Annotated in this window: 52 protein-coding genes (1 of these 52 only partly in view); 13 read left to right on the top strand and 39 right to left on the bottom strand. The window is 75.3% G+C overall.

All coding sequences use genetic code 11. The features are described 5' to 3' along the window. The 3 genes in view from FB00_RS13650 to FB00_RS13640 are tightly spaced (each overlapping or abutting the next) and all read right to left on the bottom strand, a layout consistent with a single transcriptional unit that may run on beyond the window. Positions 1-221, bottom strand: partial view of an STAS domain-containing protein gene (locus FB00_RS13650; protein WP_047233463.1) — the 5' portion only. Its footprint begins 115 nt before the window's first position; only the first 221 of its 336 coding nucleotides appear in the window; its start codon is at positions 219-221; the stop codon falls past the left edge of the window. After that, positions 218-2233 (bottom strand): glycosyltransferase family 2 protein, encoded by a 2016-nt coding sequence (locus FB00_RS13645; protein WP_047233462.1) that lies wholly within the window; start codon positions 2231-2233, stop codon positions 218-220. The genes FB00_RS13650 and FB00_RS13645 overlap by 4 nt, the downstream gene beginning before the upstream one ends. Next, entirely contained in the window at positions 2230-3468 is a 1239-nt protein-coding gene (locus FB00_RS13640; RefSeq protein ID WP_047233461.1) for a PP2C family protein-serine/threonine phosphatase, read from the bottom strand. Before FB00_RS13640 ends, FB00_RS13645 begins: the two co-directional genes overlap by 4 nt. 243 nt (positions 3469-3711) lie before the next feature. Between FB00_RS13640 and FB00_RS13635 the strand changes: the two genes are divergently transcribed. Continuing rightward, on the top strand, positions 3712-4227 hold the full coding sequence (locus FB00_RS13635) for a mycothiol transferase (RefSeq protein WP_047233460.1): 516 nt from the start codon (positions 3712-3714) through the stop codon (positions 4225-4227). A 318-nt stretch (positions 4228-4545) separates the two neighbouring features. After that, a complete protein-coding gene (locus FB00_RS13630) occupies positions 4546-5220 on the top strand; it encodes a hypothetical protein (RefSeq protein WP_047233459.1) in 675 nt (224 codons plus the stop codon). Between the two features lie 70 nt (positions 5221-5290). Here FB00_RS13630 and FB00_RS13625 read toward each other — a convergent pair whose 3' ends face one another. From FB00_RS13625 to FB00_RS13580, 10 genes are all read right to left on the bottom strand, one after another. Next, the gene (locus FB00_RS13625; RefSeq protein ID WP_047233458.1) at positions 5291-5944 is read right to left on the bottom strand and encodes a YrhK family protein; all 654 of its coding nucleotides are present in this window, start codon (positions 5942-5944) and stop codon (positions 5291-5293) included. Positions 5945-5949: 5 nt separating this feature from the next. Then, positions 5950-7320 (bottom strand): glutamate decarboxylase, encoded by a 1371-nt coding sequence (locus FB00_RS13620; protein ID WP_047233457.1) that lies wholly within the window; start codon positions 7318-7320, stop codon positions 5950-5952. Positions 7321-7407: 87 nt separating this feature from the next. Further along, on the bottom strand, positions 7408-7725 hold the full coding sequence (locus FB00_RS13615) for an SHOCT domain-containing protein (RefSeq protein WP_047233456.1): 318 nt from the start codon (positions 7723-7725) through the stop codon (positions 7408-7410). A gap of 26 nt (positions 7726-7751) precedes the next feature. Beyond that, positions 7752-8228: a DUF6325 family protein gene (locus tag FB00_RS13610; protein ID WP_047233455.1), complete on the bottom strand. Its 477-nt coding sequence runs from the start codon at positions 8226-8228 to the stop codon at positions 7752-7754. Positions 8229-8351: 123 nt separating this feature from the next. After that, entirely contained in the window at positions 8352-10718 is a 2367-nt protein-coding gene (locus FB00_RS13605; RefSeq protein WP_047233454.1) for an arylsulfatase, read from the bottom strand. Positions 10719-10915: 197 nt separating this feature from the next. Then, positions 10916-13150 carry a LuxR family transcriptional regulator gene (locus FB00_RS13600; RefSeq protein WP_052877673.1) on the bottom strand — a complete coding sequence of 745 codons (2235 nt, stop codon included), beginning with the start codon at positions 13148-13150 and terminating at the stop codon, positions 10916-10918. Between the two features lie 50 nt (positions 13151-13200). Next, positions 13201-13575 carry a carboxymuconolactone decarboxylase family protein gene (locus FB00_RS13595; RefSeq protein ID WP_082141308.1) on the bottom strand — a complete coding sequence of 125 codons (375 nt, stop codon included), beginning with the start codon at positions 13573-13575 and terminating at the stop codon, positions 13201-13203. A 208-nt stretch (positions 13576-13783) separates the two neighbouring features. Beyond that, complete coding sequence (locus FB00_RS13590; RefSeq protein WP_082141307.1) at positions 13784-16354, bottom strand: glycoside hydrolase family 31 protein; 2571 nt, start codon at positions 16352-16354, stop codon at positions 13784-13786. 162 nt (positions 16355-16516) lie between these two features. Next, positions 16517-19561, bottom strand: coding sequence for a CBM35 domain-containing protein (locus FB00_RS13585; protein ID WP_156186413.1), 3045 nt, complete (start codon positions 19559-19561; stop codon positions 16517-16519). A gap of 276 nt (positions 19562-19837) precedes the next feature. Further along, entirely contained in the window at positions 19838-21217 is a 1380-nt protein-coding gene (locus FB00_RS13580; protein WP_047233453.1) for an ABC transporter substrate-binding protein, read from the bottom strand. Positions 21218-21523: 306 nt separating this feature from the next. Here FB00_RS13580 and FB00_RS13575 point away from each other — a divergent pair, with 306 nt between their 5' ends. The 4 genes from FB00_RS13575 (at position 21524) to FB00_RS13560 (ending at position 26388) form a co-directional block, all read left to right on the top strand. Continuing rightward, positions 21524-22642 carry a LacI family DNA-binding transcriptional regulator gene (locus FB00_RS13575; RefSeq protein WP_047233452.1) on the top strand — a complete coding sequence of 373 codons (1119 nt, stop codon included), beginning with the start codon at positions 21524-21526 and terminating at the stop codon, positions 22640-22642. 195 nt (positions 22643-22837) lie between these two features. Next, positions 22838-24211: a PP2C family protein-serine/threonine phosphatase gene (locus FB00_RS13570; protein ID WP_047233451.1), complete on the top strand. Its 1374-nt coding sequence runs from the start codon at positions 22838-22840 to the stop codon at positions 24209-24211. 419 nt (positions 24212-24630) lie between these two features. Then, positions 24631-25089: an SRPBCC domain-containing protein gene (locus FB00_RS13565; RefSeq protein ID WP_047233450.1), complete on the top strand. Its 459-nt coding sequence runs from the start codon at positions 24631-24633 to the stop codon at positions 25087-25089. A gap of 123 nt (positions 25090-25212) precedes the next feature. Then, the gene (locus tag FB00_RS13560; protein WP_082141305.1) at positions 25213-26388 is read left to right on the top strand and encodes a YihY/virulence factor BrkB family protein; all 1176 of its coding nucleotides are present in this window, start codon (positions 25213-25215) and stop codon (positions 26386-26388) included. A gap of 6 nt (positions 26389-26394) precedes the next feature. Here FB00_RS13560 and FB00_RS13555 read toward each other — a convergent pair whose 3' ends face one another. From FB00_RS13555 to FB00_RS13540, 5 genes are all read right to left on the bottom strand, one after another. Further along, complete coding sequence (locus FB00_RS13555; protein WP_231581853.1) at positions 26395-28035, bottom strand: MFS transporter; 1641 nt, start codon at positions 28033-28035, stop codon at positions 26395-26397. After that, positions 28032-29069, bottom strand: a complete 1038-nt coding sequence (glsA, locus tag FB00_RS13550) for a glutaminase A (protein WP_197088813.1) — start codon at positions 29067-29069, stop codon at positions 28032-28034. Before glsA ends, FB00_RS13555 begins: the two co-directional genes overlap by 4 nt. 182 nt (positions 29070-29251) lie before the next feature. Beyond that, entirely contained in the window at positions 29252-30226 is a 975-nt protein-coding gene (locus FB00_RS13545) for a LacI family DNA-binding transcriptional regulator (RefSeq protein ID WP_047233449.1), read from the bottom strand. Positions 30227-30363: 137 nt separating this feature from the next. Beyond that, positions 30364-30537 (bottom strand): VanZ family protein, encoded by a 174-nt coding sequence (locus FB00_RS22110; RefSeq protein WP_156186412.1) that lies wholly within the window; start codon positions 30535-30537, stop codon positions 30364-30366. Further along, positions 30538-30882, bottom strand: coding sequence for a hypothetical protein (locus FB00_RS13540; RefSeq protein ID WP_156186411.1), 345 nt, complete (start codon positions 30880-30882; stop codon positions 30538-30540). 79 nt (positions 30883-30961) lie between these two features. On the opposite strand from FB00_RS13540, the gene FB00_RS13535 reads away from it, so the two are divergent. Next, positions 30962-31831 carry an MBL fold metallo-hydrolase gene (locus FB00_RS13535; protein ID WP_082141304.1) on the top strand — a complete coding sequence of 290 codons (870 nt, stop codon included), beginning with the start codon at positions 30962-30964 and terminating at the stop codon, positions 31829-31831. A gap of 84 nt (positions 31832-31915) precedes the next feature. After that, positions 31916-32215: a hypothetical protein gene (locus FB00_RS13530; protein WP_047233474.1), complete on the top strand. Its 300-nt coding sequence runs from the start codon at positions 31916-31918 to the stop codon at positions 32213-32215. 92 nt (positions 32216-32307) lie between these two features. Here the strand turns inward: FB00_RS13530 and FB00_RS13525 are convergent, their stop codons facing one another. Then, positions 32308-32724, bottom strand: a complete 417-nt coding sequence (locus tag FB00_RS13525; protein WP_047233448.1) for an RNHCP domain-containing protein — start codon at positions 32722-32724, stop codon at positions 32308-32310. Between the two features lie 26 nt (positions 32725-32750). Next, entirely contained in the window at positions 32751-33158 is a 408-nt protein-coding gene (locus tag FB00_RS13520) for an RNHCP domain-containing protein (protein ID WP_047233447.1), read from the bottom strand. Between the two features lie 491 nt (positions 33159-33649). Between FB00_RS13520 and FB00_RS13515 the strand changes: the two genes are divergently transcribed. Further along, the gene (locus tag FB00_RS13515) at positions 33650-34030 is read left to right on the top strand and encodes a VOC family protein (protein WP_047233446.1); all 381 of its coding nucleotides are present in this window, start codon (positions 33650-33652) and stop codon (positions 34028-34030) included. Positions 34031-34043: 13 nt separating this feature from the next. Here the strand turns inward: FB00_RS13515 and FB00_RS13510 are convergent, their stop codons facing one another. Beyond that, complete coding sequence (locus tag FB00_RS13510; protein WP_047233445.1) at positions 34044-34721, bottom strand: LysE/ArgO family amino acid transporter; 678 nt, start codon at positions 34719-34721, stop codon at positions 34044-34046. Between the two features lie 52 nt (positions 34722-34773). On the opposite strand from FB00_RS13510, the gene FB00_RS13505 reads away from it, so the two are divergent. Next, positions 34774-35745: an ArgP/LysG family DNA-binding transcriptional regulator gene (locus tag FB00_RS13505; RefSeq protein WP_047233444.1), complete on the top strand. Its 972-nt coding sequence runs from the start codon at positions 34774-34776 to the stop codon at positions 35743-35745. Positions 35746-35767: 22 nt separating this feature from the next. Here the strand turns inward: FB00_RS13505 and FB00_RS13500 are convergent, their stop codons facing one another. Further along, a complete protein-coding gene (locus FB00_RS13500) occupies positions 35768-36787 on the bottom strand; it encodes an NAD(P)H-dependent flavin oxidoreductase (protein ID WP_047233443.1) in 1020 nt (339 codons plus the stop codon). Between the two features lie 150 nt (positions 36788-36937). Between FB00_RS13500 and FB00_RS13495 the strand changes: the two genes are divergently transcribed. Continuing rightward, entirely contained in the window at positions 36938-37741 is an 804-nt protein-coding gene (locus FB00_RS13495; RefSeq protein WP_047233442.1) for a thioesterase family protein, read from the top strand. Here the strand turns inward: FB00_RS13495 and FB00_RS21215 are convergent. The 14 genes from FB00_RS21215 to FB00_RS13420 form a co-directional block, all read right to left on the bottom strand. Then, positions 37728-39056, bottom strand: a complete 1329-nt coding sequence (locus FB00_RS21215) for a condensation domain-containing protein (RefSeq protein ID WP_197088812.1) — start codon at positions 39054-39056, stop codon at positions 37728-37730. The two genes, FB00_RS13495 and FB00_RS21215, sit on opposite strands and share 14 nt — an antisense overlap. Before the next feature lie 5 nt (positions 39057-39061). After that, the gene (locus tag FB00_RS22380; protein WP_052877670.1) at positions 39062-39694 is read right to left on the bottom strand and encodes a 4'-phosphopantetheinyl transferase family protein; all 633 of its coding nucleotides are present in this window, start codon (positions 39692-39694) and stop codon (positions 39062-39064) included. Between the two features lie 131 nt (positions 39695-39825). After that, positions 39826-40644, bottom strand: coding sequence for an HAD-IA family hydrolase (locus FB00_RS13480; RefSeq protein ID WP_156186409.1), 819 nt, complete (start codon positions 40642-40644; stop codon positions 39826-39828). After that, a complete protein-coding gene (locus FB00_RS21210; protein ID WP_052877669.1) occupies positions 40641-42650 on the bottom strand; it encodes a hypothetical protein in 2010 nt (669 codons plus the stop codon). The genes FB00_RS13480 and FB00_RS21210 overlap by 4 nt, the downstream gene beginning before the upstream one ends. A gap of 32 nt (positions 42651-42682) precedes the next feature. Beyond that, a complete protein-coding gene (locus FB00_RS21205) occupies positions 42683-44317 on the bottom strand; it encodes an MATE family efflux transporter (RefSeq protein ID WP_052877668.1) in 1635 nt (544 codons plus the stop codon). Between the two features lie 58 nt (positions 44318-44375). Beyond that, positions 44376-45533, bottom strand: a complete 1158-nt coding sequence (locus FB00_RS13460; protein WP_047233441.1) for an acyl-CoA dehydrogenase family protein — start codon at positions 45531-45533, stop codon at positions 44376-44378. Further along, entirely contained in the window at positions 45530-46348 is an 819-nt protein-coding gene (locus FB00_RS13455) for an acyl-CoA dehydrogenase family protein (RefSeq protein ID WP_047233440.1), read from the bottom strand. The genes FB00_RS13460 and FB00_RS13455 overlap by 4 nt, the downstream gene beginning before the upstream one ends. Then, a complete protein-coding gene (locus FB00_RS13450; protein WP_156186408.1) occupies positions 46345-47292 on the bottom strand; it encodes a hypothetical protein in 948 nt (315 codons plus the stop codon). Before FB00_RS13450 ends, FB00_RS13455 begins: the two co-directional genes overlap by 4 nt. Before the next feature lies 1 nt (position 47293). Continuing rightward, positions 47294-47584 carry an acyl carrier protein gene (locus tag FB00_RS13445; protein ID WP_047233438.1) on the bottom strand — a complete coding sequence of 97 codons (291 nt, stop codon included), beginning with the start codon at positions 47582-47584 and terminating at the stop codon, positions 47294-47296. An 88-nt stretch (positions 47585-47672) separates the two neighbouring features. After that, positions 47673-48989, bottom strand: coding sequence for a type III PLP-dependent enzyme (locus FB00_RS13440; protein WP_047233437.1), 1317 nt, complete (start codon positions 48987-48989; stop codon positions 47673-47675). Beyond that, positions 48986-50461 (bottom strand): ATP-grasp domain-containing protein, encoded by a 1476-nt coding sequence (locus FB00_RS13435; protein ID WP_156186407.1) that lies wholly within the window; start codon positions 50459-50461, stop codon positions 48986-48988. The genes FB00_RS13440 and FB00_RS13435 overlap by 4 nt, the downstream gene beginning before the upstream one ends. Continuing rightward, entirely contained in the window at positions 50458-51435 is a 978-nt protein-coding gene (locus FB00_RS13430; protein ID WP_047233436.1) for a 3-oxoacyl-[acyl-carrier-protein] synthase III C-terminal domain-containing protein, read from the bottom strand. Before FB00_RS13430 ends, FB00_RS13435 begins: the two co-directional genes overlap by 4 nt. After that, complete coding sequence (locus FB00_RS13425) at positions 51432-51698, bottom strand: acyl carrier protein (RefSeq protein ID WP_047233435.1); 267 nt, start codon at positions 51696-51698, stop codon at positions 51432-51434. Before FB00_RS13425 ends, FB00_RS13430 begins: the two co-directional genes overlap by 4 nt. Further along, positions 51695-53521 (bottom strand): fatty acyl-AMP ligase, encoded by a 1827-nt coding sequence (locus tag FB00_RS13420; RefSeq protein ID WP_047233434.1) that lies wholly within the window; start codon positions 53519-53521, stop codon positions 51695-51697. Before FB00_RS13420 ends, FB00_RS13425 begins: the two co-directional genes overlap by 4 nt. Before the next feature lie 231 nt (positions 53522-53752). On the opposite strand from FB00_RS13420, the gene FB00_RS22375 reads away from it, so the two are divergent. Next, positions 53753-54475: a helix-turn-helix transcriptional regulator gene (locus tag FB00_RS22375; protein ID WP_052877667.1), complete on the top strand. Its 723-nt coding sequence runs from the start codon at positions 53753-53755 to the stop codon at positions 54473-54475. On the opposite strand, the gene FB00_RS13410 is transcribed toward FB00_RS22375, so the two are convergent. Next, positions 54472-54891: a VOC family protein gene (locus tag FB00_RS13410; RefSeq protein ID WP_047233433.1), complete on the bottom strand. Its 420-nt coding sequence runs from the start codon at positions 54889-54891 to the stop codon at positions 54472-54474. The two genes, FB00_RS22375 and FB00_RS13410, sit on opposite strands and share 4 nt — an antisense overlap. Before the next feature lie 62 nt (positions 54892-54953). On the opposite strand from FB00_RS13410, the gene FB00_RS13405 reads away from it, so the two are divergent. Then, positions 54954-55583 (top strand): putative glycolipid-binding domain-containing protein, encoded by a 630-nt coding sequence (locus FB00_RS13405; RefSeq protein ID WP_047233432.1) that lies wholly within the window; start codon positions 54954-54956, stop codon positions 55581-55583. 115 nt (positions 55584-55698) lie between these two features. Here FB00_RS13405 and arfB read toward each other — a convergent pair whose 3' ends face one another. Together arfB and FB00_RS13395 are read right to left on the bottom strand one after the other, a co-directional pair. Next, positions 55699-56136 (bottom strand): alternative ribosome rescue aminoacyl-tRNA hydrolase ArfB, encoded by a 438-nt coding sequence (gene arfB / locus FB00_RS13400; protein ID WP_047233431.1) that lies wholly within the window; start codon positions 56134-56136, stop codon positions 55699-55701. A gap of 97 nt (positions 56137-56233) precedes the next feature. Continuing rightward, on the bottom strand, positions 56234-56590 hold the full coding sequence (locus tag FB00_RS13395) for an iron chaperone (RefSeq protein ID WP_047233430.1): 357 nt from the start codon (positions 56588-56590) through the stop codon (positions 56234-56236). Positions 56591-56754 lie beyond the last annotated feature (164 nt).

Raw genomic sequence — 56754 nt, 5'->3', positions numbered from 1 at the left:
CCGCCGGCCGCCCGGGTGGTCCGCAGCCCGCCCACCAGCGCTCCGAGGCCCGAGGAGTCCACGAACTCCAGGCTGCCGAGGTCGACGACGAGCCGTGTCCGGCCCGCGTCGACCAGGTCGGTGACCGCGTCGCGCAGCTGCGGGGCGGTGGTGAGCGTGAGCCGTCCGCGGGGCACGATCACCGCCCCTGCCTCGTCGAGCGGTGTCACGTCGAGCTTCACGGGTCCTCCGTCCGTCGGCCGGTCATCATCGTCTCCGGCTCCGGCTCGCGCGGCGAGCGGGGACCGGAGTACCGCGCGGCCGGGACGAGCACCCCGAGCACCGCGAGGTCGTACGCCACCCAGGCGAGGGTGACGAGCGTCGCGCCGAGGTCCGCGTCGAAGGCGACGAGGCGCACCGTGCCGACGACGGCGGAGACGACGAGCAGGACCATGGCCGTCAGCTGCGGCCAGATGGTGCGCCACGCGGGACGGTGCGCACCGGTCCGGGTCTTGGGCGTCACCACGAAGCCGAGCGGGCGCCCGAGGACGACGTTCGCGAACGCGGTCCAGCACGCCCGGATCCACACCGGGAACAGCGCGAGCGAGTACTGCTGCCCGCGCCACGTCCGCACACCGCGCGCGACGACCACGAACAGGAGCTGGTTGAGCACGAAGTACGGCACGAACCGGACGAAGAAGTCGGTCCCGAACGCCTGGACGGGCAGGATGCCGAAGCAGAGGTACACCATGGGTGCGGCGAGGTAGGCCAGCGCGGCGAACCCGGCGAGGTAGCTCCACATCGTCGCGAGGTACATGAGGCGCTGGCCGGTCCGCAGACCTCGCAGGGTGAGGGGGTTCTCCCGGAGCATCACCTGCACCGTGCCCTGGGCCCACCGGAGGCGCTGCTGCAGCATCGTCGGCATGTCCTCGGGCGCGAGGCCGTGCGCGAGCACCTCGTGGTGGTACACCGAACGCCACCCGAGAGCGTGGAGCCGCATCGCGGTCGCCATGTCCTCGGTGACCGAGATCGTCGCCATGGGCATCACCGGCTGGGCCTCGTCGCTCCGACCGACGTCGACGGCGTCCGCGAGCCGGCGCACGGCCTCGACGGCCACGAGCGGCGAGAGGTCGCGACGCGCGAGCCGGTCGAGCGCCTCCTCGTCCACGACGAGCCGGCCGATCTCGTCGTCGACCTGGAGCGGCCCCGCGGACACGAGCTCGGGCTCCACCGCCGCCAGCTCCGCGCGCAACGTGTCGACCTGACCGGTGACGACGTCGCGCGAGGCCTCGTCCACGCGGCGCTGGAACCGGTAGGTGACGTCCGCGACGGGCTCGCCGGCCGCGATCGCCCGGCGCGCCTCGTCCGCCTCGGCGCGCAGCCGGGCGATGGCGCTGCGGACCGCCGGGTCGGACGCCTCCGGCGAGCGCGCGGCGCGCGCGAGCACGGAACCGGCCGTGCGCAGCGCGCGGCGCACACCGCTCGTCACGCCGCGCACGTACCCGACGACGCCCAGCTGCATGAGGGCCTCGCGCCGCAGCACGGCGTTGGAGCCGCAGAAGAACGCGGCGTTCCACCCGTCCTTGCCCTGCTGGATCGGACCGTAGAACAGCGGTGCCTGGCTCCCGAGCGGGTCGGCGTCGTCGACGTTGACGAAGTACTGGGGCGTCTGGACGATCGCGACGCTCTCGTCCTCGGCGAAGTACCCCACGGTCCGGTCGAGGATCGCCGGGTCGGGGACCTGGTCGGCATCCAGGACGAGGAGCAGCTCGCCGTCGGTCTGGAAGAGCGCGTTGTTGAGGTTGCCCGCCTTGGCGTGCCGCGGTTTGCCCGCCCAGCTCTCGGTCCGCGTGAGGTAGCCGACGCCCGCCTCGCGGGCGGTCGCCCGCATGCTCTCCCGGGCCCCGTCGTCGAGGATCCACGTGCGGTGCGGGTACCGGATCTCGCGCGCCGCGCGCGCCGTCGCGAGCACGAGCTCCTCCGGCTCGTCGTAGGTCGTGACGAACACGTCGACCGTGACGCCCCCGGGGGCGGGAGGCGGTTCGCCGCGCTCGCGCAGACGCCACATCGTCACGCCGAAGAGGGCGGTGTCCACGAGGCTGTAGGTCTCGGCGAGCACGAGCGGGACCGCGATCCACCAGGCCGACCACGCGACCGAGTCGAGCCACCGCCACGCGACGTAGTTGACGCCGGTGAGCAGCGCGAGGACGACGAGCACGCGGATCACGACGAGCCGCCGCGCGGAGCCCCTCACGAGGCGACCCGCTCGAGCACCAGGATGGTGAGGTCGTCGCCGACGAACGTGCCGTCGGCGAGCCCGAGCAGCGCCGCGAGCGTCGCCCCGGCGTCCGGTGCACGGCGCACGTCGCGCGCGACCCGCGAGAGGCGCGGCCCGTCCGGCACCGGCAGCGCGACCTCGGGGTCGACGAGCCGTGGGTCGCCGCCGGGGACACCGAGGTCCGCGAGCAGGTCGACCAGGCCGTCGCTCACCACCACGAGCCGGTCCCCAGGACGCAGCTGGACGCGGTGGCGTGCACGAGACGCCCCGGGCGACACACCGAGCGGCATGCCGTCCGCCTCGAGCCGCTCGATGCCGCCGTCGGTCCGCAGGACGCTCGCCAGCCCGTGGCCCGCGTCGACGTAGGTGACCAGGCCGCTGTCCCGGTCGACCGTCGCGCACCATGCGGTCACGAACGACCCGACCTCCTCGAGATCGGTCGTCAGGAGGTCGTCCGCAGCCTCCACCCCGGCCGCGAGGGACGGCGATCGCAGCGCCGTCCGCAGCGCCGCCCGGGCCGAGGCCGCGACGATCGCGGCAGACATGCCCTTGCCCATGACGTCCGCGACCACGAACCCCGCGCCGTCCGCCGTGGCGCACCAGTCGTAGAAGTCGCCCCCGACCCCGCGGGCCGGCACGCACCGGGCTGCGACGCGAAACCCGTCGAGCTCCGGCGGCCGACGCGGGAGGAGACCCCGCTGCACCGCCCCCGCCCGGTCGAGCTCGACGTCGTGCTGCAGCTCTCCCTGGACCCACAGCGCCAGGTCGCGCAGCAGCGACCGGTCCCCGTCGTCGAACCGACGCGGTCGGGTGTCGATGACGCAGAGCGTCCCGACCAGCTCGCCGCCCGGCGCCGCGATGGGGTGGCCCGCGTAGAAGCGCAGGTGCGGGTCGCCCACGACGAACGGGTTGTCGGCGAAGCGGTCGTCCGCGGCCGCGTCCTCGACGACGAGCGTCCGGTTCGCGCGGATCGTCACGTCGCAGAACGCGCCCTCGCGCTGCGCGACCGGCCCGTCGAGGCCGACGAACGCCTTCCGCCACTGCCGGTCCGCGTCCACGAGGGTGATGCTCACCGTGGGGACGCCGAAGAGGCGCTGCGCGAGCCTCGTGACCCGGTCGAAGCGCTCCTCGGGGGTGCTGTCCAGCACCCCGAGCCGCTGGAGCGCGAGGAGCCTGGCGTGCTCGGCATCGAGCGCGTCGGTCGTCGTCATTAATCCCCCTGCTTGGTCATCCTCGTCGTGACGCGACCTCTCGACATCTATCACGTGGGGATGGCGTCCGCAGGGCGAGGGCTCGACCACGAGGCCGGGACCTGCGCTTTCACCCGCGCCATCCCGCTCCGTGACCCGGTGATCGCCCGTTCGGGTCGCGAGCGACGACCACTCCGGGAGACGCTGCCAGGGGCAACCACATCGGCCGCGGACGACCCGGGGCCCCGGCGAGAGGGAGACACGGTGGAGGCGCGCACGCTGCTGGAGGACCTGTTCGGCCGGATCGGACCGACGGCGACGCGCGCCGTCGACGGTCTCGGGGAGGACGCGCTGACCGCGCGCCTGGACCCGCGCGCCAACACGATCGCCTGGCTCGCGTGGCACCTCGCCCGGGGCCAGGACGCGCAGGTCGCCGCCGCCGTCGGCCGGGAGCAGGTGTGGACGCGCGACGGCTGGGCACGCCGGTTCGACCTGCCGTTCGACGACGGGGCGACGGGCTACGGGCAGTCCGCCGCCGACGTCGGTCGGGTGCGTGCGAGCGACGACCTCCTGCTCGGCTATGTGCACGCCGTCCAGGTCGAGTCCCAGGACGTGCTCGCCGCGCTGACCGACGAGGACCTCGACCGCGTCGTCGACGAGGCGTGGGACCCGCCGGTCACGCTCGGCGTCCGGCTCGTGAGCGTCGCGGTGGACAGCCTCCAGCACGCGGGCCAGGCCGCCTTCGTGCGGGGCGTCCTCGAGCGCACGGGTCGCGCCTGAGCCGCACGCGGGTCGTCGACCACGACCTGGCTGTCACTTTCGGCCGGATAACGACACGGATGTGGTTCTCGACGGCCGGGATTCACCCGCGATCGAACTGGACGCCCGTCCAGTTGGCTGTCTAGCGTGGGGGCCAGCCGGTGCCCGTACGCTCAGCCCCCTGCCAGTACGGGCACCGGCGATCACGGCGGTGCCGCCTCACGCGTCCGACACGCCCGCGCCCTTGCTGCCCCGAACCGCCCGTCCGGCGGTGGCACGGTCGCGCCCTCAGGACGGTACCCGTCGCGCTCGACCGACCACGACCCGACGGGAACGACCATGAGCACCACGACCGGCCGCCGCACCCTCGTGCGGGCCACCACAGCCGCCGCCCTCGCCGCCTCCGCCGCGCTGCTCGCCGGCCCGGCCGCCCACGCCGCCGAGGACGACACCTACGTGCCGTCCCAGCCGTCGATGCGCCTCACGACGCTCGTCTCGGCGTGCGAGCAGGACGCCGCGTACCTCGACTACGCGATCGAGGTCGAGGGCACCGACCACGACACCGTGACGGTCACCTGGATCAACCCCGACGGCGAGAGCGTCGTCCGGTCCGGGCTGCCGCTCCAGGGCCGCCTGCTGTGGCCGGGCGCCGTCGTGGACGACGAGGGCAAGGGCGTCGACTGGCCGGGGTGGCGCCTCGAGGACGGCGAGTGGGTCGAGGGCGACGAGTACGGCTGGGTGCGCCCCGCCGTCGACGTGAGCTTCGAGGTCAACCCGCACGTCTTGGTGACGACGGTCTACCCGCCCTCCTCGCCCGACTGCGCGACGAACCCGCCTGGGCGCGACGACCCGGCCGGCGTCGCCCCCGTGTCGAACGAGGTGAGCGCGTCCGCGCAGAACCCGAGCCTCGCGGAGACCGGTGCGACGGTCGGGCTGTACGCGGCCCTCGCCGCGGGGCTCGCCGTGGTGGGCGCCGCCATCGTGCTCCTGTCGCGACGCTCGCGCCGGAGCTGATCCCGCGCCGACCCCCGTGCGCCCCGGCGAGCGCTGCGCTCCCGGCCGAGCGATGCACCCCTGACGTGCGTCACCCGGCCGGGAGCGCGTCGCTCGGCGCGGGTGCGTCGACCGACCGCCGCGACAGCAGCGCCGCGACGAGGAAGCACACCGCTCCGACGAGCGTGCCGGCGTCGTCCCACCACTCGCTCACGTAGGTGCCCGTGGCGGGCGAGACGTACGCCCCGACCGCCGACACGCCGAACGCGACGGAACCGAGCAGGTTGAGCCACGTGCCGTGCCACGTGCGCGCGTCGACGTCCCACAGGTGCCCGCGGTCACGCGTCGCGACGACGGCGAACGCGGAGGACACGAGGAACGCGACGGAGCCGTAGGCGTCGGGCTTCCAGCCCGCGCCGAGCGCGGTCGGGTCGTCGACCGCCGCCACCAGCGCCGCGATCGTGCTCACGTTGAAGCACAGCGTCCCGACGAGCTGGACGGCCGCGGCCCACCAGTCCCAGCGGTCGGCCGGGTGCGTCCCGGCGCGCGGCGGGCGCCGCCCGCTCAGGCCGAGCTGCACGAACGCGGCGGCGGTGAAGAACACCGCGCCGACGACGAACGTGACGTTCGTGGCCACCGCGCCGACGGCGTCGGCGTAGGGCGGGAGCGCCCCGACGAGGAAGCACAGCGACCCGACCGCGAACCCCCACGCCTCGCGCCGCAGACGACGCTCCCGCCGGTCCACGACCGTCAGTGGTGGAAGCCCGAGCGCCGGCCCTCGGCGGGCATGGGCGACGTGAGCCCGTCGAGCCACTCCGTCTCGACCCGGATGTCCTCCAGGAGGTCGTCGGCGAGGTCGCGGCTCACGCCGTTGCGCACGACGATCCGTTGCACGGTGAGGTCCGCGAGGTTGTCGGGCATCGGGTAGGCGGGGACCAGCCAGCCCTTCATGCGCAGCCGGTCCGAGAGGTGATAGAGGTCCCAGTTCTCGGTGTGGCCCGGCTTGAGGCGCCACGCGAACACGGGGATGTCCGACCCGTCGTTCCACAGCTCGAACGCGCCGAGCGCCTCGATCCCGTGCGCGAGGTACTTCGCGACGTCCTGGCACTCCTGCTGGATCGCGGTGTAGCCCTCCCGGCCGAGCCGCAGGAACTGGAAGTACTGGAGCAGCACCTGGGCGCCCGGGCGCGAGAAGTTGAGGGCGAGCGTCGGCATGTTCCCGCCGAGGTAGCTCACGCGGAAGATCAGCTCCTCGGGCAGGGCGTCGAGCGTGCGCCACACGACCCAGCCGACCCCGGGGTACACGAGCCCGTACTTGTGCCCCGACGTGCTGATCGAGTGCACGCGCTCCAGGCGGAAGTCCCACTCGATCTCCGGCTGGAGGAACGGCGCGATCATGGCGCCGGACGCGCCGTCGACGTGGATCGGGACGTCGAGGCCGGTGCGCTCCTGGAGGGCGTCCAGCGCCGCGGCGATCTCCTGCACGGGCTCGTACATGCCCGTGTACGTCACGCCCATGATCGCGACGACGCCGATCGTGTTCTCGTCGACGTACTTCTCGAGGTCGCTGCCGTCGAGGCACGGGTGCTCCTCGGTGATGGGCACGTACCGCGCCTCGACCTCGAAGTAGTTGCAGAACTTCTCCCAGCACACCTGCACGGCCGAGCTCATGATGAGGTTCGGCCGGTCCGCCGGCTTGCCCGCCGCCCGGCGCGCGAGCTGCCACCGCCGCTTCAGCGCCAGGCCCCCGAGCATGCACGCCTCGGACGACCCGATGGTCGACGTGCCGATGCACGCCTTCACGTCGGGCACGTTCCACAGCGACGCGAGGATGCGCCAGCAGTTCTCCTCGACCGCCGCCGTGCGCGGGTACTCGTCCTTGTCCACCATGTTCTTGTCGTAGACCTCGGCGTAGAGCCGGTCCGCCTCGTCGCCCATCCACGTCGCGACGAACGTCGCGAGGTTGAGGCGCGAGTTGCCGTCGAGCATCACCTCGTCGTGAACCACCTGGTAGGCGGACGTCGGCTCCATCTCCGCGTCCGGCAGGGTGAAACGTGGCGCGACCGCCCGCACACCGGCTCGCGTGTAGGTCGGTCGCAGGACGTGCTGCTCGTCGGTCATGCTGGTTCCTTCCGGAACGCCGGGGTCCGGCTCGGTCGAGGGGTGGTCGCCGTCCCGGTCGAGCGGCCGGGACGGCGAGAGTGCCGGTCAGCCGGCGAGGATGCGCGCCTTCTGCGCCTCGAACTCCTCGGGGCTGAGCACCCCCTGGTCACGCAGCGCACCGAGCTGCGTGAGCTGCGCGATGCGCGCGTCCATGTCCGGCGCCGCCGCGGGCGCGGGTGCAGGGGGCGCGTAGGTCGGCTGCGGGGCCGCGTACTGCTGCGGGGGCGGCGCGTACTGCGGCTCCTGCGCCGCCTCCTGCGCGGCCCAGCGCCCCGCCTGGCGGCGGGAGACGCGGTTGGAGACGGCGGTCGCGGTTCCGGCGACGACGGCGGTGCGCGCGACACCGCGGATCAGTCCAGGCACGGGATCCTCCTTCGGGACGGTCCGGATCAGGCGTCCGGCTCGGTGGCGTCCAGCGCCGCGATGAGCGCCTGGACCGGGATGCGCCCGCTCGCGACGAGCTGGGCGCCGTTGCGGCGCAGGGCGGTCGCGAAGGGCGCCGCCCAGACGTTCTCGTAGACCAGCACGACGGCCGTCATGCCGGGCTCGACGGCGCTCGCGGCCTCGTCGAGGTCGTCGTCGCCGAGCAGGCCCGACCGCGACCCCTCGAACACCGCGAGCTCGGTCGACCCGTCGTCGAGCTCCTCGAGACCGAGGCCGACGACGCTGCCGTCGTCCTCCCGACGCACGACCACGAGGTCGAGCACCCGGATGATGCCGCGTTCCACGAGGTCGACGAGGTGCGGGAAGGCCTTGTCGCCCGTCGCCCGGTCCGTCGGGAGCTCGATCACCAGGAAGTCGATCGGCCCGCTCTCCTCGAGGTCGCCGAGCTCGCTCCCGACCCCGTCGCTGAGTTCCTGCGTCATCGTCGCGTCCTCTCCGCGTCCGTCCCGCGCGGCGCGCGCGGGCCTGTCCTCAGGCTCGTCGTCGCCGCCGGTCGCGTCCTCACCCAGAACGAGTGAACTCGCGGCCGACGACGACCCCGGCGGCTACCGGTCCGCCCCGTCGGTCGCGGGCAGCAGGTACTCCACGTGTACGGCGTCGATGCGCCCGTCGAGCGCGAACGGCATGCGGTCCGCGTACGCGCGCGACACCGCGCCGCCGTACGCGCGCCCGACGTCGAGGCAGTCGTTCGCGGAGAACAGCAGCGGCGCGCTCACGGGCACCGTGCCCGAGCCGACGTCGGTGCCGTCGACGCGCAGGACGACCTCGAGCGGCCCGCCCGGCCGCGGCTCGACGTACGTCGTCTCGACCTCCACCGTGTGGTCGCCGGCCGTGAGCGGCGCGCTCGACCGGACCACCGTCCGCTGGATGAGGAACAGGTTGTACTCGTAGGTGAGGACGCCGTCGAGCAGGAAGCACGTGAGCCCGCCGCCCGCTCCCCCGAGCTTGTAGAGCACGCCGTTCGCGGCGTCGGGCACGGAGAGCCGGATCTCCACCCGGTTGGGGCGGTTGCCGAGCGCGGGCGCGCAGAACTCGGGGACGCGCACCGTGTCCCCGGACAGGTCCCACTCCGTGTACGGCGGGCTGATCCGGTCCTCGGGGTGGATCGCTGGGACCCACAGGCCGCCGCCCACGGGCAGGACGTCGTTACGGGCCGCCTCGATCGCGAACAGCTCCTTGAGCTGGGCGAGCTTCTCGGGGTGCTCCGCGGCGAGGTCGTGCGCCTGGCTCCAGTCCTCGTCGAGGTGGTACAGCTCCCACGGGTCCTCGTCCGGGGTCCAGGTCCGGATCCCGGCCGGCATCCCCTGCACCCAGGGCAGCCGCGGGCCCGTCGCCGACGCCATCCACCCGTCGGCGTAGATGGACCGGCTGCCCATGATCTCGAAGTACTGCGTCCGACGGCGTCCCTCGGCTCCGGCGTCGTCGATCGAGTAGGCGAAGCTCGTCCCGTCGATCGGGTCCTGCGGGATGCCGTTCACGGTCTCGGGGTGGGAGATGCCGAGGATCTCGTAGATCGTCGGCGCGAGGTCGACGACGTGGTGGAACTGCGTGCGCGGCACGGGGTCCGGCTCGATGCGCCCGGGCCAGCTCACGAACATCGGGTTCCGCGTGCCACCGAGGTGGGACGCGAGGAGCTTCATGCCCTGGTACGGCGACGACCCGGCCCACGCCCACGCGGCGTGGTACTGGTTGTCGGTCGCGGGGGTGCCGAGCGCGTCGAGGCCGCCGAGCTCGTCGAGCGCGGCGATGTGCTGCTCGACGGTCGAGGGGATGCCGTTCTGGGCGAGCAGCTCGCTGATCGTCCCGTTCTGCCCCTCGCCCGACGAGCCGTTGTCGCCCCAGATGTAGACGACGATCGTGTCGTCCGCGTACCCGAGCCGCTCGACCTCGTCGAGCAGCCGTCCGGCCTGCACGTCCGCGTGCTCGCCGAACCCTGCGGCGACCTCCATGAGCCGCGCCTGGAACGCCTTCTGGTCGTCCGGGATGTCGTCCCATCCGGCGAGGCTCTCGGGCCGGGGGGTCAGCTCGGCGTCCTCGGGCACCCAGCCCGCGGCCTTCGCGCCCGCGAGCGCCCGCTCCCGGTAGGCGTCCCAGCCGTCGTCGAACGCCCCGGCGTACCTGTCCGCCCACTCCTTCATGATGTGGTGCGGCCCGTGCAGCGCGCCGGTGGCCCAGTAGACGAAGAACGGCTTGTCCGGCGCGTTCGCCTTGTGGTCGCGGAGCCAGCGCATCGCGTCGTCGGCGATGTCCTCGCTGAGGTGGTATCCCTCCTCCGGTGTCTTCGGCGGCAGCGTCGGGGTCGTGTTGCGCACCAGGTGCGGCTCGTACTGCGACGCCTCGCCCGCGAGGAAGCCGTAGAAGTACTCGAACCCGTACCCGGTGGGCCAGCGGTCGAACGGGCCGGACGACGTCGTCTCCTCCGCGGGCGTGTTGTGCCACTTGCCCCACGCTCCCGTCGCGTAGCCGTACTGGCGCAGCACCTCGGCGATCGTCGCGCTGCTCTTCGGGATGTGCCCCGAGTACCCGTCCCAGTCGTTCGCGAGCTCCGCGATCTGCCCGTTGCCGACCCGGTGGTGGTTGCGCCCGGTGAGCAGCGACGCGCGCGTCGGGGAGCACATCGCGGTCGTGTGGAACCGGTTGTACCCGATGCCGTTCGCGCGGACCCGGTCGAGCGTCGGCGTCCGCACGGCGCCGCCGAGCGTCGTCGGGAGCGCCGGACCGGCGTCGTCGATGAGGATCACGACGACGTTCGGCGCGTCCGCGGGCAGGTGCCGCTCCGGGGGGCGCGGGGAGTACGTGGACTCCTGGATCGTCCGTCCGGCGACGCTCCCGGACCGGCGCGGCGGGAACGGCAGAGACCGCTCGGCGGGCAGCGGCGGTCCGACGACCGTCCGGCGGGGCTCGTCACTCATCGTTGCCTCTCCTGTCTGTCCACGACGTCACGGACCGGCGGCGGCGCTGGCGGACCGGCTCAGGTCGCCGGACCGTCGTGCAGGTGGGGAACGCCCGGCGGCCCGACGACGCGTCGACCGTAGGTCCGCCCCGGCGGCGAGGGCATCACGCAGATCGCGCGAACGACGCCACGCCGGCCCCGCGGCGGGGGCGCCGCTCAGCTCCCGAGGAGGCCGAGGGTCACGGCGCGCTCGACGGCGGCGCCACGGGTCGTGGCGCCGAGCTTGCGGTAGATCGCGCCGACCTGCGTGCTCACGGTGTTGCGGGAGACGAAGAGCCGGCGGCCGATCTCCGCCATCGTGAGGTGGGTCTGCAGGTACGGCAGGAGGCGGAGCTCGGCCGGGGTGAGCGGTGGGGCGCCGTGCGTCGCGGCGACGGTCTCGAGCCGGGCCCGGAACGCGGCGACCTCGCCCACCAGGAGCCCCACGCGCGGGCGGCGGCGCAGGACCTCGGCGGCCTCGGCGGCGAGGTGGCTCGCGGTCGTGCGGTCCCCGAGGGCGAGGCACGCGTACCCGAGCTGGAGCCGGACGCGCAGCGCGAGGTACGGCATGACGTACGTGCAGGGCACCCGGGCGCGCATCCCGCGGGCGACGAACCGCTCCGCCGCGGTGCGCTCGCCCCGGTGCGCGGCGACGCGGGCCCGGACGGCGAAGGCGATCGCCGTCGTCGAGTAGCCCTCCATGTGGTGGGCGTCGACCGTGTCGACCGCGGCGCGCGCGTGCCGCTCGGCGTCGTCCCACCGGCCGTCGTCGAGCGCGAGGATCCCCAGCTCCGCCTCGCTGAGCAGCACGGAGTCCGGGTTCCCCGCCTCGGTCCCGCACGCCACGGCCTCGACGAACGCGTCGCGCGCCGCGTCCCGGTCGCCCACCAGCAGGTGGGCCGAGCCCAGCAGGTGGAGCGCCTGGTCCCGCCACGGGCTCCACGCGGGCTCGTGCTCGACGGCGTAGGCCGCGCACGCGAGGGACGCCTCCGGCCCGTCGACGCACATCGCGGCTCGCACCTGGCACCGGGCGGACTCGAGCGCGACGCGGTCGTCGTCCGGGAGGAGGGACGCGTCGAAGCCCTCCAGCACGGCGGCCCACCGCTCGGCCGCCGGGGACTCGCCGAGCAGCAGCGCGCGCCACGCGGCGACGACCGTGAGCTCGGGGAACGCCTCGACGACGGCGTCGCCGAGGGTGTCGAGCCAGCGCGTCACGACGGCCACCCCGCCGTCCTGGTACGTCGACAGCGCGAGGCGCGCGACGAGGACGGCCGCCTCCTCGACGTCACCTGCCGCGAGGAGGTGCTCGACCGCCCGGGCCTCGAGCCCTTCCTCGACGTGCCAGGCGGCGGCGCGGCGGTGGAGCGGCGCGACGGCGTCGGGCTCGACCCGGTCGAGCTCCGCCAGCAGGAACTCACGGAACAGCGCGCGGTAGCGGAACCAGCCGCGGTGATGGTCGAGCGGGACGAGGAACAGGCTCGCGTCCTCCAGCTCGCGCAGCCGCTCCGCGGCGTCAAAGGTGCCGAGCAGGGCGTCGCACGTCGGCGCCGAGAGCTGGTCGAGCACGGCCGTGGCGCGCAGGAAGTGCTGGGTCCGCGCGGGCAGGAGGGTCATGCACTCGCGGTACAGGTAGTCGGCGACGAACCGGTCCGTGCCCGTGAGGGACGACGGGTCCTCGCCGTCGCGCACGAGCAGCGCGCAGAGGAAGACGCCCGTCGGCCATCCCTCGCACCGCTCGACCACGCGGTCCAGCGCCTCGCCCGGCTCGACGCCCGCCGCACGGAAGATCTCGCGTGCACCGGCCACGTCGACCCGCAGGTCGTCGGGGCCGATCTCGACGAGGTCGCCCTCCACGCGCCGTCGCGCGCCGTGCCCGGGCGTGCGGCGGGTCGCGACGACGACCTGCGACCCCGGGGGCACACCGCCGAGCACGACCTCGAGCGCGTCCTGGCAGGCCACCGATCCGGCCTCGTGGAGGTCGTCGACGAAAAGCACGAACGGCGTCGCGGTCCGCGCGAGCGCCGCCGCGAGCAGCGGCGCGGACCGGCCCAGCATCGCCGACCCGGTGCCGCGCATCTCCGCCGACACCGCGGCGACCTCCGGCGAGACGGACGCGCACGCGAGCGCGAGCAGCGTCAGGAGCGCCCCGGGGTCGTCGTCGAGCCGGTCGAGGCTGGCCCACGCGACCGCGCGGTCCTCGACGCCCGCCCACTCGGCGAGCATCGTCGTCTTGCCGTAACCCGGCGGGGCCGTCACCACGACGACGCGAGCGTCGTCACGCCGGGCCCTGTCGACGAGCGCGCGCCGGGAGACCGCACCGCGGCGCGGCGCCGGCGGCTCGACCTTGCCCGCGAGCAGCGCCGTGCTGAGATCCGGTCGCGCGGTGACCGCCTGACGGCTCCCGTCGGACACGCGAGCAGCCTAGGAGCGGCCCCCGAGGCCCTCAACCGGAGCGGGGGAAATCACCCGGGACGCCGGAGCGCGCCGCCCGAGGACGCGCCGTCGTCCACAGGCCCGTCCGCGTCGTCCCACCCCTCGACGGGCTCGAGACCCAGGGCGAGCGCGACCCGTGGCGCGGCGGCCACGACCGTCGGCAGCCCGACGACCGGCACGACCGCCGCGAGGACGCCCACCACCTCCGCCGGGTCGACCCCGGCCTCGACCGCCCCGTCGATCTCCGCCCCGTACGTGGGGACCGACGCGCCGACGGCGACGGCGGCCGCGATCCGCACCAGGGCACGGTCACGCCCGCAGAGCGCGTCGTCCTCCAGCCCGGCGCCGTCGGCGACGCGCTCGTCGTTGATCGTGAGCCGCCGGAGCACCTCCGCATGGTCCACGCCGACCACCCACCCTTCCGACGCGGGCGCGGCCGGGACCGGCCGGCCCGGGCCTGTCCCCCTGCCCGATCGCCCCTCCCCGCCAGCATGACGACGGCACGGCGCGCGGTCGTCACGCAGAACGCATGACGGCGACCGCACGCAGGCCCGGCGCTCGTCCGGGTGCCGCGCCGCCCCAGCACGAACGGCGCGGCACCCCGATGGACCCTCAGGCCGGTCGGACGGCTTCCGACAGGCCGGTGAGGACGTCCCCGCCGGCGACGTGGTGCCCTGGCGCGCGGGCCAGGAGGATCTCGGTGAGCGCGGACTCGAGCGCGCGCGGCAGCCCGAGCGCGTGCAGGTGCGACACGCGCACCGACAGGGGCCGGTCCGCCGTAAGCACGCGGTGGGCGCGCTCCTTGTCGTCGTAGGGGACGCGAGCGCGGTCGAGCGCGGCGAACACGCGGGCCGCGACGTCGTTGTCCGCGAGGCGGGGATCGTGACCGAGGTCGACGACGAGGCGGGACGTCGGTGCGACCGCCTCGACCGTGACGTGCAGCCCGTGGTCGTCACGCTCGACGAGAGCGTCGGCGGGCGTGCCGTCGACCGTGACGACGGGCGCGACGTCGGCGGGGGCACGCAGGTCCCCGAGCGCCGGGAAGGTCAGCGTCCAGCGCCGCGCCGCGGGGACCACGCGGACGTCGCCCTGGACGGGCCCGACGGCGGCACGCCCCGTCACCTGGTCGAACGTCACCGGCGTGCGCGCCTCACGAGCGGGGTCGCCGGGGGTCTCGCCGGGCAGCCCGGCGCCCGGCGGGAGACCCTCCGCGTCCTCGACGAGGTCGAGCGCGCCGTCGGACCCGACGACGACCAGCACCTCGACGTGCTCCGGGTGCGCGACGCCGTTGCCGGGCACCGTCGCGCCGTCGAGCGGCACGATCGCGCCGGTGCGCGCGAGGACCGGGATGCTCGACAGGTCGCGGTGCAGCCACGTCTCGCGACCGCCGTCGTAGACGAGCCCGCCGAGCAGGTCGACCCAGGTGCCCTCCGGGAGCCACGCGCGCACCGCGGCGACCCCGCTCTCGGGGTCCGTCGGCGCCGTGAGGGGCGCGACGACCAGCTCGGACCCGAAGAGGTACTGGTTGCGCGCCGCGTAGGCCTCGGGAGCCTCGGGCCACTCGTGGTAGAGCGGCTGGACGAGCGGCACACCCTCGCGCGCCGCCCGGACGTTCATCGTGTGGAGGTAGGGCAGCAGGCGGTGGCGCAGGCGCAGCGCCGCGACCTGCGCGTCCCGGGCCTCGGGGCCGAACGTCCACGGCTCCTTGCGCGTGAACGGGTTCCCCGCCGAGTGCAGGCGCAGGACCGGGGAGAAGACGCCGAGCTGCACCCATCGCGTCGCGAGCTCGTCGTCCTTGGTGCCGTGCATGTGGCCGCCGACGTCGTGGCTCCACCACCCGTACCCGATGTTGCTCGCGGTCGCCGTGAAGTACGGCTGGAAGTCGAGCGACTCCCACGAGATGACCGAGTCGCCCGAGAATCCGACCGGGTAGCGGTGGCTCCCCGGACCGGCGTACCGGGAGAAGGTCAGGGCCCGCGTCGCCCGGCCCGCGGCGGCGCGCGACGCCTCACCCGCGTTGTCGAGGTAGTGCACGTGGTTGAGCATCCACAGCGGGTCGATCCCGGGCACGCGCGAGACGCCGCCCTGCTGCCAGTCGACCCACCAGAAGTCGACGCCGTCGCGCTCGAGCCCGCGGTGCAGCACCTCGACGTAGGCGCGCAGGAAGTCGCGGTCGGTCGCGTCGAACGCGACCGGCTCGCCGCTCTCCGGGTCGAGCCCGAGCGCCTCCGCCATCGCCGGGTAGGCGTCCTCGAACGCCCGGACCCCGTCGGCGGGGTGCACGTTGAGCGTGACGCGCAGGCCGTCGTCGTGCAGGGACCGCAGGAACGCCGCCGGGTCGGGGAAGAGGTCGCGGTTCCACGAGTACCCGGTCCAGCCGCTCCCGTGCCGGGGGTCGACGTCGGTCACGTGCCAGTCCATGTCGAGCACCGCGACCGACAGCGGGACGCCCTCGCGACGGAAGCGCCGCACGAGCTCGGCGTACGAGTCGGCCGAGTACCGGTGGAACCGGCTCCACCACGTGCCGAGCGCGTACCGGGGCAGCACCGGCTGCGGCCCGGACAGCGCGTACAGCGCCCGGAGCGCGGCGCGGTAGTCGTGCCCGTACGCGAAGACGTACAGGTCCTGGCGCGACCCGTCGCGCGGGGCGACCCAGCCGTCGTCGTCCAGGACGAGGCCGGCCGAGTCGTCGATCACGGCCCAGCCGTCGCGCGAGACCACCCCGGGGCCCAGCGGGACCGGGCCGTCCGCCTCGTCGAGCGTGCGCGCCGTCCCGCCGAGGTTGCCCGGCCCGTTCCCGACGGCGTCGGGCTCCAGGGGGACGGCCGTCGCCGGGACGCCCGGCCCGCGCTGCCCGTACCGCCACACCCCGTGGTACGCCGAGTGCGCGCCGAGCACCTCGACGCTCAGCCCGCTCGCGCTGAACGGCCCACCGTCGTACCGCAGGCGCAGCCGGTCGGTGACGACCTCGATGCCGTCGTCGGACCCGGTGACGCGGAAGCCCGGCACCGGCAGGTCGCGGTGGAGCGCGAACGCCGACGCGCGGTCCTCGAACGCGCCGTCCTCGGCGCGCTCGAGGCGCACCAACCCGTCGGCGAGCACCGTGATCCGGTACCGGTCGCCGAGGACCGTCGCCCCGGGACGAGCGACGGGGCTGGTGGCGAGGCGGGGCGGGAAGGTCATGTGCGGTGGTTCCTGTCGGTGCTGGTTCGGGATGCTGGGTCGGCCGCCGAACCCGGGGTCACGGGCGGGCACGGTGCCGAGCCCGGGGATGCCGGCGGGTTCGGCAACCCGGGGTGCTGCGACCCCGGGTTCGGCACCGGCGGACGGGCAGGGCGGTGACGGTCACGGGCGGGTCACCGCGCACGCGAGGCCGTCGAGCGTGGCGGCGTCGAACGCCGGGGCGACGCCGAGGCCGGGGTCGTGCGTGGTGCCGAGCACGACGAACGTCGTGCTGCGTCCCGGACGCAGCGCGGTCCGGCCCGACGCCGTGACCCGCGTACCGTCCTGCGCGACGGTGGCGCCGACGCCCGCGGTCGCGACGTCGCCCGGCCGCGCGTACCACGCGAGCTCCCAGCCGCTCAGCGGCTCGGTGCCGGTGCTGGTGACGCGCACGGTCGTGAGCGTCGCGCCCCCGACGGCGAGCGTCCTCGCCTCGACCGAGCACGTCGCGGGCGCGTCCTCGAGGAGGCCGTAGTTGCCGCCCTCGTCGTGGACGGTGCCCCACAGGTGGTGGTCGCCGTCGGGCTGCGAGGTGACGCCCGAGACGCGGACGTCGGAGAACCGGTGGTCGCCGCCGAGGCGCACGGCGACGCCGTGCGACCCGGTGCGCTCGATCGTCGTGTCGCTGACCCGCAGGTCGTTCACCCAGTGGCTGCCGCTCACGAGCAGTCCCTCGTACGTCGAGTCGAGGATCTCGGTGCCGCGGATCACGACCGGCGTCGTGATGTGGCTCGTGTCCGCGAACACCCAGATGCCTCCGAACGACGTGCTCCAGTTGGGCTCCCACCCGCCGGTGCGGATCAGCGTGCTGTCCTCGACGACCGTGGTGCCCGAGAACGGCACCGGGTTGAAGCGCGTGCTGACCGCGACGCCCGCGGCGGCGGTGAGCGTGTCGCGCACCACGAGCCCCGAGACGCTGTTCGAGTCGCCGCCGTAGATCGCGGCGCCGTTGCCCAGCAGCGGGCTCGTGACCGTGCTGCGCACGAACGACGAGCGCGTCACCGCGCCGCCCGAGGACCACATCGCCATCGCGTCGTCGCCGGTGTTGCGCACGGTCGCGTGCTCGACGCGCGTGTCCGTGACCCGACCGTGCAGGTGGACGCCGTCGGCGAACGTGTCCCGCACGCGGAGCCCGAGCGCGTAGAGCCCGTCCGTGCCCGTGTCGGCCCAGAGGCCGACCTTCGTGTGGGAGATCCAGACGTTCTGGACGAGCGAGCCCTGCCCGAAGCTGCCCTCGAGCGCCGCGTCGAACCGGGCGTCGTCGCGGTACCGGACGTCGCCGTCGACCATGAGGTCCGCGATGGTCACGCCGGACCCCTGCGCGTACAGCCCGCCCTTGCCGTCGCGGCCCGCGACCACGGAGTACCAGGGCCCCGCGCCGCGGACCGTGACGTCGTGCACGCGCACGCGATCGGTCAGCGTGAAGCGGCCCGGCGGGACCCACACCCCCGTCCCGGCCTCGCGCGCCGCGGCGACCGCAGCGACGAACGCGGCGGTGTCGTCGGTCGGGGTGGCTGTGGACGAGTCGTCCGTGGCGCCGTGGTCGCGCACGTCCACGAGGCCGGGAGGTGCCGTGAGCGGCGCGGGCGCGACCTCGGTCTCCACGAGGTCCACGGTGTACGGGAGGTCGGCGGAGGCGCTGTCGCGCTGGAGGCGCAGCGTCGTGCCGGCCTTCAGCTCGCGCGGGAGCAGCACGCGCGTCTCGTCGAAGAACCGCTGGGCCCCGCCCTGCGCCGGGTCGTTGCCGTACGGATAGCCGCCGTAGACGTGGGAGTAGCGCGAGGTGACGTCGACGTCGGCGACCTTGCGCCCGCCCGCGTAGACGCCGAGCGAGCCGCCCTGGCCCGTCCCGTCGGTCGAGTCCGGGACCGACGCGCGCAGCACGAGCGCGTTCGCCGGCTCCGTGAGGGTCCACTCGACGTGCTCGCCGGTGCGGTCGAGCGTGACGGCCTGACGGCCCGACGCCTCGGCCGCGACCGTGCGGAGCTCGCGGCTCGGCGCGAGCACCTCGCCGGTCGTGCGGCCGTGCTCGGCCTCGTACGTCGTCGCGGGCGTGAAGGCGCCGCGGTCCGCGAACGCCTGGCCGCGCTGCAGCGTCACGCGGTCGATCTCCAGGCCCGACGGCGCGGGCGCACCCTGGCCCTGTGCGTCGCCCTGGTCTGCTCCGCCTGCCGGACCGGTCGTGCCGTCGGGGTCGGCCGGGTCGGCGACCGTGCGGCGCAGCTCGACGCTGCCCAACCCGGCACGCAGCGGGAGCGTCACGGCGACGTCGTCCCAGCGCTCGCGCGGGGCCAGGACGAGACGCCCGACGGGCTGCCCGTCCACCGCGAGGACCGCGTCCTGGTCGGCGCCGGTCGTGTTGCGGTACCGGAACGTCACGGTCTGGTCGCCTGCCCTCGCGGCGTCCACCGCGACGACGACGCGCGCACGGGGCGCGGCCAGGTCGACGCCCTCCGTCCCGACGGTCGCGCCGTTCGCGGTGAACGCGTCCTCGGCCTGGTACTGCTGCCCCGCACGTGGGGCCGTGGTGCGCAGGACGTCCGCGACGTCGTCGTACCGCGTGTCGGGGCCGGAGCCCGGCTCCGTGCCAGGCTCGGTCGCACCGCCGCCGGGCGTCGAGAGGTCGCCGACCGTCGTCAGGGCGACCGCGTCGAGGTTGACGTTGCCCGTGTCGTCGGCGTCGAAGCGGTAGACGACGGTCTGCTCGCCCGCGTCGAGCGACACGACCTCCTGGTGCACGAACCACGTGCTCCACGACGCCCCCACCGCGGAGGGCAGCGTGACCTGCCGGTCCTCGGTCGCGCCGTCGTGCACGACGACCTGCGAGAGCGTCATGTCGGAGCCGAGCCCGTTCGCGTACCGGAGGTTGAGGCCGTACTCGCCGGCCTCCGGGACGTCGAGCGTGAAGGTCACGCTCGCGGTCCCGGTGTGGTCGATGACGAACCCGTCGACGAACCCGGTCCCGGAGAACCCGAGGTGGTTGTCGTTGACACCCGCGCCCCCGGCGAGCACCGCGTCCTCCGCCTCGAGCTCGATCGGCAGCGTGGCGGTGACGGCCACCGCGACCTCGGACGACGGGGCGGGCTCGACGGCGGGCTCCGCCGCCGCGGGCCCGGCGACCAGCGCGGCCCCGACGAGCGCGGCGACCACAGCCCCCGCTGTGGGCATGGAACGGGCCCTGTCGGAACGATGCGAGCGTGCCCATTTCCTGCCCACAGCGAGGGTGGGGGTGGGGGTGGGGGTGGGCCAGGTTCGGTGCACGACGATCTCCTTCGACCGCAGGACGGACGGCTGGGCGGGGTGGTCTGCGGGGGCGCGGGCGAGGCGCCGAACCCGGGGTCGTGGGCCGGTACGGTGCCGAACCCGGGGACATGGGCGGGTTCGGCACCGAGGGGTGCAGCAACCCCGGGTTCGGCGAGCGGCGCGAGGCCGCGGAGCGGGCGGTCAGCCCTGGGCGGCGTCGAGGAGCGCCTGGGCTTCCTTCTGCACCTGGGCGACGAGCGCGTCGATGTCCGCGTCCTCGTCGGTGAGCACGGCCTGGACGACCGGGTCGAGCAGCGCGTAGATCTCCTGCGTCGAGCGCGCGGGCTCGGGGACGACGGGCTGGTCGAAGATGTTCTCCGTGTAGGAGCTCATCTGGTCCACCGGCACGTTGACGTAGTCCGCGATCCAGGTGCGCGACTCGAGGTACGTCTGCTCGTCGAAGACCGGGAGCTCCGGAGCGCCGACCGGCTGGTCGTTCGCGGCGGCCGTCTCGGCGTCGAGCTTGGCGGCGTCCTCGTCCGCGAGCTTCTGCATGTAGTAGAAGTCGATCCACTCGACGCCGGCCGCCTGCTCCTCGGGCGAGGCCTTCGCGCTCACCGCGGCGAGCGTGCCGCCGCCGAGGACGCCGCCGTCACCGACCAGGGGGATGACGGTGAGCCCGTAGTCGTCCGGGTTCATCGCGTTCTGCGTGAAGAGGTTGCCGTAGTTGCCGCCGCCCGAGACGTACATCCCGATCTGGCCCGCGGCGAAGTCCTGGTTGATGCTCCCCCAGTCGTAGAGGAAGTTCGCTCCCATCGAGTCGTCCTCCCACCGCAGGGCGTGCAGGTACTCGAGCACCTCGGTGAGCTCGGGCGTGTCGATGGTCGACGTCGCGGTCTCGCCGTCGAACTCCTGGACGGAGCCGCCGAACGCGTTGGTGAGCGTCGTGAGGATCCAGCCACCGGTGTTGCCCGACGTCATGGTCGCGTAGCCCGCGACGCCCGTGGCGTCGGCGATGGTCTTCGCGTCCTCGCGGACCTCCTCCCACGTGGTCGGCGGGTCGTCGGGGTCGAGCCCGGCCTGCTCGAACAGCGTGCGGTTGTAGTGCAGGCCCTGGCTGTAGGCGGCGATGGGCACGGCCCACATCGAGCCGTCGGCAGCCTGGCCGGCCTGCGCGACGTTCGGGTTGAAGTCCTCCGCGTACGGGAGCTCGGCGACGAGGTCGCTGATGTCGGCGATCTGCTCGCGCTCGATCAGGCCGCGGCCGTCGGTGAACGGGATGGTGAAGACGTCGGGGAGCGTGCCGCCCGCGAGCTCGGTGGCGAACGTCGTGCCCTCCCACGTGTACTCGCGCGCCGTGACGGTGATGTCCGGGTGCTCCTCCTCGAACTGGGCGACGCGCTCGTCGAACTTGGCGCGCGCGTCGTCGTCGAGGCCGGCGTCGATCGAGACCTCGATCTCGACCGCGCCGGAGCTCGCCGCGCCGTCGCCCTCGGCGTCGTCGCCGGTGCTGCACGCGGTCAGGGTGAGGACCAGGGCGCCGGTGAGCGCGAACGCGCCCACCGTGGTTGCTGACTTCATCGTCTCTCCTCGGTGCGGACTCCCGCGGCCATGATGGCCCACGGTCTGCTGGCTCGGTTCCCGCGCCGCCCCTCGGCACCCGTGCGGATCGTCCCGCACGAAGCCACCGTCCCCGTATGGTTTAGCGCTACATGTTTAACGCTAAACGCATCTAGGATGGGGCGTCAAGGAGCTCCGTGGTCACGAGATGGTCACGAGGCCCGGCACGAGACCCTCGAGCCCGGCGCTGCACGGCGACGTACCGTCGGCTCGAGGGCTGACCAGCGCCCGTTCATGCCCGCCTCGACCGAAGGAGCCGCGCCGCCGATGGCTCGCGTCACGCTCAAGGACATCGCCCGCGAGGCGGGCGTGTCCGTCATGACCGTCTCCAACGTGGTGAACGGCAACCTCGGCCGCGTCTCCCCCGCGACCGCGCGCGAGGTCGAGCGCATCGTCGCCGCGCGGGGCTACGTGCCCAACGGTCCGGCGCAGAGCCTCGCGGCCCGGCGCACGCGGCTCGTCGGCCTCCTGCTGCCCGACCGCGCCGACGGCGGCAGCCTGCTCGGCAGCCCGCACGACGTCGCCGTCGCCGGAGCCGTCGAGGCCCGCCTGCGCGAGCGCGACCACCACCTCATGCTGCGCGGGGTCACGCGCCACCGCGACGTGCTCGACTCCGTGCGGCGCTGGAGCCTCGACGGGATCGTCGTCATGGGGTTCACCGACGACGAGCTCGCGGCGCTCGACCTGCCCCAGGACGTGCCCGCCGTCGTCGTGGACACCTACGTAGACGCGCCCGGCGCCGCGACCGTGCGCGCCGACGACTTCGAGGGCGGGCGCCTCGCGGGCGCCCACCTGCGCGCGCTCGGCCACCGCGAGGTCGTGCTGTGCGGGCCCGTGGGCACGACCAGCCAGGTCGTCCGCGAGCGCCTCGCGGGCTTCCGCGCGGGGCTCGGCCTCGACCCGGCCGAGGGGACGCCGCCCGGGGCAGCGGCGCCCGGCACGGTGCGCGGGGAGGCGGGGGACGCCGTCGTGCTGTACGTCGTGGCGGCGAACACGACGTACGACGACGGCCTCGACGCCGCCGCTCAGGTCGCGGCCGAGCTCCCCGGCGCGACGGCCGTGTTCGCCACGGCGGACGTCCTCGCCGCGGGGATCTCGCGCGGGCTGGCGCAGGCCGGGGTCCGTGTGCCGGACGCCGTGTCGGTCGTGGGGTTCGACGACGCCGAGATCGCGCGGTACGTCGACCCGCCGCTCACGACTGTCGCGCAGGACACCGCGCTCAAGGGACGCACGGCGGCCGACCTGCTCCTCGACGCGCTGGACGACGGCGCCTCGCGACCCCGGCGCTCGGAGCCCGAGCCGAGCGGTGAGGGCCCGAACGGCGTCACACGGATCGACGTCGCCCTGGTGGAGCGGAGGTCGACCGCGTCACCGACACCGCGCTGAGCGACGGGTGCGGCGGTCGGCACGCGAGCCAGGACCACCTGCGCCGGGCCCGCCTCCCGCTCACGAGACGCGCGTCGCTGCGCAGGCTCTCGTCACGCGGGCGTCCGCCCCGGCGGCGTGCTCCATTCACTGCCGCTACTGTCGTCCACCCGTGGCATGCGACCAGACGTGCGACGTCGACCGAAGGACGGCAGCGTGGACGAGCACACCACCGGCCTGCGACCGCTGGTCTCCGAGATCGTGAACCAGCTGGCTCAGACCTCTGACGTCGACGAGGCGGTGCGTCGGCTCGCTCGCCTTCTGGTCCCGGAGGCGGCCGACTGGTGCATCGTCACCCTGGTCGCGGACGACGAGTCCCGCACACCGCACCGCCACCTGAGCGACATCGGGTGGTGGCACGCCGACCCCGCTCGCCGCGCGACGCTCGCCGAGTACGCGGCGGTGCGGATCAGCGCGTTGCGCGAGCACTCGATGCTCATGGACTCGATCGACTCCTTGCGGCTCGTGCACGTCCCGACCGACGCGCTCGACGCCCTCGACGAGGTCCTCGTCCCGGGGCGCGCCCGGGACCTGGCCGAGCAGCTGGCGCCGACGTCGCTGACCGTCGTCCCGCTGCACTCCCGGGGACGCACCCTGGGCGCGCTGACCCTGTTCATGGGTGAAGGGCGGGCCGCTCTCACCCCGGCGGACCTGGCAGTCCTTTCCCAGCTGTCGGACGCAGCCGCCCTGGCCCTCGACAACGCCCGCCTGTACCGCCAGCAGCGCAACGTCGCCCTCACCTTCCAACGCTCCCTGCTGACGGCGCCGGTCGAACCGGACCACATGCACGTGGCCGCCCGCTACCAGCCCGCGGCGGAGGCGACGCGGGTCGGCGGGGACTGGTACGACGCCTTCATGCAGCCCGACGGATCGACCGTCCTGGTGATCGGCGACGTCGTCGGCCACAACGTCGAGGCCGCAGCGCTCATGGCGCAGCTGCGGTCGATGCTGCGGGCCGTCTCGGTCGTCACGCAGGGCAGCCCTGCCGAGGTGGTCGAGCACCTGGACGCCGCCGTCCGCACCTTGCAGATCCCCGTCATGGCGACCCTCGTCATGGCCCGCATCGAGCAGACGCGCGAGGAGCGTGCGCGAGGTATCACCCGGATGAGGTGGACCAACGCCGGGCACCTGCCACCCATGGTGATCAACCCCGACGGCACCGTGCTCGCCCTGCCGGCACCGCCGAATGACCCCCTGCTGGGTCTCATGCCCGACCGTCGGCGGACCGACCACGAGATCACCCTCGACCGCGAGTCCACCATCGTGCTCTACACCGACGGCCTCATCGAGCGACGCACGCGCTCCGTGAACGACGGCCTCACCGAGCTGCACGACGCATTGACCCGTCACGCCGAGCTCCCGGCGGACGACCTCACCGACGCGCTCCTCGCCGAGCTCCCCGCCGGCCCCGGGGAGGACGACATCGCCCTGATCGCCGTCCGCCTCCACCGGCAGGACCGACCTCGCCCCGACGAGGCCGGACCGACCCAGGTGCCTCCCGACGTGCCCGGCGCACCGACCGGGTCTTGAGCCGCGGCGGACCCCCGGCGAGGCGACGCACGGTCCCGTCGGGAACGCGGAGGCATCGAGCCGGGCCACGCGGTAGATCACCTCTGTCCGTCGATCCAGGTGGACCGTCTCCGTGCCGGACAGCCAACCGCGAACAGGCGGTCGACGGCGAGTGCCCACACAGATCGCCTTCGAGCACCAGTTCGATCCCCCGCGCAACCTGAACGCGTCACCGCGACCGCGCACGACCCGTTCGAAGCCGACCGTTTGTCGGGCGTCGCAGAAGAAGGTTCTGCGACGCAGGGGGCCAACGCCTCCGTAGTCGCCGCCCGAGCCGCGCCGGTGGTCCCGGCGGCCTACCGCGGCCGGACCGCAGCCGCGGTTGCTGGCTCGCTGGATCGGGGTCACGGTCGAGGGGACGTACCCGTTGGGAGGACCTCATGGCCGCCGCGACCGCACCGCTCGTCAAGACTTTCGCCGTCCCCGTCCCGCCGGAGCACGCGTTCGCCGTCTTCGTCGACGAGCTCGCGGCGTGGTGGCCGCTCGGCGCGTTCTCCGTGGGCGGCGAGACCTCGACCGCTGCCTTCGAGCGGGACTCGGACGGCCGCGCCGTACGGCTCGTCGAGACGCTCGCCGACGGCACGACCACCGACTGGGGCCGCGTGACGCGCTGGGACCCGCCGCACGCCGTCGCCTTCACCTGGCACCCCGGGGAGCGCGCCGACGCCGCGACGGACGTCGAGGTGACGTTCTCGCCCTCCGGGGAGGGGACCGACGTCGTGCTCACGCACTCCGGCTGGTCCGCCCGGCACGACGGCGCCGGTGCCCGTGAACGGTACGACGGCGGCTGGGAGCTGGTCCTCGCGCCGTTCGCCGAGCACGCGGGCGGGTCGGGCTGACCGGTCCCGGCTTGCGGGTGGAGCCCACCGCCCCGAGCGTGGTGTTGGTCCGGGACGGGCCGCGAGGCCGGTCCGCCGACGCGAGCGTCGCGCGCCGAGGCGACGCCCACCGAGGAGGCCGCCATGACCGAGAGCAGCAGCGGACGCCGCGCGTCCGAGACCGCGGCGGACGCGGAGGCCAGGCCCGCTCCCGACGCCGAGCGCAAGCCCGACTCCCCCACCGACCTGCACAAGCCGTCGTGGGGGTTCGCGCTCAAGGGTGCGGTGCGCGAGTTCATGGACGACCAGTGCACCGACCTCGCCGCGGCTCTCACGTACTACGCCGTGCTCGCCTCGGCGCCTGCGCTCCTGGCTCTCGTCTCCCTGCTCGGGCTCGTGGGTGACGGGGAGAAGGCCGTCGACTCGGTGCTCACGAGCGTCGAGGGGGTCGTCCCGTCGACGACGCTGGACATGATCGAGCCGCTCGTCGAGCAGGCCGCGAACACCGACAAGGCCGGGTTCGCGCTCGTCATCGGTGTCGTGCTGGCGCTGTGGTCCGCGTCCGGGTACGTCGGCGCGTTCGCCCGGTCCATGAACCGCATCTACGAGGTCGAGGAGGGGCGCCCCATCTGGAAGCTGCGCCCCGTGATGCTCGGCGTCACCGTGATCACCGTGATCCTCGCGGGTCTCGTCGTCGCGAGCCTCGTGCTCTCCGGCCCGATCGCGCGGCAGGTGGGCGAGCTCGTGGGCCTCGGCGACACCGCGATCGCCGTCTGGCAGGTCGCGAAGTGGCCGGTCGCGCTCCTGCTCGTGGTGATCCTCGTCGCGCTGCTCTACCACCTCACGCCCAACGTCAAGCAGCCGAAGTTCCGCTGGGTCAGCCCGGGCGCGATCCTCGCGATCCTCGTCTGGGTCGTCGCCTCCGCGGGCTTCGGGCTGTACCTCGGCAGCGGGTTCAGCAGCTACGGGGCGACCTACGGCACGCTCGCCGGCGTCATCATCTTCCTCCTGTGGCTCTGGCTCACGAACCTCGCGCTCCTGCTCGGGGCGGAGCTCGACGCCGAGGTCGAGCGCAGCCGGGAGCTCCAGGGCGGACTCGAGGCCGAGGAGCGCCTCCAGCTCCCGCCGCGGGACACGCGTGCGAGCGACAAGAAGGCCGCCAAGCGCGAGGAGGCCGTCGAGCAGGCGCGCGCCCTGCGCCAGAGCGGCGGTCACTCCGCTGACGCCGACACCGACGACCGAGACGGCGGGCCGGCCCGCGAGACCGGTCGAGGGTCCGCCCGCGCGGAGGGCGGCGACGCCGACCGCCGTGACGTGTAGCGAGGGCTACCGGGCGGGCGCGGGGTCCGGGATCTCGTCAGGCCGGTAGCGCGGCAGGCGGCTCGCGGGCAGGATCGCCGTCGCGCTCACGCCGGCGAGGACGAGGAGCCCGATCCGCAGCGTGCCCAGGCGCGCCTCCTCGTTGAGCGCCACGGCCGCGTCCACCTGGGCGGGCGTGGCGTCGGTGCCCGCGAGGACCGTGCGCAGGTCGTCGTTGCTCACGAAGTTGACCGTGTCCAGGTCGACCTGGGCGACGAGCGACGGCGGCAGCTCGGGGTGCTCGACCACGGCGCGCCCGACGCTGAACGACAGGATCGTCACCAGCAGCGCCCCCGCGAGCGCGGTGCCGACCGCCGAGGCGAGGTTCTGCGTCGTGCCGCGGATGGAGCCGACGTCGCCCGCGAGGGTCTTGGGCGCCGCGGTGACGAGCACGTTGAACACGAGCGTCACCAGGGCGCCCTGGCCGACCCCGAAGACGACGAGGCCGAGGATCGTGGGCAGCGTCTCCCAGTTGTTGGTGACGACGAGCGACAGCCAGAGCAGCGCGACGGTGGTCAGCGTGAAGCCGAAGACCCCGATCGTGCGCGGCGGGTAGCGCCGGTAGAAGCGCACGACGAGCGTCGCGGTGACGAACACCGTGAGGTTGAACGGCATCATCGCGAGCGCGGTGTCGAACGGGGTGCGGCCCTGCACGATCTGGATGTAGAGCGGGACGGTGAAGTTCAGCGCGGCCTCGAGCGCGACCACGACGAACATCGCGTACACCGCCGCCCGCTCGCTCGGGCGCGCGAGGACGGACAGGTCGACGAGCGGCACCTTGCCGGCGGCGGTCCGGCGCCGCGTCCACCAGAAGAACGTCTGGCCGAGCACGACGCCGAGCAGCACGAGCAGCGGCGCGGGCGAGACCCCGACCAGGTCGAACGGCGCCCCCGGCGCGGCGAAGAACAGCCCCCAGGCGTTGAGGTTGTTGAAGCCGAGGGTGAGCGCGACGACGGCCGCGCCGATGAGGACCGCGGCCACGAGGTCGATCCGGATGCCGGGGTCGCCGGCGTCGGAGCGCAGCCGGAAGCTGAGGACGAAGACGGCGACGGCGAGCGCCAGGACGATCGCGAACGTGGGCCGCCAGCCGATGAGCGTCCCGAGCGCGCCGCCGATGAAGAACGCGCTCATGCCGGACACCGCGCGCGCCGAGCCCAGCGAGCCGATCGCCGTCGCCTGCTGGGGTCCGCGGTAGTTCTCCGCGATGAGGGCGACCAGCGCGGGCACGATGATCGCGGCCGAGGCGCCGGCGACGGCCTGGCCCGTGATGGCCCACGCGACGGTCGGCGAGAGGATCATGAGCAGCGCCGAGCCGGCGAACGTCGCGACGACGACGCGGAAGATCGACACCCAGCCGATCCGCTGCCCCAGCTTCGCCCCGGTCATGACGAGCGCGGCCACCGCGAGCCCGTAGACGACGATCGTCGTGCTCGCGACGGTCGGCGGGACGCCGAAGTCCTCGACCATGCCGCCCAGCGACACAGGCAGGGCCGCGACGTTGAACGACATGAGGACCTGCGCGAGGAACAGGCCGACCATCGGCACCCACGACCGGCGGTCCTCGGTCGCGGGTGCGGCGCTGCTGTCGACGACGTCTCGGGTGCTCACGAGGCCGGGTCCCTTCTCTCGGTCGGGCGGGTGGGCGTCACGGGGACCTGCGCGGACGACGCGAAGAGGTTGAGGCCGAGGGTCCGCGAGAGGTACGCGGTCGCGCGCTGCCCGCGCACGCTGTTGCCGGCCGGGTCGAGGGGCGGGGAGTACGTGCCGATCGCCCCCTTGCCGGGGGCGATGGCGACGATCCCCCCTGCCACGCCGGACTTGGCAGGAAGGCCGATCTCGAACAGCCACTCCCCCGACCGCTCGTACATCCCCGTCGAGGCGAGCACGGCGAGCGTGTCGCGGCACACCTGCGTCGAGACCACGCGCTCGCCCGTGACCGGGTTGACCCCGCCGTCCGCGAGCGTGGCCCCCATGACCGCGAGGTCGCGCGCGCTCACGCGCAGCGCGCACTGCTTGGTGTAGACGTCGACGACCTCGAGCGGGTCGAGCTCGATGCGCCCGTAGCTCTCCAGGAGCCGGGCGATCGCCTTGTTGCGCATGTTCGTCGCCGACTCCGACCGGTAGACCACGCCGTCGAGCTCGAGCGGTCGGCCGGCGAACCGGGACAGGCCGGTGCGCACGTTCTCCCACTGCTCGGCGAAGGACGCGCCCGGCACGAGGGCCGTCGTCGCGAGCGCGCCGGCGTTGACCATGGGGTTGCGCGGGTGCCCGTCGTGGAGCTCGACCGCCATCACGGAGTTGAAGGGGAGGCCCGTGCTGTCCACCCCGACCCGTTCGAGCACGCCCTCGTGCCCGTAGGCCTCGCACACGAGCGCGTAGACGAACGCCTTGGAGATCGACTGGACGGAGAACTCGACGTCGGCGTCGCCCACGGCGTGGACCGCGCCGCCCGACTCGGCGACGCACACGCCGAACAGCGACCGGTCGGCCTCGGCGAGGACGGGGATGTAGTCGGCGACCGTGCCGTCGTCGTTCCCGCGGTAGCGCTCGTGGGACGCGCGGACGTGCTCCTCGACGCGGTCCCAGCCCGGGAGCGACCCGGTCGCGACCTCCTGTGCGACGCCGTCGACGCCCAGCCTCATCACGTCCCCTCCGTCCGGATCGTCCGAGACGACCACGCGCGATGCTGCCACGTCCCACCACGGGGCGCAGGCCGAGGCGGACGCGGGCGGACCGTGTCCGCGGCGCCGGTGCGGGTCCGACCGTCCCCCGGACCGCGACCGGGCGCGCGGGTGGCGGCCGGCCGCGCGAGCCCGCCCGCGCCTCAGGCGCTCGTGCGGCGGACGACGACGGACGGGAACGTGCGCTCGTCGTCGCGGCGGCGGCGGTCCAGCAGGGCTGCCGTCGCCGCGGCCGCGATCCGCTCCACGGGGTGGGTCGCGGTCGTCAGGCCGGGACCGGCCTGCTCCGCGAAGGGCTGGTCGTCGAACCCGGTGACGGCGACGTCGTCGGGCACGCGGACGCCGTCCTCCGCGAGCGCGCGCATCGCCCCGACGGCGAGCGTGTCGCTCATCGCGACGAGCGCGTCCACGCCGGGCCAACGCCGGCGCGCCTCGCGGGCCGCCTCCGCGCCCGCGAGGGCCGTCAGGTCGGCGGCCACGACGCGGCGCGGGACGCCGGCGGCGCGCACGACCGCGTCGTACGCCTCGACGGCCCGTTGCGCGCCGGGGAGCCAGCCCGGCCCGGTGAGCATGACGACGTCGCGCCGCCCGTCGGCGAGCACGTGCTCGACGAGGGCGGCGATCCCGGCCGCGGCGTCGACGTCGTAGGAGGGCACGCGGCCGTCGGCGGGGCCGATCGCCGCCACGCGGGAGAGCAGCGTGCGCGGCACGCTCGCGAGCACCTCCGCCGAGTAGTCGACGAGGAGCACGCCGCCCACGCCCGGGTCGCGCGCGAGCCGGGCCAGCTCGTCCCTCGGGTCGCGCCCGAGCCAGCGCAGCGCCACGCCGACGCCCTGGGTGTCCGCCGCGCGGCTGGCCGCCGCGACGACGCGCGCGACGTAGGGGTCGCCCAGCAGGTCCGCGGACGGCGACCCCACCGCGACCACGACCCGCTCGCCGCGCCCGCTCGCGAGCGACCGCGCCCCGGGGTGCGGCACGTACCCGAGCTCCTCGACGGCGGCGAGGACGGCGCGCCGCGCCGCGTCGGACACGGGTCCCGTGCCCCGCACGACGCGCGAGGCCGTGGACCGCGAGACGCGGGCCGCCGCGGCGACGTCGTCGAGCGTGGTGGGCGGCATGGCGATCTCCTGGGCGAGTCCTGTCGGCGGTGACGGGCGGCGCCCGGAGCACCACGCTATCCCGCGGAGGGCCGTCGGTGGAAGCGTTCCCACGGTCGGGTCGAGGCCTGGTTCGACGCCGCGCTTGGCGTTGCTCCTCAGGACCGGCGCGCGGCGGGGACCGAGCCCGGGTTCGCCACGCGGTCCCGGCGGGTCGCGAGCCGTAGCGCCACCACGGCGAGGCCGGCGCCGAGCAGCGCGCCGATCGAGTTGGAGAGCCAGTCGTTCGTGTCGCACGACCGCCCGAGCGCCGGTGACAGCGCCTGGACCACCTAGATGAGCGCGGAGGCGACGACGCCGCCGAGGAGCGCGACGAGCGGCCTGCCCAGCGCGACCGCGGCGAGCAGCACCGGCGGCACGAACAGCACGACGTTCGCCAGGAGCTCGACGCGTCCCGGCGTCGGCAGCGACCAGCTCACGGTGCAGACGGCGAAGAGCTCGCGGTCGACCGGCACGAGGGTCAGCAGCAGCACGGGGACCAGCGAGACGCCGAAGAGCACCCACGCGAGCGGGCGGCGGCCCGCCAGCCACGCGCCCACGAGCGGTCCGGCGACGGCGAGGACGAGGAGGGCGAGCGGCGACAACCAGGGGTGCGCGACGAGGAGCGTGGAGATCATAGGCGCGCCAGTCTCGCAGGTCAGCGGGGTGCGGGGTGCGGGGTGACGTGTGTCGGCGGGTCACGGTAGACCTGTGCCCATGACGACGACGCCGTCCCCCGAGCCCCTCGCGCCCGCCGCCGCTGCCTCCCCCGAGGAGTGGTGGATCTGTCGCACGTGCGCGGTCGAGCACGCCGAGCGACCCGACGTGTGCGCCATCTGCGCCGACGAGCGCCAGTGGGTCCCCGCGAGCGGGCAGGCGTGGACCACGCTCGCCGAGCTCGCCGCGGCCGGCGAGCGCCTCGTGCTGGAAGAGCTCGAGCCCGACCTGTTCGGCCTCTCGAGCGAGCCGAGCGTCGGCATCGGGCAGCAGGCCAAGATCGTGCGCACCCCCGCGGGCAACCTGCTCTGGGACCCGCCCGGCTACGTGGACGACGACGCCGTCGAGCGGGTGCGCGCGCTCGGCCCCGTCGTGGCGATCGCGGCGAGCCACCCGCACATGTTCGGCGTCCAGGTCGCGTGGAGCCGCGCCCTGGGCGGCGTCCCCGTGCTCGTCGCCGAGGCCGACGCGCACTGGGTCGCGCGCCCCGACCCGGTCATCGAGACGTGGACCGGCGAGCGCGAGGTGCTGCCCGGCGTCGTCCTGTCACAGCCGGGCGGCCACTTCCCCGGCAGCGCCGTCGTGCACTGGGCGGCCGGCGCCGAGGGTCGGGGCGTGCTGCTGTCCGGAGACACGATCTTCGCCAACCCGGACCGCACGTCCGTGAGCTTCATGCGGTCCTACCCCAACCGCATCCCGCTCTCCGCCGCCGTCGTGCTGCGCGTCGCCGAGCACGTCGCGCGGCGCCCGTTCGAGCGGCTCTACAACAACTTCGAGGGCGTGATCCCCGCCGACGCGCGCGACGTCGTGCTCCGCTCCGCGCAGCGTCACGCCGCCTGGGTCCGGGGGGACTTCGACCACCTCACCTGACTGCCGCCCGGGAGCCCGCTCCCGCCCCCGACAGGGCTGCGACGGCCCCCGGCCGGGCGCAGGATCGGAGGGGAGGTGACGACGATGCCGAGACGCGTCTCAGGGGCGGCGGTGGCGGCGACCGGGACGTGGGTCGACCCGGACGGCGTGCGGATGCCCGCCGGAGAGGTCCACGCGTGGGAGCGCGGTACGAACGCGACGGTGTGCCGCCTGCAGCTCAGCCGCCAGGGCCTCGCGCGCTTCCCGCACGTGACCTGGGCGGACGTCCAGCCCGCGACCGGGCGGGACGCCGACGCCGTCACGTCCGTGTGTCGCCGCTGCGCGGCCGGGACCGGCGCACGGCGGGACGACAAGCCCTGGCGCCGGGTCGACCCGCGGCCGTGACGGCGGGCTCCGGATGAAGCGACGCCCACGACACGGCCCCGGCCTTCCTGGGCGGAGCCAGGAGGGCCGGGACCGTGCGGCTCAGCGCCGCGTCACAGCGCGGCGATCAGTGCGCTGCGGGCCACTCGTCGATCGTGGAGCGGCCTGAGGGCCAACCGCACCAGAACGAGCGCGTTGTCGTCGCCCGCGATGCGGTTGACGCTGAGTCCGCTGCACGTCAGGCACTGATGGATGATCAGCCATTCACCGTCGGGGCGTGCGGTCAGGCTCAGGGCCTCCATCCTGCCGCGGCAGTCAGCGGCACGGTCACCGGGAGTGCGGCGGTCGACGTGGAGGCTCGTCAGGCAGTTCGGACAGTGGTTCCGGTGTGCGCTGCCCGGAGCGTCGAGAGAGACGTCGAGCCGGCAGCTCACGCACCGGAAGTCGTTGCTCCGGTGTCGGCCGTTGGCGTGCAGGACGGTCTTGTGCCGCTGAGCACGGCCCTGCCGGGGGTACTTTCGTCGTGGCATGTCAGGTCCTTCCGGACGCGGGTCGCTCAGAGTGTTCCGAACGACTCGAGAGGAAACGGGGGCTCGGCCAGAGGCCGGACGGCCATCCGCATGAGGATGATCTGGTTGTCGTCGGGGGCGACCGGACTCGAGGTCAGGTGCGCGCAGGCGACGCAGCGATGGATCAGCATCCATTCGCCGGTCCGGAGCACGGCGATGGCGATAGGCCTCATGCGCGAGCCGCACGGGGTCTCTGCCTCGGTCGGCGCGACGTCGTGCCTCGAGTAGAGGCAGACGGGGCAGTGGTTTCGCCACCGGTCCTGCGGTGTGCGTGCCGGCACGCTGAATCCGCACTGGACGCAGGAGAAGGTCTCGAGAGAGGAGACGTGGCGGCTCGGGGTGTGCGACGAGTCTGTGTTGTTGCAGGACGACGAGTCTGTGTCGTTGCTGGACACCGGGGTGCTCCTTGCTGGAAGAACGTACGAAGACAGCAAGAGCAGCCGAACGACCTCTGACCCACGCGTCCCCGACGGCGCGCAGACGATCCATGTCCGCGCCGCGGCCGGGTCGCCGAAGAGGGCCCTGGGAGCGCACCGGGAGTCCGTCCCGGGGGACCGCCGCATGATCGCGGCAGCGTGGACGGAGCTACGCGGAGCGAAGAGGTCGCTCGGCGAGGACCGAGGTCAACACACGCACACCTTGTCTAGGGCTCAGGGCCCGGTCTGGGGCCGACGGGGCCCGGGAGGAAGATCCTGTCGATCGTATCGGCCCACGATCGTGCGACGCCCGGGATTTTCGACCCGACCGCCCTCCGCCAGCGCGTCGTAGGCCGCAACAGGCTCGCGAGCATCGGATCGTCAGCCTGTCGACGGGCGCGCGCCGGGACTCACCGCGCCATGGCGCGCCGGCTGCGCACCGCGTGGGTGGCCCGCGCGACGATGACGGCATGAGCACGCACGCGCACGGCATCCACCACACGATCGACTACGTCGAGCTCCCCGTGACCGACCTCGCCGCGGCACAGGCCTTCTACGGCGCGGCCTTCGGCTGGGAGTTCGTCCCCTACGGCCCCGGGTACGCGGGGATCCGCACGGCCGCGGAGTCGGGTCCGGACGAGGCGGGCGGGCTGCGTCTGGCGGAGGCGGCCGACGTCTCCCGGGGTGGGCCGCTCGTGCTTCTGTTCTCCGCGGACCTCGACGCGACGCTCGCCGCCGTGCAGGGCGCGGGTGGCCAGGTGGTCGAGGGCCCGTACGAGTTCCCCGGCGGCCGACGGTTCCACTTCCTCGACCCGAGCGGCAACGAGCTGGGGGTCTGGGCGACGTCCTGAGGACGACGCCGCGTCAGCCGCCGAGCAGGAGCGACACCCCGATCGTCGCCATGACGACGGCGATCGCGCCGTCGAGCACGCGCCACGCGCCGGGACGCGCGAACACGGGCGCGAGCAGGCGGGCCCCGAAGCCGAGCGCCGTGAACCACAGGATGCTCGCGACCATCGCGCCCGCTCCGAAGAGCCACCGGGCCGCGTCGGGGTCGCCCGCCGCCCCGGCGTGCGCGGCGGCGTAGCCCGCCGCGAGCGACCCGAGGAGCAGCACGGTGTCGAGGTAGACGTGCGGGTTGAGCCAGGTGAGGGCGAGCGACGTCCCGACGGCGGAGCGGGCGCTCGTCGCGCCGGCGCCGGACACCTCGCCGGATGCTGTGTCGAGCCCGCCGGGCCGCAGGGCGCGGCGGGCCGCGAGGGCCGCGAGCGTGAGGAGGAACGCGGCGCCGCCCCAGCGCACTGCGGTGAGCAGCGCGGGTGCGCCGGTCACGAGCGCGCCGAGCCCGGCCGTCCCAGCGGCGATGAGGACGAGGTCGGAGAGCGCGCAGACGAGCACGACGGGCAGGACGTGCTCGCGGCGCAGGCCCTGGCGCAGCACGAACGCGTTCTGCGCCCCGATCGCGACGATGAGGGACAGCCCGGCGGCGAGACCGGCGGCGAGGGGCGAGAGAGCGGCGAGCACGCCCTCGACGGTAGGCATCGCACGAGGTGAAGTACAGCGAAAGATTCTGAACTTCCCTAAGATCTGCTTCATGGTGGACCTCCAGCCCGACCAGCTCCGCACGCTCGCCGCGATCGCCGCCGCCGGGACGTTCGAGGCCGCCGCCCAGCGGCTCGGGGTCACCCCGTCCGCCGTGAGCCAGCGTGTGCGCGCGCTCGAGTCAGCCGTGGGCCAGGTGCTCGTGCGGCGCGGGAAGCCCGCCGAGCTCACGCCCCCGGGCCAGGTGCTCGTCCGGCACGCGCGCCACCTCGCGCTCCAGCAGGCGGACGTGCTCACGGAGCTGGGGATCGGGGCCGCGGGGCGCGACCCGGCCGACGCCGACGATGCCGCCGCGCCGCTGCCCGAGGTCACGCTCGTCGTCTCCGGCGACGCCCTGACCACCTGGGCCCTGCCCGCGCTCGTCGAGGCGTCGGGATGGGCCCGGCTCGAGGTGCTGCGCGAGGACGAGGAGCACTCCATCGGCCTCCTGCGGGACGGGACGGCGGTCGCGGCGGTGACCTCGGTCGCCGAGGCCGTCCCGGGCTGCCGCTCGACCCTGCTCGGCCAGATGCGTTACCGCCCCATGGCGAGCCCCGCGTTCGTGGCGCGCTGGTTCCCGGACGGCCCGACCCCCGCCGCGCTCTCCCGCGCACCCGTCCTCGCGTTCGACCGCAAGGACGACCTCCAGGAGCGCTACCTGCGGCTGCGCGCGCAGCGTGCAGCGGGGACTGAAGCGGGGACTGAAGCGGGGACAGCGGCGGCAACGGTGATCGACCCGCCCCGCCATGACGTCCCCGCGTCGAACGAGTTCCGCCGCGCGATCGAGCTCGGCATGGGCTGGGGGATGCTCCCCGACCTCCAGAGCGCCCGGGCCGAGCGCGCCGGGCGCCTCGTGGGCTTCGACGACGCCCGGGCGATGGACGTGCCGCAGCACTGGCAGCAGTGGCGCCTGCACTCGACGTCCCTCGACCGCCTCGCGGCGGCCGTCGCGCGCGCGGCTCGTGCGGCGCTCGGCGCTCCCTGACGTCCGGCCGCCACCCGCTCCCTCAGACGCCCGCGAGCGCCCGCACGACGTCGGCCGCAGGCCCGTCCGACGCGTTCCGGTAGCCGGTTCCCGCCCACAGGTGCAGGCGGTCGGCATCGCCCGCTGCTGCAGCAGCCTGCCGCAGTCCCCGGGTCAGGTGGTGCACCGCGGGGTACGCGGCGGGTGCGGTCCCCCGGTGGCGCTCGACGAACCCGTTGCGCAGCGCCCGCGCGGGCCGGCCGGTGAACGCGCGGGTCAGGACCGTCTCGGTGAAGGCGGGGTCCGTGAGGGCGCGACGGTACGTGGGCGACGTGCCGGCCTCGTCGGTCCGCAGCAGCAGCGTGCCCACCGCCACGGCCTGCGCCCCCGCGTCGAGGAGCGCCCGCACCGCGGCGGGGCCGTCGACACCTCCTGCGGCCACGACCGGCAGGTCCACCTCGCGCCGCACCCGCCGGACGAGCTCGGCCGTCGCGACGGGCTCCGGGTACCGGGCGGGGTCGTGGACGGCGCTGTGCCCGCCCGCGTCCGGGCCCTGGACCACGAGACCGTCCACCCCGACGTCGCGGGCGATCCGCGCCTCGTGGGGCGCGGTGACGCTGGCGAGCACCCGGGTCCCGACGTTGCGGAGGGCGGCGACCGCGGCCCGGTCGGGCAGTCCGAACGTCAGCGACACCACAGGCACCGGGCGCGCGAGCAGGAGGGCGAGCTTCTCCTCCCAGCGGTCGTCGTCGACGACGGGCGTCGGGTCGAGCGTGACCCCGAGCGCGCCAGCCTCCGGCGCGAGCTCGGCGGCGTAGGCGGCGAACGCTCCCGGGTCGACGGCGTCCCGCGACGGCACGAACAGGTTCACGCCGAAGGCCGGAGCCGCAGGGCGCAACGCCTCGATCTCCGCCGCGAGCGCCTCGGGCGTCCTGTACCCGCCGGCCAGGAACGGGAACCCACCGGCGGACGCGACGGCGGCCGACAGGGCGACGGTCGTCGGGCCACCGGCCATCGGCGCCGCGGCGATCGGAAGCGGGGAGTCCAGGAGAGGCGCGCTCATGGTCGGATCCTCCCAGGTCGACGGAACGGCTCTCCCCGCCGACGTCGGACGCGTCGGTACCGCCGACGGGCGCCGGGCGCCGCCGCACGGGGCACACTCGTGGGGTCCCCGCTCGCAGTGCCGAGCGACCTCCCCGCACCGAGGAGCACGATGGCGTTCTTCTTCCGCACCGGCGCGACGACGTTCCGCGCGAGCCCGCACGTGGGCGGGGCGTGGCGCACCGACGAGCAGCACGTCGCGCCCGCGCTCGGTCTGCTCGCGCACGTCGTCGAGACCGACCGCGTCGCCCGTGGGCGGGACGACCTCGCGGTGTCGCGCCTCTCCTACGACATCTGGGGCGTCTTCCCGATCGGTGACGTGGAGACGCGGGTCCAGGTGCTCCGCCCCGGGCGGGGCGTGGAGCTCGTCGAGGCGACGCTCTGGTGCGCTGGCCGCTGCGCCGTCTCGCTCCGGGCGTGGCTCGCGCGGACGGGCGACACCGCCGACCTCGCCGGCGGCACGCCGGCACGCGTGCCCGGCCCCGACCGGACGCCGCCCTGGGACCCCGCGACCGTCTGGCCCGGCGGCTTCATCGACTCCATCGAGGTCCGCCGCACCGCGGTCGAGCCCGGACGCGCGACGGTCTGGGTGCGCACCGACGTCCCGCTCGTCGCCGACGAGGAGGTGGGTCCGCTCGCGCGCACCGCCGGTCTGCTCGACGCCGCCAACGGCATGGCCGTGCGCGCGAACCCGCGGGAGGTCGCGTTCCCCAACGTCGACCTCACCGCCCACCTGTTCCGCGCGCCGCTGGGCGGCTGGGTCGGCCTCGACACCACCGTCGTGTTCGGGGCGTCTGGCACGGGCGTCACGCGCGCGGCGCTGCACGACGAGGACGGGCCGTTCGGGACGCTCGCCCAGTCGCTCGTCGTCCGCTCGCTGGTCCCGACGGAAGGCGCGGCACCTATCGGCGCGTGACCGCCCCGCCGGAGCCCCCCGCGCGTGACGCGTCGAGCACGCAGCGCTCGAGGTCGCGGACGACCTGCTCGGCCGTCGCGTCGTCCAGGCGCGTCGTGTCGGCGGTGAGGACGACGTCGATGCCCCCGCCCGGGGCGTCCACGAGGTGCAGCGTGAGGGTGACGCCGCCCTGCTCGTCGGACGCGTCGGCGCGCGCGAGCCGGCGCGACCGCGTGGGGCGGGCGCGCAGCGTCCGGTCGGGTCCGGTGCCGCGGCGGTCGTTGTACCAGCAGGTGCCGTCGTGGGCGGTCGACGGGTCGGCAACGGCCTCCGCCTGGAGCCGGTCCTTGTCGTAGTACGCCGACCGGTACGCCGTCATCGCCGCGCGCCAGACCCGCGTGCCCACCTCGTCGAACGGCGCGTCGAGGCCGTCCACGTGCACCAGGCCCTCCATGGCCGTCGTCACGACCGCCTCGGCGAGCTCCCGGCGGAAGCGGTTGCTCACCATGACCTGGAGCGCGAGGTCGTCACGGCCCGCGGCGAGGGCGAGCGCCCGGCACGACGCCGCGAGCAGGACGCCGGACGCGCTCGTCCGCCAGCGCGCGGCCACGCGCTCGGCCGCCGGCCCCAGGCGGCGCGAACGCAGGACCGTCTGCCGGTACCGCGGCCTGCCGTCGGGCGCCTCGACGGGGCGTGGCGCGAAAACCTGCGCCGGGGCGGCGCGCATGGTGCGCAGGGTACGGGCGCGCGCGGCGGCGTCGTGCCGTCGTCCCTCGTCCGACGTCTGCCAGGCCGCCTCGTCGAGCGGCGTCCACGCCCCGGGGTCCGGCAGCACGCCGCCCGCGGCGAGAGCCGTGAGGTCGGCGTCGAGGACGGGCAGCCCCCAGCCGTCGAGCGCGGTGTGCGCGACGACGAGCGTCGTGTGGTGCACCGCGCCGTCCACCGTCACGAGACCCGCCCGCACGGGCAGCTCGGTCGGGTAGTCGAACGCGCGGCCCCAGAGCTCGTCGCGCAGCCGTGCGCCGCACGCGGCGACCTCGTCGACGTCGGCGACCCGCTCCTCGACGACCTCGACCGTCCCCGCACCGCACAGCTCCTGGACGAACCCGTCGCCGCGCGGGTGGATCCGCGTCCGCAGCGAGTCGTGCCGCTCGACGAGCGCGCGCACGACGGCGGTCGCGGCCTCGGTCGGCACCGGCGCGTCGAGCGGGCCGCCCCACACGAGGTTGAACTGGTGGTCCAGCGGCTCGAGCGCGGCGAGCGCGCGCCGGATCGCGGTCTGGCCCCACGTCGCGGGCGCCTCGCCCGCGCGACCGCCGACCTCGAGCTGGTGCACGACCCTCACCACGTACCTCCCCCGCCGACCCGCACCGTGGGCGACGGCTGCTCCACGCCCCAGACCCGGGTGCGGAGCGCGTGCGGCCGCGGCCCCGGCGTCGCGCAGGCGGCGACGGCGCCGGCAGGTGCCGCCACGTCGCTCACCCACCACTCCTGGCCGCGCCACGGGCCGTCGTCGGCCCGCACGATCCCGGGCGCCCGGACGTCGAGCCCGAGCACGTCGAGCAGCCGCCCCCCGACCGCCTTGGCGCACGCCTCCAGCCGCGAGAACCGCCGCCACAGGTCCCCGTCCGCGTCCGACCGCGCGTCCCCCGGGGCGAGGAACCGCGCGGCGAGGCGGTGGACGTCCACGCGCGGGTCGCGCACCTGCACGTCGACGCCCACGTCCGTCTCGGCGAGCGCGACGAGCGCGTGGTCGCCGCTGCGGCTGAGGTTCCATCGCTGCCCGACGACGGGACCCGGCTTCCCGTGCGCCCCCACCTCCCAGCGCACGTCCGCGGGCCGCAGGCCCGTGCGCGCCGCGAGGAGCTCGCGCGCGGCGACGTGGGCGCGCACGTACCGCGCGGCGTCGGCGGGCGAGGCGAGCCGCCGGGCGCGGTCACGCTCCGCCGCGTCCAGCACCTCGGCACCGAGCACGGCGTCACTCGCCGTCGAGCACGACCTTGCTGTCGGAATGGAGCCCGGAACGACACTCATGTCGTGTTCGGCGGGGGGCGGGGTCGTGTCGACGAACCACAGATCCACCTCGGGCACCGGGTCGACCGCGCTCATGCGACGAACTCCGGCAGGTCGTCGCCGAGCCCGTCGGGCTGCCGTGCGGACAGGATCTCGACCGGGACCTCGACAGCACACGCGTCCCGCGCCGTCACCACGACCTCCACCTGGCCGTCGACCGCGCGGACGCCGACCGGGCGCAGGTCCGCGACGCCGTGGTGCGCCCCGGGGACGTCGTCCGGGCCGACGGCGAGCACGGTCGCCGTCGCGCCCCGGCCCGCGGCGACCCCCGCGGCGGAGTCCTCCAGGACGAGGCAGCGGCTCGGGTCGACGCCGAGCAGCCGCGCCCCCGCGAGGAACCCCTCCGGGTCGGGCTTGCCGCGCGCCACGTCCTCCGCGCAGACGAACCGCGCCGGCACGGGCAGGCCGGCGGCCGTCAGGCGCGCGAGCGCGACCTCGCGCGCCGCCGACGTCACCACCGTCCAGGCCCGCGGGTCCAGGCCGTCCAGCAGCGCTGCGGCGCCCGGCACGGCCACCACGCCCTCGGTGTCGTCGCACGAGATGCGGTGCAACCACTCGACCTCGCGCACGACGTCGGCGTCCGGCGCCACGAGGCGGACCACCTCGACGTCGCGGCGGCCGTGCGACGCCGTGACCACCGCGTCGCCGTCGAGCCCGAGCCGGGCCGCCCACGCGAGCGTGTGCCGTTCGATCGCGGCGGACGAGTCGACGAGCGTCCCGTCGAGATCGAGCAGCAGGGCCGCGCCACGCCACGCCCACGCGCCCGCCGACGCGCGGTCCGACGGGGCGCGGTCCGACGGGGCGCGGTCCGACGGGGCACGGTCCGACGGTGCGGTCGGGGTCGCGCTCACAGCAGCGTCCCCGCACGCGCGAGCCGCGCCTCGGCGTGGACGTCCGCGTACCGCTGCGCGGGTCCCGCCGCGTGCTGCACGCCCAGCGCGGCCGGGCTCGGCCGGCCCGGCGCGTCCCCGTCCGCGCGCGTCACGACCGGGAGCACGTGCGCGACGCCGTCACCCGCGAGCGCCACCAGGAGGTCCGCCGCGGTGTGGGTCGAAACGTCGGCCGGGTGCGCCGGGGCCCCGTGCGGCTCGTCCGTCGTCGCGCGCGGCGGCGTGGCAACCGTCCCGCGCGACGCCCACAGCCCCCGCGAGACGTAGCGGCGGCCGGGATCGACGCCGAGGAGCCCACGCGACTCGACCTGCTCGCACGCGAGGATCTCGACGACGGCACGGCGACCCGGCCCGTCGGGTGCCGCGAGTGCGTCGGGCGCGTCAGGTGCCGCGGGACGGTCGGACCGACCGGAGGGCGTCGCACCGACGCCCACGGCGTCGTCGGGCCCGGCGACCCGGTGCTCGGCGGCACCGTCGAGGTCGACCTGCGCGCCGAGACGTCGCACCGCGGCCTCGGCACGCGCGCCGCACGCCGGGCAGTCGTGCACGACGACGCGCACCGGCACCGCGGGGCCCGCCGCCCGGCACACGACCTCGGCGTCGCGCTCCCCGAGGAGCCGCGCGGCGGCGAGCGCGGCCCGTTCGAGGTCGGTGCCGGCCGCGCCGTCGCCTCCATCAGCCCCGACGACCGGTGCCGAGCCCGGGGTTGTGGGCGGCCCGGGCGTCGAACCCGCCCTCGACCCCGGGTTCGGCGCGGTCGACGTCTCGCCCGCGATCAGCGCGTCGAGGCCGAACGCGACGAGCTCGTCGACGAGGTTCTCCGGGCGGTCGGCGGGGAGGAGACCGGAGAGCACCCACGTCCGGACGGCGGCGGCCCGGTGCGCCGAGGCGTCGGGGCCGGCGGGCGGAGGCCAGTCCGTGCGGGCGACGTCGTGACCCAGCAGCCAGCACGCCGCGCCGAGCTCGCCGAGCGCGGCGCGCGAGACGCGGCCGAGCTCCGGGGACGCGCCCGCGACGAGCAGAGACACGTCGTGCGCGACGGTCGCCGGGTCGACGCCGAGCCACCACGACCACGCGTCCCAGCCCCAGCCGAACGGGTGCTCCAGCGGTTCGCCGGCGCCCGGACGGAGCACGCGCAGCGTGCAGCGCGAGCGCTCGAGCGTGACCGCGACCGGCCGGAGGGTCGCCGGCGAGCGCGACGGCTCGCGGTCGAGGCCCGGGCGGTCCCACGCGTCCGCGTCGACGGCGTCGCCCGCCGGGACGGTCGCGTGCCGGGCGCCGTGCGCGTCGTTGCCCGCGAGGCTCGGGCCGTCGCCGTGCTCCAGCAGGTGCGGCAGCGTCGCGACGACGGGGTAGCCCTCGCGCGCGCAGAACGTCACGACGGCCTCGTCGTCGTCCCGCTCGTCGTCGGGCAGGGCCGCGAGGTGCGCGGCGAGGCGCAGCGCGCCGTCCGCGGGGAGGACGAGGCCGAGCGTGGGCACCCACTCGTCGTGGCTGAGCGGCGCCCACGCCTGCCCGGCGGCGGCCGCCGCACGCACGAGGTAGGCGTTGCGCGGGCTGTTCCAGTTCGAGTAGAGCGCGACGGCGTGCCGGTCCCGGGCGCGCACGGCGCGCAGGACGAGCTCGGCGAACCCCGGGACCGGTGTGACGTCGTCCTGGAGCACGAGGTGGTGCGTCGCGCCCGGCGCGACGGCGGCCCACGCGCGCTTCGCGGTGCGCAGCGGGCTGGGCGGGCCGTCGGGGTCGGGGTCCTCGACGACCCGCACGTCGAGCGGCGCGCACGCCGCGACCAGGTCCGAGACGTCGCCCCGCGCCGGGTGGTGCATGACGACGACACTGAGCACGGGCTCGGAGGCGTCCGAGCCCGGACCGGCCGCCGTCCGCGGGACCGCGACCGTTCCCGGCACGCCGCGGACGGGCACGTCGCGGACCGGCACGTCGCGGGCCGGGGCGGTACGGATCGGCACACTCTGGACCGGCGGCGTCGTCCCCCGCGCGCTCACTGCTCGACCTCCACGGCCGAACCAGCCGTCTCGGCCGGCACGTCGGTGGCCCGCCGTCGGACGAGGCGCACCGCGACGGGGAGCATGACGACCAGCCCGACGACGTTCATCACGGCGATCGTCGTGTACAGCGCGGTGGGACCGCCGCCCGCGCGCGCCAGGATGCCGCCGACGCCGAGCGAGACGGCGTGGTAGAGCACGTTGAGCGTCACGGCGACGCGCCCGTACCCGAGCTGCTCGAGCAGGGTCAGGAGGAAGAGCACGAGCCCGACACCCGCGTACGACGGCCCGACCACGCGCAGGTAGAGCGCCGCCTGCGCGGCGACGTCCGGGTCCGCGGAGAGCTGGCCCGCGACGACCGGCGCGGTCAGGAGGACGAGCGCCCCCACCACCACGTACACGCCCGCGACGACGACCGTGCCCGCGCGCAGCGTGCGCGGCAGCAGGCCGAGCTCCCCCGCCCCCCACTGCTGGTTCATGACGATGCTCACCGCCGCGGCGAGCCCGATGGCCGGCACGATCACGAGCGTCTGGACCGTCGCGGCGCCGCCGAACCCGGCGACGACGTCCGTGCCCGACGGCCCGAGGACCCACACCATGACGAGGTTCGTCACGGTGAGCAGGAGGTAGGACAGTCCGACCGGCAGGCCGACGCCGAGGAGCAGCCCGCGCACGTCCACCCGCTCGACCACGGCGCCCCCGGGAGGAACGTCCGACGTCGTCGGCTCGGCGGCCGGCGCCGTGGAGGGTGGGGGCGGGGGCGGCGTCGTGGAGGGTGAGGGCGGGGTCGGCGTCGTCCACGACCCGGCGGGCAGGGCGCGGAGCGCCCGTCGCCACGCCGCGGCGAGCCGCTGCGGCGCGGGGTGGTGGCGCAGGGCGAGCAGGCGTCGCAGGCCCGGGACGTGCCCGGGCCTCGGGAGCAGGTGGGCGCGCACGAGGAGCGCCCACGCGACGGCCGCGCCGACGAGCGTGGAGCCCGTGATCGCGACCGGGACCGCGAGCGCGCCGAACCCGCCCACGAGCCCGACGAGCCACACGACGAGCACCTGGAGCCCCGCGACGAGCAGCGCCACGGTCGCCGACGCCCCGGTGCGCGCCCACCCCCGCAGCGCGGCGGCCGCGACCGCCGTCGGGACGGACAGCACGCTCGCGACCACGGTCCAGCGCGCGAACGCGACGAACTCCGCGACGAGCGGCGCAGGCACGGACAGCACGTCGGCGAGCGCCGGGGCGGCGAGGACCACGAGCAGGGCGACCCCGCCGAGCACCGCCGCACCGCCACCCACGAACCGCCCCAGCAGCGCCGTGGTGGCCGACGTCGGCACAGCGGTCGCGCCGTCGTCCTCCGCTGCGCCGTCCTCCGTGGCCCGGGCCCGCGACCCGTGCAGGCGCGCGAAGCCGACCTGCGTCGAGACGTCGAGGCCCTCCTGGACCGCGAGCACCAGGAACGTCACGGGGATGAAGAGCGACCGGACGTAGAGCGCGTCGTCGCCCATGTGCCCCAGCAGCGCCGCGATCACGAGCTGCGCGAGCGCTCCCACGACGAGCGCCGCGCAGATCGGGGCGGCGAGTCGCACGACGCGGCGGCGCAGGACCCCGACCGTCGGCTCCGCGGTGGGTGGCGGTGGCACGGGCGGAAGTGCCTCCGGCCGCGGCGAGGCGGTCGCGACCGGGGTCGCGTCCGCCTCCCTAGACGAGCTCGGCATGCCGTGCCCTGCCCTGCAACCAGCCCTGCGCGAGGGTGAGCCGCTGGACGGTCCGCGTGCCCTCCATCATCTCCAGGCCGGGCACGTCGCGGACCAGCTTGTCGAGGTACGGGTGCTCCCACCGCGCGCCGGGGCCGAGCAGCGCGGGCACCGCGTGCGTGACCTCCTCCGCGAGATCGAGCGCGGTGGCCTTGGCCGCCGCGGGCAGCGTCCCGTCCGCCGCGTCCGCGTCGGCGGCGCGCGCCGCCTGGAGCACGAGGGCGCGCGCGGCGTGGAGCCGGTCGTCGAACGTCTCCAGGCGCCACCGCTCGTCGGCGGTGAACGACGACCGCTCGGCGCGCACGTAGTCGAGCGCCGCCTGCGTGACGCCCACCGCGAGCGACGCGACGACGGGGCGCAGGCGGTTGAAGGTGCGCACCGCCCCGAGGAGGCCGCGGCGCGACGGCGACAGGTGCCGCCCGAGCGTGTCCTGCGCGAGCAGGGGGACGTCGCGCAGCCGCACCTCGCCGAGCTGCACCGCGCGCATCCCGGTCGTCACGAGCGGCGCGGCGTCGAAGCCCGGCCGGTCGGTGTCGACGAGGTAGACACCGACGCCCAGCGGGCCCGGGCGGTGCCTCGCGAACACGACGCCGAGGCTCGCGCGCGCGACGTTGCCCACGTACTTCTTGTGGCCGCGCAGCACGGGAGCGCCGTCGGCCTCGACGACCGCCGTCTCCAGCGCCGCGGCGTCCGAGCCGCGGTCGGGCTCGGTGAGGCCGAAGAAGGTCCAGGTGCCCGGCTGCGCCACGCGACGGTAGAAGCGGTCGCGCTGCTCGTCGTCGGCGAGGTCGTCCAGGACGACCCCGGACATGGACGGTCCGGGCGCCCCGACGACGACGGACGCGTCGCCCCAGGCGAGCGCCTCGGCGACGACGACGCGCTCCACGCACGTGCGCACGTGCACCGGTACGCCCCGCACACGCAGCGGGTCGTCGAGGTACCCCGGCGGGAACCCCCCGAGCTGCCGGTACGGCAGGGCGCCGGAGTCCAGGAGGACCTGGAGCGCCGCGGGGTCCGCGTCGATCGCGAGGGCGTGCTCGCGGAGCGCCGCGCCGACGGGCCGCAGGTGGTCGCGCAGCGCGACGAGGTCGACCGTGGTCATGCGTCCTGCCCCTCCCGGCTGTGGTGTGTCTCGGAGCCGCGGCCCGGCAGCGTCCCGCTCGCGTGGCCGAGCAGGTCGATCGTGCGCGCGAGCCGCGCGGCGTCGCCGTCGACGTACCCCGACGCGCCGAACAGGTTGTGGACGGCGCGCGACGAGCGGTCGAGGACCGCCGTGACGCGCGCGAGCGAGGACCCGGAGACCACGGGGCGTCGGTCCGGCGACCCGGCAGCCGGGGCCTCGTCCCGCGACGCGACCCCGCCCAGGAGCGACTGCACCTCGAGGTGGGCGAGCGCCGCGTCGGCGAGGACGAGGCGGACGGGCGGCAGGTTCACCGTCGCCGTGCCGCCGACCGTCCGGCCGCGCAGCCGCTCGACCGCCCGGTCGGTCAGACGCTCGCACAGCCCGGTCCGCACCCACGCGACCCCGACGCGCCAGGCGGCGTCGGCCGCGCTGGTCGCGGTGCCCGCGTCGGCGGCGGGTGCGGCAGGTCCGGGTACCTCGGCGGCGCGCGCGGCCGGTCCGGGCGCCACGGCGGCGCAGGGTGCCCGCCACACGAGCAGCGTGCCGACGTCCGACGCGACCTCGCCGACCCGCGCCCACCCGCCCGACGGCGGGACGTCGTCGGGCAGCAGGACGCACTCGCCCGGCAGCGCCGCGACCGGCAGCAGGCGTGCGAGCGCGGTGAGCGCCGCGACCGCGCCGAGCTCGCGCGCGACGGCACGGAGGTCGGCGAGGCCGTCCACGCGGACCGCTGCGCCGCCCTCCTCGGGCAGCACCCCGCCGGCGGCGACGGGGGCGACGACGTCCGTGCTCATGCGAGCACCGCCTCTCGGGACAGGTCGTCGGCGTCCGGGGAGGTCGCCGCGACAGCGCGGGGGCCGAGCACGAGCGAGCAGCGGTAGCCCAGCTCGAGGCACCGCTCGTGCAGGACGACCGGCGCGTCCGGGACGTCGTCGCACGCGGCGAGGACCTCCCACACGCCCGTCGCCGCCGCACCCGGGTCGGCGTGCAGGACGATGACGCCGTCGGTGTCGGGGACCTCGCCCGGGTCGACGTCGACGCCGAGGACGACGCGCCGGGCGTCGGGCGACGCCTCACGCCCCGGCTCCTGGGCGACGTCGTGCGCCTCGGCGGCCGGACGGGGCCCGCGGGGCGCGCGCGCGACCGACAGCGCCTCGACCGGCCGCCCCGCGCCGTCGTGCCCGACGACGAGAGCGACGACGCGGTCGCGCGCGGGGACGCGCGTCGCCGTCGGGGGCAGCGTGCACTGCTCCAGGACGAGCACCAGGGCGTCGCCCTCGAGCCCGACACCCTGCGGGCCGCCGTGCGCGAGCTCCTCGTGCGCGAGCCGCAGCGCGGTGAACGGTCCGGCCAGCCCCTGCTCGGTCACGCAGAACGTGTACGGCCGGTCGTCGAACAGGTCGGCGACGAACCCGCCGAGCAGGCGCTCGTGCTGGAGGTCGGGGGTCGTGACGACGAGGACGACGAGGCGCACGTCGTCGAGCAGGCCCCGCTCCGCGAGCGCGGAGCGTGCCGCACGGATCATCGTCGGGTAGTCCCGGCCCGGGCCGGTCTCCAGCCAGTCGGTCGGCTGCCCCTCCCCGTACACGTACCGCAGGTCCTCGGCGACCGACCGGCGCGTGCCGTCCCCGACGGGGACGAGGTCGTCGACCGGGACGTCCACGACGCCCCGCACCCGCAGGACGGCGCCGTCGGGCGTCGTCCAGGATGCTGCCCTGCTCCCGCCCCCGAGCGTCACGTCAGTTCCGCGTCGAGTGCTCGACGACGAAGTCCGTCAGCGAGCCCACGCTCTCGAGGTGGTGCTGCTCGAGCGACTCCGGGTCGACCTCCATGTCGAGCGAGTCCTCGAGGGCCATCAGCAGGCCGAGGACGCTCGTGGAGTCGAGGTCGAGGTCGTCGAACAGACGGGTCGCGTCCGTGACGTCGGGCAGCGGGCGCCCGAGGACGCTCGACAGCGCCTCGACGACCGCGCCGACGACGCGCTCGCGGCCGAGGGCCTCCTGGGACTCGGTGTTCGTGCTGGTGCTCACGATGTTCCTCCGGGGTGGTGGGTCGGGCGCCCGCGATGACGGACGGCGGCAGGTTGAGGGGTCGATGACGGCCGGACCGGACGGCGGGTCAGGGGGCGGCGACGGCCTCGGCCGGGGCGACGCGCGCGCCGAGGTCGTGGAAGACCTGGCGGGACAGGAGGTCGTCGGGCGTGTCCGCGTGCCGCACGAGGAACGACTCGTCGCCGAGCGTCAGCACCTCCGCGGGGTAGCCGTGGCTGAGGAAGTGCACGGGCGACGCCGTCGCGCCGTACGCGCCGGACCGGTCGACGGCGACGAGGTCGCCGGCCGCGAGGTCCGCCGGGAGCGGGACGGCCTTGCCGATCGTGTCGTTGGGCGTGCACAGCGGGCCGGTGACGTTCCACGGCACGTCCTCGGCGCCGGACGCGGGGCCCACCTTGCGCATCGGGAAGTTGCGCTTGACGAACGACCCGATGCCGACCGCCGCCATGTGGTGGTTGGTCCCGCCGTCGGCGACGGCGAACCGCTCGCCCATCGACTCCTTGACGTAGCGCACGCGCGCGACGTACGTGCCGCACAGCGCCACGAGGTAGCGGCCGAGCTCCATGACGAGGTCCGTCGCGGGGTGCCGCTGCACGAACGCCTCGACCACCGGGTTGAGCGCCGCGGTGAGGACCTCGACGTCGAGGTCGCGCTCGCGCTCGAAGTACGCCACGCCCAGTCCCCCGCCGACGTCGACGAGCTCGAGCGGGAACCCGAGCCGGTCCGCGAGGCGCTCCGCGAGCTCGAAGATGCGCGTCGTGTTCTCGACGATCGTGCCCTCGTCGAGGATGCGCGTGCCCATGTACACCTGGACCCCGACGACGCGCGCCGTCGTCAGCCCGGCGCACAGGTCCGGCGCGTCGAGGAGCTGCTGCTCGTCGATGCCGAACTGACGCGGCTTGCCGCCCATCGTGAGCCCGGAGCCCTTGACGGAGAACGACGGGTTGACGCGCAGCACGACGCGCGCGGGCCGCCCGGTCGCGCGGGCGAGCTCGTCCACCAGCGCCAGCTCCGGCAGCGACTCGACGATGATCGCGCGCACGCCCGAGTTGAGGCACGCCACGAGCTCGTCCCGGCTCTTGCCCGGCCCGAGGAACAGCACGTCCTGCGGCTCGACGCCCGCCGCGAGCGCCGTGCGCAGCTCGGTGAGCGACGACACCTCGGCGTTCGCGCCGAGCGAGTGCAGCAGCCCGCAGATGCTGACGTTCGGGTTCGCCTTGAGCGAGTAGAAGATCCCCAGCGCGGGGTGCAGCCGCTCGCGCAGCGCGCGGTAGTTCGCGGCGAGCACGTCGCCGTCGTACACGTACACGGGCGTGCCGAACTCCTCCGCGACCGCGGTGAGGTCCGCGCTCCCGGGCGTCGGCCGGCTCGGCGTCGCGGTCATCGGGGGTCTCCTTCGGTCGGGTCCGCGGTCGGTCCTGCGGTGGTGCGCCCGGCCAGCCGCTCCGTCACGGCGCGGTCGAGGCGGGTCAGCGCCTGCTCGTCGGGCGCGACGAGCAGGCCGTGGAGCCGGCCGGCGAACGTGCCGCCCGGGGTCGGGGACGACGCGCCCGCGTTGACCGTGCCCGTCCCCTGGACGACGAGGCCCGCCTGCCCGGCCGCGCCGGGGAGCAGGTCGCCGAGGACGTCGTGGAGCGCCGCGAACGACAGCGGGGCGTCGAGCACGAGCGGGTACTGCCGCGCGAGCGCGACCCACCCCTGCGGCTGGAACCGCTCCTGGAGAGGGACGGTGTACGTGGACATGTTGCTGCGCGCGTTGATCTCCAGGACCGGCAGCAGCGAGCCGTCCGTCCGCACGAGCGCGTCGACGCCGACGAGCCCGTGGAAGCCGTCGGCGGCGAGGCGCGCGCCGAGCCGGCCCGACAGCGCGGCCAGCGCGTCGACCTGCTCGGCGGGCAGGCGCGACGGGATGCGGTGGCCCTTGTGGACGCCGCCCTCGGTGATCGCCTCCTTGACGAAGTCGAACGCGACCGAGCCGTCCTGCGCGACGGTGAAGTGGTAGTTGAGGTCGGTGGCCTTGTCCGCCCAGACCTCCACCACGACGGCGAGGCGGTCGTCGCCCGAGCGGGCGGCCCGGCGCGTGACCATGCGCACGAGCTGGTCGAGGCGGCGCGGGTCGTCCACGACGAGGATCCCCTTGCCGGAGACCCCGTACGCGTCCTTGACGCCCACGGTCGCGCCGTCCGCGACGAGCCGGGCCGCCTCGGCGCACGCACGCTCGAAGTCCTCGACGGTGCGGCACGCCCAGCCGCGGGCCTGCTCGATCCCGAGCTCGTCGCACAGCCCTCGGCTGTAGACCTTGCTGTTGACGGCCTTGGTCGTCGCGGCGTCGGCGAGCACCGAGCGCAGCCCGGTCGCGACAGCGAGGTCCTCCTCCGCCGACGACGTCCCGTGCGCGAGGAGGCGCACGCCGTCTGCCGCGAGGTCGCGCAGGCGCGCGAGCAGCACGGGCGAGTCGAGCGCGTCGAGGGTGACGGTGCGCAGCGGGTCGCTCGACTCGGCGACGTGCACGGTCGGGAGCCCGACGCCGAGCGCGTCCAGGTGGGCGAGGTGGTCCGGGTCGGGCTCGGCCTTGAGCACGACGTGGTCGCCCGGGCCGGCGAGGAGCAGCGCGAGCTCGTCCATGCGGTTGACGAGCGCGGCCGTCGCCGACGCGCCCCCGACCGAGGGCAGGCCGACCTCGCCGACCGCCCACGCGTCCTCGACCTCGAAGTTCCCGAGCAGCACCAGCGGGGCGTCGGGCGCGCCCGCGAGCGCGCGCTTGGTCCGCGCGAGGAACGGCTCGGTGCCGTCCGCCTTCAGGGCATCCGGGGCAGCGTCCGTGTCGGCGGCCTCCGCCACCTGCTCGACCGTCATGCGGGCTCCTCCGTCTCGTGGGGCGCGTAGCGCAGGACCATGGCGGAGAACGTGGCACCCAGCCCGACCGCCACCATGAGGAACGGGTCGCCGGGGCGCAGCCGGCCCTCGGCGCGCGCGGCGGCGTAGCCGATGAACGAGTCGGCGCCGAAGCAGTGGCCCGTCACGGGCACGTCGTCGAGCCGGACGCGCGCGATCGGCAGCCCGAGGCGCGAGCACAGGCGCCGCCAGGACACGCGGTTCACGTTGTGCGGCAGGACGAGCGCGAGGTCGTCCAGCGTCAGGCCCGCGCGCTCGACGGCCTCGACCACGACCTCCGCGAGCACCTCGGTGTACGCGACGCCGAACGGGCCGGCGAGGTCCTCCGGGAGCGGGACCTGGTGGTACTCGCCCAGGGTGCGCGTCGCGTAGGACAGCACGGGGCTGCCCGCCCGCGCCGCGACCCCACCGGTGGCGTCCGCCGCCACGAGGACGGCCGCCGTGCCCTCGCCCATGATCGTCGTGCCCTCGATGAGGCGGGACCCGGGGCTGAAGGCCTTCTCGCCGGTGAGGACGAGCGCGAGCGCGTCGGGGTCGCCGTCGGCGGCCAGCAGGCGGCCCGCGACGTCCACGGCGAGCAGCGCCGACGCGCACGCGTGCTGGGTGAGGGTCCACACGACCGCGTGGTCCAGCCCGAGGCGGTCGGCGGCGTCGTGCAAGGGGTTGACCCCGACCGGGGCGACGGTCGCGATGGTCCGTGCGCCGAGCACGTACCGGACGCGGTGCTCGTTGCCGGCGAGGCCGGGCACGGCGCGCGCCGCGGCGACGAGCAGGTCGGTGAGGCTCTCGTCCGGCGCCGTGCACACCTCACGGAGCCCGAAGAAGCGCTCGAACACGCCGAGCTCGAGGTGGTCGAGGCCCAGCTCGTCCGCGAGGTCGCGGATGGGCACGCGCGTCGCGGGGACGTGCGCGCCGACGTCGACGAGGGTCGTCATGCCGCGGTCCCGGGGACGTCCACGACGCTGCGCAGGTGCTCGGCGAGCGCGCGGGGCGTCGGGTTGTCGACGACGGCCTCCGGGTCCAGGTCGACGCCCAGCGCGTCCTCCAGGTCGCCCAGCAGGGCCAGCACCTGGACCGAGCCGAGGCCGAGCCCGGCGAGGTCGCCCGTCGGGTCGACGTCGGCCGGGGCGATCCCCAGGGCGGCGGCGACGTGGCGCAGCACGAGGTCGTCGAGGGCGTCGGGCAGCGGCGCGGTCATGAGCGGGTCCCTGCGAGCTCGGTGCGCGCGCGGTCCCGGGACGCGCGCAGGGAGTGGAGCTCGGCGAGGTCGCCCCCGCCGTGCAGGTCGCGCGCCCGACCGCGCTGGATCTTGCCGCTCGTGGTCCGCGGCACCTGGCCGGGGCGCACGAGGACGACGTCGTGCACCGCGGCGCCCGAGACGGAGGCCAGGTGGGAGGCCATCTGGCGCACGACGGCGTCAAGCTCGTCCTCGGCGCTCGCGCCGTCGAGCCGCGCGCCCGGCGTGGGCCGGAACTCCTGGACCGCGCACAGCGTGCCTGGCAGCCCCTCCGCCTCGAAGACGGCACCCGGACGGCCCTCGGCGCCGGGGTGCAGCCGCCGCAGCTCGCGCTCGAGGTCGTAGGGGTACAGGTTGCGCCCCGCGACGATGAGCAGCTCCTTGATCCGGCCCGTGACGACCAGCTGGCCGCCGTGCAGCGCCCCGAGGTCCCCGGTGCGCAGCCACGGGCCGGTGCCGTCGGCGGCGACGGCGCCGAACGTCTCGGCCGTCGCGCCCGCCGCCGCGTCGCCCCAGTACCCGGCCGCGACGGTGCCGCCGCGCAGCCAGACCTCCCCGACCGCGCCGTCCGGCACCTCGACGCCCCGGTCGTCCACGAGGCGCAGCTCCACGCCGCTCGGCAGGCCGCAGCACACGAGCCGCGCGCCCGGGACGCTGCCCCGGCCCTGCGCCGCGGCGTCCGGGAGGGCGGACAGGAACGACGCCTCCTCGAGCACGACCAGGCGGCCGTCGGCGAGCGCCGCCTCGTCCGCGGTGATGACGAGCGGGAGCCGGCGGTCCGGGTACGTCGCCGTCAGCGTCGCCTCCGCGAGGCCGTACCCCGGGCCGTGGGCCGACCCGCGGAACCCGACGGGCTCGAACCGGCGCGTGAAGGCGTCCAGGACGGCAGGGTCCACCGGCTCGGCACCGCCCAGCGCCCAGCGCAGGCGGGTCAGGTCGAGCTCGGCGAGCTGGTCGTCGCGCACGCGCCGCGCGCACTGGTCGTAGCCGAAGTTCGGCGACGCCGTGACGGTCGCCCCGGTCTCCGTGATCGCGGAGAGCCAGCGGACGGGGCGCTTGAGGAACGCCGTCGAGGGGACGATGACGGCCGTCGCGCCGAGACCCAGGGGGACGAGCAGCATCCCGACGAGGCCGAAGTCGTGGTATCCCGGCAGCCAGCTGCAGAAGACGTCCTCCGGGACGAGGCCGAGGGTCGTCGAGAAGGCGTCGTGGTGGTGCAGGACGTTCGCGTGCGTGACGACGACGCCCTTGGGGCTGCTCGTGGACCCGGAGGTGTACTGGAGGAACGCGACGTCCTGCGGGCCCGGGCGGCCGCGCCGGGCCGGGCCCTCCGTGGCGCCGTCGACCACGGTCACGACGACGGGGCCGCCGTCGGCGCGCCGCAACGGCTCCGCCCACTCCGTCGTCTCGGTCGCGGCCGTCGGGTCGACGAGCACGACGGCCGCGTCGCAGTCGACGAGCATGCCGCGCACGCGCTCGCGCTGGTACGCCTGCCCGCCCGGGAGCGGGGACGGGACGGGGATCAGTCCCGCGTAGAAGCAGGCCACGATCCCGACGACGAACGACGCGGTCGCCGAGTAGAGGACCAGGGCCCGGTCGCCCGGCTCGTGCCGCGCGGCGAGGCCGGCCGCGAGCGCCGCCGCCTGCGCGTCGAGCTCGGCGTAGGTCAGCGTGCGCCGCTCGCCCACCTCCGGCACGACGACGACGGCCGCGTGGTCCGGCCGCTCGCGTGCGTGCTCGTGGACGAGGTCCACGAGGGTCAGGTCGTCGGGCTGCGCGCCCATGTGGCCCCCTCCGTCACCCGCGCCGGGTCCGTCCCGGCACGTTGGACGCCGGGCAGCACGAAGCCCGACCCGGCGGTCCGGGGGAAGCCTCGCAGCGGACGGACGCGGTGTAAACAAATCCGACGTGTCCGGAAGAGGACAAATACCCGTTGACCTCCCAGTTCGTCACAAGGGTCCGACCGCCGGGACGGCTCTCGGCGCCCTCGAGGAGGTCGACTACAGTCACACCGTGTGACGTCGTCGGAGCGGGACCCGGTGCTCGGCGCCAGGCGCTCCGCGAGGGCCGTCGCGCTCCGCCGCGCTCGTGCCGTCCTCGTCCTCGACGACGGCAGCGGTGACGACCCGGACCCGCTGTGGGAACGCGTGCGCGACCGAGCTCGCCGGGGGGCGCACGTGCGGGTCGTGACGGTGGAGCCGGCAGCGCCGCCCCGCGTCGGGCCGTCGGACGACACCCCACCCGCCGACGCACCACCCGCCGGCGGGCCCGCCGGCGACGGACCGCTCGCGGGTGCACCTCCGGTCGCCGACCACCGCCCGGGACCCGCCGCCCCGGACGACGCGCCCGACGGCGGACCCGTTGTCGAGCACCGCGTGGCCCCGGCGCTGCCCCTGTCGCTCGTCGCCGTCGACGACACGGTCGTCCTCGTCGCCCGGCCGGACCGCACGCGCGCCGTGACCGACCGCGACGCCGTCCTCGCGCTGCGGGCCCTCGCCGAGTCCGAGTGGGACCGGGCGCGGGCGGCCGACGACGCGCTCGCCCCGAGCGAGGACACGCTGCTGCGGCTCCTCGCCGAGGGCAAGACCGACACCGCCGTCGCCGCGCGGCTCGGGGTGTCGCCGCGGACGGTCCGACGTCACGCGGCCGGGCTCATGGGACGCCTGGGCGCGACGAGCCGGTTCGAGGCCGGGGCGCGGGCGGCCCAGCGCGGCTGGATCCGGATCACCGACCGCTAACGGGCGGCGGCCGCCGCGAGCTCGGCGTCGCTGCGCAGGATGCAGAACTCGTTGCCCTCCGGGTCGGCGAGCACCACCCAGCCCCCGCCGTCGGGCGTGCGCCGGTCCGCGACCTGCGTCGCCCCGAGCGCGAGCACGCGCTCGACCTCCTCCTCGCGCGTGCGGTCGGTGGGCCGCAGGTCGAGGTGGACGCGGTTCTTCAGCTCCTTGTCGTCGGGCACCTCGACGAACAGGACGTGCCCGCGGCTCTCGACGGGGGTCGCGGCGTCGGCCGGCGGGATGATCATGCACTCCTCGTGGCCGGGGAGGTTGGGGTCGCCGGGCACGTCGGTGTACCCGAGGACCTGGGCCCAGAAGACGGACTGCGCGTAGGAGTCGCGCGCGTCGAACGTGGTGTGGGAGATGCGAGAGGTCATGGGCGCGACCCTGCCACGCCCTCGCCGCGCGGGCACCGCCTTTTCGCCCGAGACTGGCGCGCGTGAGCGCATCGACGAGGCACGTCGCGTGGACCGGCTGGGACGACGACCCGGACCGCCTGGAGGCCGCGACCGTCACCGTGCGCGACGACCGGCTGGCGGCGCTCGGCACGTCGCGCGCGGCGGCGTACGCGACCGCGTGGGCGCTGCGCACCGGCCCCGGCTGGGTGACCGAGCACCTCGACGTCTCCGTGCGCGGGCTCGGGTGGTCTCGCCACCTCGACCTCGTCCGGACGCCCGACGGCGCGTGGCGCGCCGACGTGCGCGAGTCGGGGACGCCGCCGTCGGGCCTCGCCGCGCCCGGGATCGCCGACCCGGCCTCGCTCGACGGCGCGCTCGACTGCGACATCGCGCTGTGCCCCGTCACCAACACGATGCCGATCCTGCGCCTCGGGCTGCTCGGCGACCGCCCGCCGGCGGGCGAGACGCGCCTGGTCATGGCGTGGGTCGACCTGCCGTCCCTGGCGGTCCTGCGCAGCGACCAGGTCTACGCCGCGCGCGAGCCGCTCGACCCCACGACCGGTCAGGGCGTCGTCACGTACACGAGCGCCACGCGCGACTTCACGGCAGACCTCGCCGTCGACGCCGACGGCCTGGTGGTGGACTACCCGCACCTGGCCCGCCGCCTCTAGCCCCCGGCCTCCCCCGGCCCTCCCCCGGCCTCCCGCCGAGCACGACATGGAGGTCGTTCTCCGGCCCTTTCCGTCCGTCAGGTCGTGCTCGACGGCGGGTGACGTCGTGCTCGGGTCAGTCCTGCGGCGGGCGGCGCAGGCGCTTGACCTCGGTGCGCCGCTTCTTGGCGCCGATCCGGCGCTCGACCGACCCGCGGGTGGGCCGGGTCGCGCGGCGCGGCGGCCCGGGCGGGGCGACGGCGTCGGCCAGCAGGGCGGCGAGCCGCGTCCGTGCGGCGTCCCGGTTGCGCCGCTGCTCCCGGTGCTCGGACGCCGTGACCGTGACGACGCCGTCCACGACCCGCCGGCCCAGACGGTCCAGCACCCGTGCGCGCTGGGACTCCGTGAGCACCGCCGACCGCGCGACGTCCCACGACAGCTCGACGCGCGAGTCCGTCGTGTTGACGCCCTGCCCGCCGGGCCCGGACGAGCGCGAGAACCGCCACGACAGCTCCGCCTCCGGGACGACCAGGGTGGTCGTCACGCGCAGGCCGGGGCGGGCGTCGTCGGGCATCCGTCCATCGTGCCCGACGGCGCCCCGCGCGGCCCAGCGGATTCGTGCCCCACCGCGTGCCACCGGTCGACCGGCGGCTCGCCCACCGACGGCGTCCTCAGCGGTCGAGCTGCGCGTCGATCTCCGCGACGCGTGCCGCGACGAGGTCGCGGACGACGTCGTCGGGCAGCGGGTGGTCGCTCGAGAACCGGACGGTCCCCTTGGCGTGCGAGAAGCCGTCGAGCCGCGGCTCGACGGCGGTCACGGCGGCGGGGCTGAACGGGTAGACCGCGAGGTGCTTCGCCGACGCCATGGCGCTGAGCAGCGCCTTGCCGCGGTGGAGCAGCGCGGGCATGCCGTAGCTCGTGCCCTCCGTGGCGTCGGGCACGACGTCGCGCGCGACCCCGACGACGCGCGCGAGCGTCGTGCGGTCCGGCTCGTCGACGCCGGCCAGGTAGTCCGTGACGGTCCCCATCGGGACATCGTCCCGCCGCCTGCGGCGGACCGCTCGGCGAGCGGGACGGTCCGTCCGACCTGCAAGATCACAGTGCGCCCACCTTGACCTCAACCGTGGTCGAGGTCCTAGCGTGGCTGCATACCGACGGAAGGAACCTGAGGAACCATGCCTGTCTACACTCT

The organism is Cellulosimicrobium funkei, assembly GCF_001019615.1.
Lineage (GTDB): Bacteria > Actinomycetota > Actinomycetes > Actinomycetales > Cellulomonadaceae > Cellulosimicrobium > Cellulosimicrobium cellulans_E.
This window is presented reverse-complemented; position numbering and strand designations above follow the sequence as displayed.

What these genes read in the sequence shown, in the direction of transcription:
- FB00_RS13540 (WP_156186411.1), bottom strand. Translation starts at nt 30,882, where the DNA reads ATGATCTCCACGCTCCTCGTCGCGCACCCCTGGTTGTCGCCGCTCGCC.
- FB00_RS13545 (WP_047233449.1), bottom strand. Translation starts at nt 30,226, where the DNA reads ATGCCGCCCACCACGCTCGACGACGTCGCCGCGGCGGCCCGCGTCTCG.
- FB00_RS13530 (WP_047233474.1), top strand. Translation starts at nt 31,916, where the DNA reads ATGCCGAGACGCGTCTCAGGGGCGGCGGTGGCGGCGACCGGGACGTGG.
- FB00_RS13435 (WP_156186407.1), bottom strand. Translation starts at nt 50,461, where the DNA reads ATGACGGTCGAGCAGGTGGCGGAGGCCGCCGACACGGACGCTGCCCCG.
- FB00_RS13455 (WP_047233440.1), bottom strand. Translation starts at nt 46,348, where the DNA reads ATGAGCACGGACGTCGTCGCCCCCGTCGCCGCCGGCGGGGTGCTGCCC.
- FB00_RS13425 (WP_047233435.1), bottom strand. Translation starts at nt 51,698, where the DNA reads ATGACCGCGCCGCTGCCCGACGCCCTCGACGACCTCGTGCTGCGCCAC.
- FB00_RS13535 (WP_082141304.1), top strand. Translation starts at nt 30,962, where the DNA reads ATGACGACGACGCCGTCCCCCGAGCCCCTCGCGCCCGCCGCCGCTGCC.
- FB00_RS13515 (WP_047233446.1), top strand. Translation starts at nt 33,650, where the DNA reads ATGAGCACGCACGCGCACGGCATCCACCACACGATCGACTACGTCGAG.
- FB00_RS13585 (WP_156186413.1), bottom strand. Translation starts at nt 19,561, where the DNA reads ATGCCCACAGCGGGGGCTGTGGTCGCCGCGCTCGTCGGGGCCGCGCTG.
- FB00_RS13430 (WP_047233436.1), bottom strand. Translation starts at nt 51,435, where the DNA reads ATGACGACCCTCGTCGACGTCGGCGCGCACGTCCCCGCGACGCGCGTG.
- FB00_RS13440 (WP_047233437.1), bottom strand. Translation starts at nt 48,989, where the DNA reads ATGACCGCGACGCCGAGCCGGCCGACGCCCGGGAGCGCGGACCTCACC.
- FB00_RS13590 (WP_082141307.1), bottom strand. Translation starts at nt 16,354, where the DNA reads ATGACCTTCCCGCCCCGCCTCGCCACCAGCCCCGTCGCTCGTCCCGGG.
- FB00_RS13575 (WP_047233452.1), top strand. Translation starts at nt 21,524, where the DNA reads ATGGCTCGCGTCACGCTCAAGGACATCGCCCGCGAGGCGGGCGTGTCC.
- FB00_RS13505 (WP_047233444.1), top strand. Translation starts at nt 34,774, where the DNA reads ATGGTGGACCTCCAGCCCGACCAGCTCCGCACGCTCGCCGCGATCGCC.
- FB00_RS13460 (WP_047233441.1), bottom strand. Translation starts at nt 45,533, where the DNA reads ATGACCACGGTCGACCTCGTCGCGCTGCGCGACCACCTGCGGCCCGTC.
- FB00_RS13500 (WP_047233443.1), bottom strand. Translation starts at nt 36,787, where the DNA reads ATGAGCGCGCCTCTCCTGGACTCCCCGCTTCCGATCGCCGCGGCGCCG.
- glsA (WP_197088813.1), bottom strand. Translation starts at nt 29,069, where the DNA reads ATGAGGCTGGGCGTCGACGGCGTCGCACAGGAGGTCGCGACCGGGTCG.
- FB00_RS13610 (WP_047233455.1), bottom strand. Translation starts at nt 8,228, where the DNA reads ATGACGCAGGAACTCAGCGACGGGGTCGGGAGCGAGCTCGGCGACCTC.
- FB00_RS13410 (WP_047233433.1), bottom strand. Translation starts at nt 54,891, where the DNA reads ATGACCTCTCGCATCTCCCACACCACGTTCGACGCGCGCGACTCCTAC.
- FB00_RS13640 (WP_047233461.1), bottom strand. Translation starts at nt 3,468, where the DNA reads ATGACGACGACCGACGCGCTCGATGCCGAGCACGCCAGGCTCCTCGCG.
- FB00_RS13620 (WP_047233457.1), bottom strand. Translation starts at nt 7,320, where the DNA reads ATGACCGACGAGCAGCACGTCCTGCGACCGACCTACACGCGAGCCGGT.
- FB00_RS13560 (WP_082141305.1), top strand. Translation starts at nt 25,213, where the DNA reads ATGACCGAGAGCAGCAGCGGACGCCGCGCGTCCGAGACCGCGGCGGAC.
- FB00_RS13510 (WP_047233445.1), bottom strand. Translation starts at nt 34,721, where the DNA reads ATGCCTACCGTCGAGGGCGTGCTCGCCGCTCTCTCGCCCCTCGCCGCC.
- arfB (WP_047233431.1), bottom strand. Translation starts at nt 56,136, where the DNA reads ATGCCCGACGACGCCCGCCCCGGCCTGCGCGTGACGACCACCCTGGTC.
- FB00_RS13525 (WP_047233448.1), bottom strand. Translation starts at nt 32,724, where the DNA reads ATGCCACGACGAAAGTACCCCCGGCAGGGCCGTGCTCAGCGGCACAAG.
- FB00_RS13580 (WP_047233453.1), bottom strand. Translation starts at nt 21,217, where the DNA reads ATGAAGTCAGCAACCACGGTGGGCGCGTTCGCGCTCACCGGCGCCCTG.
- FB00_RS13565 (WP_047233450.1), top strand. Translation starts at nt 24,631, where the DNA reads ATGGCCGCCGCGACCGCACCGCTCGTCAAGACTTTCGCCGTCCCCGTC.
- FB00_RS13420 (WP_047233434.1), bottom strand. Translation starts at nt 53,521, where the DNA reads ATGGGCGCGCAGCCCGACGACCTGACCCTCGTGGACCTCGTCCACGAG.
- FB00_RS13630 (WP_047233459.1), top strand. Translation starts at nt 4,546, where the DNA reads ATGAGCACCACGACCGGCCGCCGCACCCTCGTGCGGGCCACCACAGCC.
- FB00_RS13495 (WP_047233442.1), top strand. Translation starts at nt 36,938, where the DNA reads ATGGCGTTCTTCTTCCGCACCGGCGCGACGACGTTCCGCGCGAGCCCG.
- FB00_RS13395 (WP_047233430.1), bottom strand. Translation starts at nt 56,590, where the DNA reads ATGGGGACCGTCACGGACTACCTGGCCGGCGTCGACGAGCCGGACCGC.
- FB00_RS13605 (WP_047233454.1), bottom strand. Translation starts at nt 10,718, where the DNA reads ATGAGTGACGAGCCCCGCCGGACGGTCGTCGGACCGCCGCTGCCCGCC.